A 41,730-nucleotide genomic window follows, 5' to 3' on the forward strand; every position below is an offset into this window, starting at 1 on the left:
GGGAAGGGATGCCAGAACGGCATCCGGAAGGCCCCGGGTCTCGGGGCCAAACAGCAGGGTATCGCCGGGCTGGAAGGCAGCCTGGTAGTGGCCCGTACTGCCCCTGGAAGAAATCCCGAACACACGCTGGGGGTTCACCCCGGGCTCGGCCAGGAAGGCGTCATAGTCCGAGTGCACCCGCATGCTGGCGAACTCGGAATAATCCAGGCCAGCCCGCCGCATGCGCCGGTCGTCAAGGCTGAACCCCAACGGCCGGATCAGGTGCAGGCTGAAGCCGGTATTGGCCGCCAGGCGGATGATATTGCCGGTGTTCGGAGGAATCTCCGGCTCGAACAACGCAATACGCAGCATCGGGATCAGCGCTCAAGCGCGAGCGCCACACCCATGCCTCCGCCAATGCACAGCGTCGCCAGACCCTTTTGGGCATCACGCTTGCGCATCTCGTGCAGCAGCGTCACCAGGATCCGGCAGCCGGAGGCGCCAATCGGGTGCCCAAGGGCAATGGCGCCACCGTTGACGTTCACCTTGCCCGTATCCCAGCCGAGATCCCGGTTCACGGCAATGGCCTGGGCCGCGAAAGCCTCATTGGCTTCCACCAGCTCCAGCTGATCCACGCCCCAGCCAGCATGATCCAGCGCACGGCGGGTTGCCGGGATGGGGCCAGTCCCCATGACCGACGGTGCCACGCCCGCGTTGGCGTAACCCCGGATGGTGGCCAGTGGCTCAAGGCCCAGCTCCTCGGCTTTTTCCGCGGAACACACCACGACCGCCGCGGCACCGTCATTCAGGGCCGAGGCATTGCCCGGCGTCACGCCACCATCCTTCTGGAACGCCGGCTTCAGGCCACCAAGCCCCTCGGCGGTTACGCCCGGACGCGGGTTCTCATCCGTATCCACCACCCTGGGATCGCCCTTGCGCTGGGGAATGCGGACCGGAACGATTTCATCGCTGAAGCGCCCCTCGTTGATGGCCGCTTCCGCTTTCTGCTGGGAGGCCGCGGCGAACTCATCCTGTTCCTGGCGGGTGATACTGTATTCACGGGCGATGTTCTCGGCGGTCACCCCCATGTGGTAATCGTTAAAGGCGTCCCAGAGGCCATCCTGAATCATGGAGTCGATCAGCTGCCAATGCCCCATCTTCTGGCCATTGCGACTGTTCGGCAGCACATGGGGAGCCTGGCTCATGCTCTCCTGGCCGCCGGCGATCACCAGTTCCGCGTCGCCACACCGCACCGCCTGGGTCGCCAGGTGCAGGGATTTGAGCCCGGAGCCACAGACCTTGTTGATGGTCATGGCCGGGACCGCCTCGCTGAGTCCACCCCCAATCGCTGCCTGGCGGGCCGGGTTCTGACCCACACCAGCAGTCAGTACCTGCCCCAGAATCACCTCGTCCACCTGCTCCGAGCTGATGCCGGTCTCGCTGAGCAGCTGCTGGATAACAGTGGCTCCCAGCTGGGCCGCGCTCTGATCCGCCAGGCCACCGCCAAAAGTACCGATGGCGGTACGCCTTGCCGCTGCAATAACAACATCACGCATGGCTGCTTGCTCCTGTCTTCAGATTTTGAGACCAGTTTACCAGATGCTCGCAAGCTTGGGCTCTGAGCCAGCATTGCACCGGCCATGGCGAGTGGATGAGAATAAGCAGGTTCCGCTTCCAGTCGGCTTTAAGGAAGACATCATCGTGAGTGAGCACATTGTCTGGCACGATCACAAAATCTCACGCACCGAGCGTGCCAGCCTCAAGTACCAACACCCCTGCCTGCTGTGGTTCACCGGCCTTTCAGGCTCGGGGAAGTCCACAATTGCCAATGCACTGGACGTTGCCCTCCACCAGCAGGGTTATCACACCTTCCTGCTGGACGGTGACAATGTCCGCCATGGCCTGAACAGGGACCTCGGCTTTTCCCGTGAAGACCGGGTAGAAAACATCCGACGCATCGGAGAGGTGAGCAAGCTGTTTGCGGACGCCGGTCTGATCGTGCTGAGCGCTTTCATCTCCCCTTTCGCCAGCGACCGCCGCCTGATCCGCAACATGTTTCCCGCTGGTGAATTCATCGAGGTGTTCATGGACACGCCGCTGTCCACCTGCGAGGAGCGTGATCCCAAAGGGCTGTATCGCCGGGCCCGAAGCGGCGAAATCCGGGAGTTCACCGGCATAGACTCCCCATACGAGGTTCCAGCACACCCGGAGATCACCCTGGACACTTCGGATCTCAGCGTGGACGACTGCGTCGACAACCTCCTCTGCTACCTCAGGGAGCGCCGACTGCTCAAACCCGGGGACGACACCTGACCACCATGGACTGGGAAGCGGCGTTCACCCTGACCACACTCGCGCTGGTTCTGGGCACCCTGGTCTTCACGCGGCTGTCCGCGGACCTTGTTCTTATGACCGCGCTGGCCGCCATGCTGATCCTGGGCATCCTCTCACCGGCGCAGGCACTGGCGGGGTTCTCGAACCCGGGCGTTATTACCATTGCCACCCTTTACGTGGTCGCGGCCGGGCTCAAGGAGACCGGCGCCATCCAATGGCTGGCCCGCCATCTCCTCGGCCACCCCAGGGGCGCCTGGCGGGCCCAGGCACGGCTGGTTGCCCCGACTGGCCTGATGAGCGCCTTCATGAACAATACCGCCGTGGTGGCCATGTTCATCCCGGCAGTCCAGGACTGGGCCCAGCGCCTGGGTATCCCGGCTTCCCGGTTGCTATTGCCGCTGAGCTATGCCGCCATCCTGGGCGGTACCTGCACCCTGATCGGTACGAGCACCAACCTGGTGGTGGATGGTCTGCTGCAGTCCCGCCTCGACATCCATCTTGGCCTGTTCGAGCTGGCCTGGGTGGGCCTCCCGCTGCTGTTGATCGGCGGCACCTTCCTGGTGCTGTTCGCCAACCGCATGCTTCCCGATCGCGGTGGCATCAGCGAGGACCTGGACGCCGTACGCGAATACGGCGTGGAAGTGGAAGTCGACGACAAGGGTCCCTTGCCGGGTAAAACCGTTGCCGAGGCCGGCTTGAGGGCGCTGAACTATGGCTATCTCACGGAGATTGAACGCGACGGGCATCTGATCTCACCCGTGGAGCCGGACCGCGACCTTCAGGGCGGCGACCGCCTCTATTTTGTCGGGGCTCCGGAATGCGCCAGTGAGCTGCGCCGCATACAGGGCCTCCAGCCGGCCAATGCCAATATCCAGCAGCTGGAGCTGGCCAACCACCAGCGCTGCCTGGTGGAAGTCGTTCTCGGTCCTGAGTTTGCGGGGCTGGGCCAAACCGTACGTGAAAGCCGCTTCCGCTCCCGTTTCAACGCCGCCATCCTCTCAGTCTCGCGTGAAGGCAAGCGGGTATCCGGGAAACTGGGCGACATCCGGCTCCGCATGGGCGATACACTGCTGCTGGAAGCCAGCCACGAATTCGTGGAACAGTACCGGTTCCGGCGCGACTTTCTGCTGGTGAGCGCGCTCAACGATTCCACCCCGCCGGATTTCAGCCGCGCTCCCGTGGCCCTCGGCATCCTGGCCGCCATGGTAACCCTTAGCGCCAGTGGCCTGCTCAGCATCATGGAAGCAGCTTTCCTGGCCAGCGGCGCCATGATCCTTTTCGGCTGTACCAGCGCCTCGCGTGCCCGACGGAGCCTGGATCTGCCGGTGCTGGTCATCATTGCCTCGTCCTTTGCCCTCGGCAACGCCATGGATGAGACCGGGGCGGCCCAGTGGGTGGCGGGCAGTCTTCTCGGCCACAGTGACCTATCGCCCTGGGTGGCCCTGGCCATTGTCTATCTGCTAACCGCCCTGTTCACAGAGGTGATCACCAACAATGCCGCGGCCGTGCTCATGTTTCCCATTGCCCTGGCACTCTCCGAACAGCTGGGGGTGAACTTCCTGCCCTTCGCCATTGCGGTCATGTTTGCCGCCAGCGCCAGTTTCATCACCCCACTGGGTTACCAGACCAACCTCATGGTGTATGGGCCCGGCCGCTACCGGTTCACCGACTACATGCGCATGGGCATCCCCCTGAGCCTGTTGGTGGCCGCCACCGCCATCACCCTGATCCCTCAGATCTGGAGCTTCCAGGGCTAAAGAGGTTCATCCGGCGGGTGCTGGTACGCAAAGCGCCGCCACAACCATTCGGCGGGCCCGGTCCGCCAATAGCGCAGCCACAATGGCGCGATCACCAGCAACACCAACCATACGGCCAGAACAAACTGGAGCTGAACAAGCCGCGGCGTGCCCTCAAAGCGCCCGCCAGTGTAGAAAAAGGCGGTGCCCAGCAGCGAACACAGCAAGTAGGCACTGAGCGCCACCTTACCCAACGCCCTGACGCGTTCCAGAGCCCCCTTCATAAGACCACGCCGAAGCGCCAGCATCACCAGCGAGGCCCAGCCCAAGGCTACCAGCGGCCCCGCCCACAGGTTGAACTGCCGGCCCGCGTAAAGCGCCTCCGCCATGCGCCACTCATGGGTCATATTGTAGAGTACGCCCCACTGGCATAGAGGCAGACCCATGCCGAAACCCAGCAACGCAAGCCGCCGATAGGGTGACTCCGGCCAGGTGCCGGAGAAAAAACCAGCGCGATAGAGCGCCATCCCCACCAGCATCAGTGCCAGGACGCGCCACCCTGACTCGGTTATCAGCATGGCCGGCCAGCTCTCCACCAGCACCGTGAGCCGATGCTGTAACTGGGTCATCCAGCTTCCCCGGTAAGCCTCGAGCTCTTGCTGCACCTGGGAGGAACCAGCGCTCCAGAACTGCTGCCTGACGGTTTCATACTCGTCCGCGGGAAGCCAGTTGAGCGCTGCCGTCATGAACAGGGCGAAGGCGAAGGGAACAAGGTAGAACAGCAGCGCCCAGCCCAGAAGCCGGGGCGGCGGCAGGTGGCGGAAACGCGCCGCAATAACCCCCACCACCGCGTACAGCAACAGGATATCGCCGTACCAGATGAATACCAGGTGCCCTAGACCAATCATCGCCAGAGCTGCCATGCGGCGCCGGATCACCCGCCCCGCTTGAAGCCCTCGCGCAGACAGCCGATCTCCCTGGATCACCAGCCCGGCACCGAAAAGCGCGGCCAACAACGGCATGAAGCTGTATTCGAACAACAGGTGGGAGACAAACCAGATCCAGAAATCCGGCCCTTCGAAGCTGCCCATAACCCCGGGGTTAAGCTGGGCGGTAGACACTTCAGCAAAAGCCCGGACATTGATCACCAGGATGCCGAGGATGGCGATTCCACGCAGCACATCAAGACTGGCCAGACGGTTCGGGGACTGAGACATGCCCCAATTCTGATCCCGCCATCGCCGGTGTCAAATGTTTCCCGCACACGACGGGATCGGGTACCCTTCCAGCCATGCTGCTGACAAAAACCATCGCCGCACTGCTCGCTCCATTGCCGCTGGTCTGCCTGCTCCTTCTCGCAGGCGGGCTACTGCAGCTGCTCAAGCGCAGGCGCCTGGCCGTCACCACCAGCTGCATAGCGATCCTTCTGTTTCTGGTATTCTCCGTAGAACCGCTTGCACGCTGCCTGATAATACCCCTGGAATCCCGCTATGCGCCCATCAGTCAACCTGAAGCCTTCCAGGACATCCGCTGGATACTGGTGCTCGGTTCCAGCGCCTCCGGGAATGCGGACGCACCGGCAACAACCCGCTTGAGCGGCATTGCCAGCCTCCGGCTCGCCGAAGGCCTTCGCCTCCAACGGGCACTGCCCGAAAGCACCCTGGTGCTCTCGGGGGGAAGCGTCTTTGGCAACGCCCCCAGTGCCACCGTTATGAGCCGGGCTGCCATCGCCATGGGGGCGGACCCACAGCGGCTACGCATCCACCCCAATCCACGCAACACCCGCGAGGAAGCCCGGTTCATGCGGGATGCGGTGGGCGACGCGCCCTTCCTGCTGGTGACATCGGCCTCACATATGCCCCGCGCCATGATGCTCAACCGCAAGGCGGGCCTTAACCCGATCCCGGCACCAACGGCCCGGCGCGCAACGGTAACCTCCACCAAGAACGATCCCGCTTTCTGGCTCCCCTCCGCGCAGGCCGTGGAGATGAGCGAACGCGCCATCCACGAATACCTGGGCATTGCCTGGGCCTGGCTCCAAGGCTACATCTGATGGTCCGAGGGATGGCGCTGCTGATCCTGATGCTTCTCAGCACCCCAGGTATGGCCGACCAAACCTTTCCCGCTACGGCCATCGCCGAGTGGGAACACCATCGCTTTACCGGACGGACGGATTACGAACTGGTAACCGAAGGGGGCGTGGAAGCGGTCCGGGCCAGTTGCCAGGGCGGCGCGGCTTCAGGCCTTTACCTTGAGCAACCGATTAATCTCGACGAAACCCCCATCATCGAGTGGCGCTGGCGGGTCGAGTCCGTTTACAGCGACATTGACGAGCGTACCCGGGAAGGGGATGACTTTCCCGCCCGGATCTACGCGGTCCACGAACCCACATGGCTGCGCTGGAAGACACGCGCACTCAACTACATCTGGGCCAGCCAGGAGCCCAAAGGCAGCAGCTGGACCAACCCCTTCCAGTCCCGGGCACGAATGATCGCGGTTGACTCAGGCCCACCCAGAGAGAACGGCCAGTGGCACACGGTGACCCGGAACCTGCGGGCGGACTTCATAGAGCAGTTCGGAAAGGCGCCGGAACGCATCACCGCTCTCGCCATCATGACCGACTGCGATAACCACGGGGGCCAGACCCGCGCCTGGTACGGCCGAATCCATCTACGCAGCGCCAGGAACCGTTTGGCGGAGTGAGCAATAATCGGGCATGATACGGGGCATGCAATCAATCAATGTCAGAACCCGCCTCTCAAAGCCTTTCCTGGCGATTTCCGCCATGGCTTTCAGCATCCTCGCCGGATGTTCCGGGGAATCCCACTTTCCCGCCGGCAACGACGCGTTCTACCAGCAACCGGAATGGGCCGATTACCGCCAGAAAGCCAAAGACAATGGGTATGAACCTGGCGTCATGGATTGGCAACAGGTCCCGGAACTGACCCCGGAATCCCCCATCACCCCCTGCAACAACCCACAGGAAGTGCTGGAAAGCTGGGCTGAAGCGCGAAACCTTGTGGGCAAGGCCCAGGCCGGGTCACTACAGACCAGCATGCGGACCCGCGAAGAGACCGAGGGTCATGTGACCGGCCTGCTCCAGCGCTGGGGATTCCGCGATGATTCGGTAGCGGGCGTTGATCACCGCATCCGTCTGGAAAAAGCCGACGGATGCTGGCGGATACAGCGGGTTGAAGCCCGCCACTACTGCCGTCGAGGCGTGGAGGACGGGCGCTGCCTCTGAGCCGGGCGGCTCAGTGGTTCTGCTGTTCCGCTTCGCCCGCCTGCTCCTGGCGACGGCGCTCAAGTGCCTGCTGATAGATGGCATCAAAGTTGACCGGCGCCAGCATCAGGGGCGGGAAGCTGCCCTTGGTCACCAGGGTATCGATCGACTCCCGGGCATACGGAAAGAGCACATTGGGGCAATAGGCGCCCAGCATCTGGCCCAGCCGGCCCTCGTCGAAGTTGCGTACCAGCACGATCCCCGCCTGCTGCACCTCAACGATGTAAGCCGTGGTCTCGCCGATCTTCGCCGTCAGCGTCAACGTCAGCACCACCTCGTACTGATCATCGCCTAGCGAAGTATGGCTCGTGTTCAGGTCCATGCTCACTTCCGGCTTCCACTGCTCACGGAAGATACCGGGTGTATTGGGTGCCTCGAAGGAGCTGTCCTTGATGTAGACGCGCTGCAGCGCGAACTGCGGCTGGTTCTCGTCGCCCTGCTGGCTGCCAGCGGCGCCAGCCTGTGTGTCGTTGCTTTCAGCCATTGCGTTTATTCCTGTCTAGGGTTACTGCCCGGGCCGACAACCCCGGCCCGCCGCGTAAGCCGGGGCATTCACTTGGTGACCGGGAGGTTGGCGTTGCGCCACTCCATCATGCCACCCGCGAGCCTGGCCACCTGGAGTTCCTCGCGATTGGGAATCTCCTTGACGGCCATGCCTGAATGCTGACCCGCCTTGTCCACGAGGATAATGAGTTTGTCCTTGTATTTCCGGAGCTGGTTCCCACTTTCCTTAAGCTTTGACATGGGAATGTGCTCGGCACCACGGATGTGGCCTTCGGAAAACTCTTTCTTCTCGCGCACATCCACCACAACCGCCTCATCCCGGTTGAGCATGAGCACGGCTTCCTGCGGCGCCAGCTTGCGCCCCGCACGGCTGCTTTCCACCCAGAAAAGCGCCAGCAGCAGTACGACGAAAGCACTGACCAGAATCCAGTGATTGATGGCAAACTCGAATAGCTGTTGGATCATTCTCCGCCACACCTGTGTCCGGGCCAAGCGGGCCCTGTTCGTTCAGCGGCGATTATACACAGCCCCCGGCAGCGACGACAGGTGTGCCAATGGCCGGGGCGACCGCAATCAGGTTAGAATCAGGACGTTTCTAGGCAACCCGGAACCCGAACATGAGTGACAGACGTCAGACAACCGCGCTCATCATCATGGATGGCTGGGGCCAGCGTGAGGCCTCCGACGACAACGCCGTGACCCTGGGCCATACCCCGGTGTGGGACAGCCTCTGGGCGCAATGCCCGCGCACGCTTCTGAACACCAGTGGCCTGGCTGTGGGGCTGCCCGAAGGCCAGATGGGCAACTCAGAAGTCGGCCACATGAACCTGGGTGCCGGGCGTGTGGTCTACCAGAGCCTGACCCGGATCAGCCGCGACATCGACAACGGCACGCTGGCGGAGAACCCGGCGCTCGGTGGCGCGATCCGCAGCGCCATTGCCGCCGACGCTGCCGTTCACATCATGGGGCTGCTCTCACCCGGCGGTGTGCACAGCCACGAGGAGCACCTGTTCGCCGCCTGCCGTATGGCCATGGATCAGGGTGCCCGCAAGGTCTATATCCATGCGTTTCTGGACGGACGTGACATGCCCCCGCGCAGCGCCAGGGAGTCGCTGGAAAAGGCCGACCGGCTGCTGCGCGAAGCCGGCGTCGGAAAGGTTGCCTCGGTCATCGGCCGCTACTTCGCCATGGACCGTGACAACAACTGGGACCGTATCGAAAAGGCCTACAACCTGCTCACCCTGGGCGAGGCCGACTACCAATCGGGTGACGCCATCGCAGCGCTGGAAGCGGCCTATGAACGGGGCGAGGACGATGAATTCGTTGCCGCCACTGCGATCGCCGCTGAAGGCGAATCCCCGGTCACCATCAACGACGGTGACGCGGTGCTGTTCATGAACTTCCGTGCCGACCGCGCCCGCCAGCTGGCGCACGCGTTTGTGGACCAGAACGTCAGCGGTTTCACGCGCCAGAGCGAGCCACGCCTGTCCGATTTCGTGACGCTCACGGAATACGAGGCCAATCTGGACACCAGCTGCGCCTATCCTCCCGAGTCACTCCCCAACATGCTCGGGGAATATGCCAGCAACCTGGGGCTCAAGCAGCTGCGCATCGCGGAAACGGAAAAGTACGCCCACGTCACCTTCTTCTTCAACGGCGGGCGGGAAGAGCCGTTCCCGGGTGAGGATCGCATCCTGGTGCCTTCCCCCAAGGTAGCCACCTACGACCTGCAACCGGAAATGAGCGCACCGGAAGTCACGGAGCGCCTGGTAGAGGCCATCAACAGTGGCCAGTACGACCTGGTGATCTGCAACTATGCCAACGGCGACATGGTCGGACACACTGGCAGCATTGAAGCCGCCACAAAGGCGGCCGAAGCGGTGGACCAAAGCGTAGGACGGGTACTGGAAGCCCTTGAGGCGAATGGCGGCCAGGCCCTGGTCACCGCCGACCACGGCAACTGCGAACAGATGCGGGACCCGGAAACAGGGCAGGCCCACACGGCCCATACCAGACTGCCAGTGCCGCTGGTTTATGTGGGGGATCGCCAGGTCAGCCTGCGCGACAACGGGGCCCTGTGTGATATAGCGCCCTCGCTGCTGAGCCTGATGGATCATCCACAGCCGGCGGAGATGACCGGCCAGACCCTGATCCAGCCTGGTACCTGAGATGCGCCGCGCCGTTCTGGCCCTCCTGCTTGGGACGGCGCTCGCGGCTCCGGCACAGGACAATGAGCAGGCGGCCCGCAAGCGCCTGGAGGACGTCAAGGAAGCCATCCAGTCCGTATCACACTGGCTTGAGGACGCGCGCGCTGACGAGGACGCCCACCTGACCCGCCTGCGCGAAGCCGAGCAGGCGGTGGCCCGGAGCCGGAAGCGCCTCCGCCGGATCAGTTCCGAGATCGCACAGCTTGACGAGGAACTCGACGGATTGGAGCAGCGCAACCAGCAGCTGGCAAACGAGGCTGAACGGGGCCGAGCAACATTGAGGGAGGTGGTCCGCTCCGCGTGGCGCCAGGGCAACCAACCTGCTCTGAAACTGTTTCTGTCCGAGGAGGACCCTGGCCAGGCCGCCCGCCTGCTGCAATGGCACCAGCGGCTCGGGGACCACACCCGCAAGCGCCTGACCGAGCTGGCGGAGACACTGAAGGCCCTGGAGCGCAATCGCCAGGAGATGGAAACCACCCGCGAACAGCTGACGACAAAACACGAAAAGGCCCGGCAACAGCGGGATAAACTCCGTCAACAACGCCGCAAACGCGAGCAGCGCCTGGCCGAACTGCGCCAGCGCATCAGTGAGCGCGAGAGCCGCCTGAGTTCCCTGCGCGAAGACCGGGAGCGCCTGCAAGCGCTGATTGAAGAAATGGCCGCCTCCATTTCAGGCATTGAAGCCCCCAGCGATGTCCGGCCATTTGCCAATCTCCGTGCTAAACTGCCATGGCCATTGGAAGGAACCGTCAGCAACCGTTACGGGGAGGCGGTCGGTAACAGCGGCATGCAGGCCAACGGCATCCGCATCCGCGCCGACAAGGGCACGCCCGTAAGCGCGGTCCACTACGGCCGGGTTGTTTTTGCCAACTGGTTGCGCGGGTTCGGACTCATGATCATCATAGATCATGGCGACGGCTACATGAGCCTTTACGGCAACAACGACACCCTGAGCCGCTCAGCCGGTGAATGGGTGCAGGCCGGCGAGACCATCGCCCACACCGGCAACAGTGGCGGACGTTCCCAGCCCGGCCTTTATTTTGAAATACGCCATAATGGCCAGCCGGAAAACCCCGAAGCCTGGCTCGAAAAGCACTGAACAGGAACGCAGCGCCCATGCGACACAGCTCCCGGAACCCCATCACCGCCCTTGGTTTGGCGCTGACGCTCACCACTTTGAGCAGCGTCGCGTCCGAGCCCATGAAGGACAATGGCAAAGACCCCACACAGACCATTGAGAGCAAGCCGTCAGTGGAGGGGCAGGCCAGCGAGCTGGAGGTCCAGCTTGCGGATCCGGAGAAGCAGCTCCCACTGGACGAGCTGCGCAAGTTCACGGAGGTCTTCGAGCGGATCAAGCGCGGCTATGTTGAGGATGTGAGTGACAAAAAGCTGCTGAACAAGGCCATTGACGGCATGCTGTCAGGGCTCGACCCCCACTCAGCCTACCTGGAACCAGAGGCCTTCTCCCAGCTTCAGGAAAGCACCTCCGGGGAATTCGGGGGGCTCGGCATTGAAGTCGGCATGGAGGATGGCTTTGTGCGGGTGATCTCCCCCATCGACGGCACCCCGGCTCAGGAAGCGGGCGTCCAGGCCGGAGACCTGATTACCGAGATCGATGGCACCCCTGTGAAAGGCATGAGCCTGGGCGAAGCGGTGAAGGAGATGCGGGGCGAGCCGGGCACCGAGATTACCCTGACCATTGGGCGTGATGGCGAGAGCAGCCCCATTGAGGTCACCATTGAGCGCGCCGTGATCGAAGTGGACAGCGTGCGCTCACGCATGCTTGAACCGGGTTACGGCTATGTTCGCATCAGCCAGTTCCAGCAGAACACCGGCCAGGAGTTCGACACAGCGTACAAGGAACTCGTGAAGACCCATGGCGAGGATCTCAACGGCCTTGTTCTGGACCTTCGCAACAACCCGGGCGGGGTACTGGAAGCCGCCGTCGCGGTAGCGGATTCACTGATGGACGAAGGCCGTATTGTCTACACCAAAGGCCGGATTGAAAGCAGCCAGCTGAGTTTCGAAGCGAGCCCTGGTGGCAAGGCTGAAAGCGTTCCCGTTGTGGTACTGGTCAACTCCGGCTCGGCCTCCGCTTCCGAGATTCTGGCCGGAGCGCTCCAGGATCATCGCCGTGCCGTGATCATGGGGACACAATCCTTTGGTAAGGGCTCTGTGCAGACTGTCATGCCGTTGGGCGACAACCACGGCATCAAGCTGACCACGGCACGCTACTACACGCCGGATGGCCGCTCCATCCAGGCCAAGGGCATTGAGCCGGACATCCAGGTGCAACCAGCGGAACTACAGGATGTGGAATCCGGACGTGGGTTCAGCGAGGCGGATCTTCCTGGCCACCTTGAGAACGGTCAGAGTGGGGCTTCTGAGCAGGACGCCGATGATGACAAGCAGGCGGAGGCCCAGCGCCGCGACTACCAGCTGCGCTCAGCCCTGAACCTGCTCAAGGGCATGCGGATCCTCAAGCCGGGCCGCAACGATACGACGGAAAACGACGCGGATTCCGCCGACAGCACGACCGATGGAGCGGACTGAACAGCCCATGCGGCTCGCGCTTATTCTTGTACTGGGCGCCCTTCTGCTGTTTGGCCCCGGCACTGCGGTCAGCCAGGGGCCACCGCCGACCATCGCCATCATCATTGATGACCTTGGCCTCAACCGGCAGGCCGGCCAGCGCCTGATGGCGATGGACCAGCCCCTGACGCTGGCCTTCCTGCCCCACCGCCCCTATAGCCGCAAGCAAGCCAGGGCGGCTGCGGCCAGCGGCAAAGAGGTCATCCTGCACGTCCCTATGGCCAACAAGGCCCGCATTGGGCTGGGTCCGGGCGGGTTGGCTGCTGACATGTCCCGTCAGGAAACCCAGCGCACCCTGCGTCGTGCCCTGGCCTCGGTGCCGGCCGCCACAGGTATCAACAACCATATGGGCAGCCTGCTCACCCAGATTCAGAGGCCCATGAACTGGGTCATGGAAGAGCTGGCGGGACGGAACCTGCTGTTTATCGACAGCCGCACCACAGCGGCCACCGTCGCGAAAGCCACAGCGCTATCCAAGAACGTGCCCGCCATGAGCCGGGACGTTTTCCTGGACAACAACCGTGACGAGGCCAGCATCCACCGCCAGTTCCGCCAGCTTCTGAAGGAGGCACGGGAAAAGGGTACGGCCATCGGCATTGGCCACCCTTACGAGGAAACTCTGGATTATCTGGAGAAGATGCTTCCGAAGCTGGATCGTTACGGCTACGCCGTGGCCACGGTCAGCACGGTATGGTCCATGCGCCACAACAACCAAGCGCCTTTCCCGGACCTGCCAGACGTCCAGCTGGTCCGAACAAAAGACTGAGCCTCCAGCCCCGAAACCAGGGCTCAGCGCATCACAATGTTGTGGTCCCGCATGTAGTCCTTCGCTTCAGCGATGGTGTATTCGCCAAAGTGGAAGATGGAGGCGGCCAGAACGGCGTCGGCGCCACCTTCCAGCACACCATCCACGAGGTGCTGCAGATTGCCAACGCCGCCGGAGGCGATCACCGGCACGGGTACGGCATAACTGATGGCCCGCGTCAGGCCCAGGTCAAAGCCGCTTTTGGTGCCATCCCGATCCATGCTGGTCAGCAGGATTTCACCGGCCCCGTAATCGGCCATGCGCTGGGCCCATGCCACCGCATCCAGGCCGGTGGCGTTGCGCCCGCCGTGGGTAAAGATCTCATAGCGTGGAGGCTCATCGTCGCCGCTCACACGCTTGGCATCCACGGCAACGACGATGCACTGGGAACCAAAACGCTCGGCCGCCTCGCGCACGAACTCCGGGTTGTGCACGGCCGCCGTATTGATGCTGACCTTGTCCGCCCCGGCATTGAGCAGGTTGCGGATATGCCCCACATGGCGCACGCCGCCACCCACGGTCAGCGGGATGAACACTTCGCCGGCCATGCGCTCAACCGTCTCGTAGGTCGTATCCCGGCTCTCATGGCTGGCAGTGATGTCGAGGAAGGTGATCTCGTCGGCGCCAGCTTCATTGTAGCGCCGGGCAATCTCCACCGGGTCACCCGCATCACGGATGTCCACGAAGTTGACGCCCTTGACCACGCGGCCCTTATCCACGTCCAGGCATGGGATGATTCGCCGCGCCAGGGTCATGACGACGCCACCGAGTCGCAATAGCGCTGGGCCTCGGCCAGGTCCAGCGTGCCCTCGTAGATGGCGCGACCGGTGATGGCACCGCTGATGCCGGAATCCGCCACTCCCGCCAGAGCGCGCACGTCCGCCATGCTGGAGACGCCACCGGAGGCGATAACGGGAATGGAAGTGGACTCCGCCAGGCGGCGGGTTGCATCCACGTTCACGCCTTCCATCATGCCGTCGCGGGCGATATCGGTGTAGACGATGGCATCCACCCCATCGTTGGCGAACCGCTGGGCCAGCGTCGTGGCTGCCACGCTCGAGGTCTCGGCCCAGCCTTCAGTGGCCACCATGCCGTCGCGCGCATCCAGACCCACGATGATACGCCCCGGGTGGGCATGGCACATGGCCGTCACGAAATCCGGCTCGCGCACAGCCTGGGTTCCGATGATAACCCACTGAACGCCCGCATCGAGATAGGCTTCCACTACCTCCCGAGAGCGGATTCCCCCACCAATCTGGATCGGCAGCCCCGGGTAGTGGCGGGCAATGGCATTGATGATGTCGCCGTTGACCGGTTTCCCCTCAAAGGCACCGTTGAGGTCCACCAGATGCAGACGGCGAGCACCGGCTTCCACCCAGCGCCCGGCCACTTCCACCGGATCCCGGGAGAACACCGTGGAATCTTCCATACGGCCCTGGCGCAGGCGTACACATTCACCGTCCTTGAGGTCAATCGCGGGTATGATCAGCATCAGAGAGAACCGTCCCAATCAATGAAGTTGCGAAGAAGCTGGAGCCCGGCATCGTGGCTCTTCTCGGGGTGGAACTGCACCGCGAACAGATTGGGTGCGGCCACCGCAGCGGCCAGGTCGACGCCGTAATGGCAACGACCGGCGAGGTTGGCGTTACCCTCGGCCTCCACGTAATAGCTGTGCACGAAGTAGAACCGGGTGCCATCATCAATATGGCGCCACAGTGCCGGTGCTGCTGTCTGGAACACCTGGTTCCAGCCCATGTGCGGCACCTTCAGGCGCTGGCCATCCTCGTGGAGGTCATAACCAAAGAAACGGACGCTGGCGGGGAGCACCCCGATTCCCTCAGTGCCCTCATTCTCTTCACTGACCGCCATCAATGCCTGCATGCCCACGCAGATGCCGAGCAGGGGCTTGTCCGCCACCACGTCGCGCACCCAGTCATCGACCCCCAGCCGGCGGATCTCGGCCATGCAGTCACGCATGGCACCTACCCCCGGCAGGATCACGCGGTCGGCTGCCCGCACCCGTTCATACTGGTCCGTGATGGAGACCCGCACCTCCGGCGCTACCCGTTCAATCGCCTTGGCGACCGAGTGCAGATTCCCCATGCCGTAGTCAATGATGGCAACGTTCTGCATCTCAGAGCGCCCCCTTGGTTGAGGGCATGGCCCCGGCGGCGCGCTCGTCCACGGCCACCGCCATGCGCAGGGCCCGGCCAAACGCCTTGAAGACCGTCTCAATCTGGTGGTGGCTGTTGCTGCCGCGCAGATTATCGATGTGGAGGGTCATCATGGCGTGGTTCACACAACCACGGAAGAACTCCTCGAACAGGTCCACATCGAAGTTGCCCACCCGCGAGCGCGTGAACGGCACCTCCATGGTCAGCCCCGGCCGGCCAGACAGATCCAGAACCACCCGCGACAGGGCCTCGTCCAGTGGCACATAGGCGTGACCATAGCGGCTGATGCCCTTCTTGTCGCCCACCGCCTGTGCCAGTGCCTGGCCCAGGGTTATGCCGATGTCCTCCACGGTGTGGTGATCATCAATCTCGAGATCGCCACTGGCCTGGACGCTGAGATCCACCAGGCCATGGCGGGCGACCTGCTCCATCATGTGCTCAAGAAAAGGCACCCCAGTGTCGAAATCCGACTGCCCGGTTCCGTCGAGGTTCAGGTTTACCGAGATCCGGGTCTCAAGGGTATCGCGCTCAACACGCGCTGTCCGATCGGCCATGTCGTTCGTCCGCTGGCGTCCAAAACATCGATTATAGCCCGAAACCGCCCCGCCTTTCAGCGTCTCAGGCCGAGTGGAAAGCACTCTTGAGATTGTCGATGTAGGTATCGACCATGCCGTTGAACTCATGCTTGACCACGGGCGAGATGGCCATCTTCATCATCTTCGGCAACGGCAGGGTCAGTTCGCCCTCGGTCTGGAAGGCCAGCGCGGTCTGGCCGCCGCCAGCATCCCGCAGATCCCAGCGCCCACCGACCAACCCGTTGCCCTCGCCCCGCACCGGGCTCCACTCGATGACCCCACGCTCACGGTCCATTTCATAACGGCAGGCATAGACCGTCTGGATGCTGTACTTGTCCACGCCCACTTTCTCCATCTCCCAACGGTAGGTGTTATCCCCCAGGTCCTTGAGCTCCTGGACCTTGGGGAAATAGGACACCGAGCGCGGCACATCGGCCAGCAGCTCAAACACCTCGTCGTACTCCCCATCCAGCGTGAACTCCCGCTGGATCTCAATGGCGATTGTTATGGACATGATTGCATTCCTGTTGTTGGGACCCAGAGCTGTTCAATGTGCGCGCACCTTCTCCAATTCCATGATGTTGGTCAATCCCCCGGCATGAGTTATCTTGCCCTATCAAAGCCACTGTCAGGGAACGCAGAATGAAAGCCCTCCGAATAACACTCATCGCCATTGTCGCACTGCTCATCGTGCTTGTCGTTGCTGTAGGCGCAGCCCTGATGATCATTGACCCCAACGACTATAAAGGCAGAATCGAGCAGGCTGCCGCCAGCAATACCAACCTTGAGCTCGCGCTCAACGGTGAGATCGAGTGGTCCCTGTTGCCGCTGGGGCTTTCGGTAACGGATGTTAAGGCGTCACTGGACAATGAACCTTTCGTGGCACTGGACGAACTGGTGGCCAGCGTTGATCTGTGGTCATTGCTGCGGATGGCTCCCGCGGTGAATACCTTTCAACTGGACGGCTTCCAGGCGCAACTGAGGGTGGATGAAGACGGAACCGGTAACTGGACCCGGATCATGCCGGAGGGAACACCGCCGGCAAGCGGCCCGGGCGACATGGATTCCGGACAGACTGAGACCCCCGCCTCCACGGGCGCGGGAGCGGGCCAGCCCTCGACAGCGGAGGCCGGTGGCGAAGTGATCGCCTTCAACGTCCAGCAGGTTCGGATCACCAATGCTCGGGTCAGCTTTGAGGATCGCCAATCCGGCCAATCCTTCCAGCTCAGCAATGCGCGCCTTGAAGCCTCCGACATCGCCCTGGGCAAGGCCTTCCCAATGGAACTGGGTTTCAGCGCTTCCCTTGATGAGCCCGAGCTGGCTGTGGACGGTTCCCTGGCCATGCAGCTCAGGGCGGGGCAGCAGCTGGAGCAGTTTGTTCTGGACAGCCTGGATGGCGAGTTCAACCTGGCGGGCGCCCCCTTCAACGGGCAAACCGTGAGTGCGGCACTGAGTGGCTCAGCAAGCGCGGACCTCAACAAGGAGACCGCCTCTGTCAGCGATCTTGCAGCCACTCTGGAAAACGCGGCGATCACGGCCAACCTTCGTGTCCAGGGGTTCAGTGGCACCCCCAGCATCAACGGCGACGTATCACTTGCTGAGTTCTCACCACGAGCCCTGCTCCAACGCCTGGGTCAACCAGCCATCACAACACGTGATGACGACGTGCTCACGAAGGCCGGATTCGACACGACCCTTGCCACCCAGGATGGCATGCTCCGTCTTCAGGATACCCGGATCCAACTGGATGAAACCGAGTTCAACGGTGAAATCGGCTACGGGCTGGATGACGGTGCCCTCCTTGTGGACCTTCAGGGCAACCGCCTCAACCTGGACCGCTATCTGCCCCCCGAACCCCAGGAACCGGCCAGCGATGGGCCCCCTCAAGACACGGGCGAGCAGGCCGCCCCCAATGAGGGTGAGCTGCTGCCCCTGGAAGCATTGCGCAAGCTCAGCCTGGACATCCAGGTTGGGCTTGGCGAATTGGTGGCCAGCAAGCTGACTCTTACCGACCTGGCCGCCCAAGTCACCGGCGACCAGGGGCAGCTGTCACTGGATGAACTCAGCGCCAATCTCTATGGTGGGCGCTTCAACATGACAGGCGCACTGGATGCCCGCGGCGACACCCCTGAATGGCGGTTTGACAAGGAGCTCTCCGGCGTCAACTCACAACCATTGCTGATGGACCTGGCATCGATGGATCTGCTCTCAGGCGCCGTCAATGTCAGCGCCAGCGGAAGCTCCCAGGGCAACAGCACGCAGGCCCTTCTGGAAAACTCCGATGGCAAGGCCAGCTTCCGGATCGAGGAAGGGGCCATCGAGAACATCAACATGACGCGCATGGCTTGCAAAGGCATCAGCCGCGTCCACGGTGAGTCACTGAGCACGGACGACTGGGGCGAGAGCACGCCGTTCAATGACATGAGCGGTCATTTCAGCATCAACAGCGGCGTTCTCAGGAATGAAAACCTGACGGCTGACCTGGCCGGGCTGCGGCTGGAGGGCGACGGCATGGTGGACCTGATCCAATCCATGCTGGACTACCGTGTCGGACTGCACGTGGTGGGAGAGGTTCACCGTGATCAGGCCTGTCGTGTGAACGAGCGCGTCCAGAAAGTGGTCATTCCCGTACGGTGCCAGGGCGGTCTTGGGGATGATCCGGCCGACTTCTGTGGTTTCGACGGCGAGCGCTTCGGTGATGTGCTCGAATCCATGGCCCAGGAAGCCATTGAACGGAAAAAGGACGAAGCCGAAGAGAAGGCCCGCGAACGTGTGGAGGAGGAAATCAAGGAACGCGTGGACAAGAAAACCCGGGACCGGATCCGGAACCTGTTTGAATGAGCATGACGGACTGGTTCGCGACACAACTGCTGCAGTGGTACGAGCAGAACGGGCGCAAGGACCTGCCCTGGCACCGGGACAGGTCTGCCTACAGGGTCTGGGTCTCGGAGATCATGCTCCAGCAGACCCAGGTCACGACCGTTATTCCCTACTTCGAACGCTTCATGGAACGCTTCCCAACCGTCCATGACCTGGCCTCCGCCAGCACGGACGACGTGCTGAGCTATTGGTCCGGCCTCGGCTATTACGCCCGGGCGCGCAACCTCCATAAGGCTGCCATCACGGTCGAGGAAGAATACGGGGGCACCTTCCCGGAGACGCAGGAGCAACTCCAGGCGCTTCCCGGCATTGGCCGCTCCACCGCGGCGGCCATCGTCGCCCAGGCCCATGGCCGCCGGGCCGCCATCCTGGATGGCAACGCCAAGCGCGTACTCGCCCGTTACCACGCGGTGGAAGGCTGGCCTGGCCGCACGGCCGTTGCCAATGAGCTGTGGGCGCACGCCGAGGCGCACACCCCGGATGAGCGGATCCAGGCCTACACCCAGGCCATCATGGACCTGGGGGCCATGGTCTGCACGCGACGCCGGCCGGGCTGTGCCGCCTGCCCGGTGCGCAAGGGCTGCCTGGCCTACGCCCGCAATAACCCGGAAGCCTACCCGGGCAGCAAACCCAAAAAGGACAAACCGGAAAAAAGTGTCTGGATGCTGCTGATCGAGGATGGCGAGGGACGGATCCTGCTGGAACAGCGCCCGCCCAGCGGCATCTGGGGCGGCCTTATGAGCCTTCCGGAAGCAGACCCGGCGCTCCAGCAAGAAGAACTCCCAGACCACTGCGAACACTCGCTTGGCCTGGAAACCTCCGCCCCCCTGGCGCTGGAGCCGTTCCGCCACACCTTCAGCCATTACCATCTCTGGATCCGGCCAGCACGGCTTACGGCCACCAACACCCGGCGTCTCGCGGATAGCGGCAGGCATCAGTGGCTCCAGCGCCGGGATGCCCTGGATGCTGGTCTGCCTGCCCCCATTCGCCAGCTGCTCAGCTAGGTACTGTCGCCAGGAGCCACCAATACGGTCCCCAAGAGGGACCACGGCTCTACTGGATTCCCTCAAGCGCCTCCATCACCGCTTCGCATAGGGTTTCCATGGATCGCCCGTCACAGGTGACCGTTATATCCGCGTAGCGGTGATACAGCTCCAGCCGCTCCTCAAACAGATCCTCAATTGTCTGGTCAGGCCTCTTGGAAATCCCCCTCAGGCTGTAATCCCCGATCCGTTCCCGGACCGTCTCCAGGGACACATCAAGAAAGACCACGACACTGCTGGTCTTGAGGTGAGCCATGCCCGCTTCGCTGTAAACCACGCTGCCGCCGGTGGCAATCACGTGATTGGATACCGCCAGCGACAGCAGCACCTGCTCCTCCACCTCACGCAGCGCCTCGTAGCCTTTGTCGTCCACGATTGCCTGCAGCGTTGAGCCCGCACGACTCTGGATCAGCAGGTCCGTATCCACGAAATCCCGGCCACTGGCCTTGGCCAGCAGTACACCAACCGTGCTCTTACCCGAGCCCGGCATACCAATCAACGCAATATTGCTTCTGCGTTCATCCATCAAGCCGACACCTGCCCTCTTTGATCTATGCCCCAATGATACGCCAAATCGCCATAACACGGGCACCAGGCAGTCCATAGCCCTGCATCCCCCGTATCTAACGGTATGAGTCACAAACCGCTTCCCGAAAAAGTCTGCCCCGTCTGCCAACGCCCCTTCAAATGGCGGCGCAAGTGGGCAGGCTGCTGGGATCAGGTGGTCTATTGCAGTGAGCGGTGCCGGCGTCACCGAGGTGGGCAGAAACAGGTGACATGAATCCGGAATGCGCTAGCGCTACTTTGGACGTGACATCATTTTTCAAGGCTGTCGGCGAATTCACCAAGGGGAACTGCTAACTTTTTAGTTACTCATGCATGTCCTTTTAGCATTATTTCGCTTGCTCCCATTTTAAGCGTAACAGCGTTGCCACACTGATGGTCAACGTCATCAAGGCGATGAATCAAATACGGGATCCATCGCGCAAATCGATACCCAGGCCCAAACCTTTGGAAAATGCCAGACAGCCGCCGCCGGGAATTGCGATCGTGTCGGTCCAGTGCCCTGAAAACCTTCCCTCCAACTGGTTTTGGTTCGAATCCATTGCTCAGTTGAAAGCGGCATCCAAACACGATGTTGTCGTTCTGGACCTCCCCCAGGACCAGAGGGCGAACGCTCTTTTTGATCTGCGCCGAACCCCGGAATACCAGTTTGCTCTGATTTTTTTCCCTTCAGATGCATCGGACCCTGACATCGCGCTCAGTGACGGCCCCCTTCCCGAAGTTGACGAACTGGTAGCCCGCTGGCATTCACTGGAAGAACGGATGCAGTTGCTGCACAGCAACCAGATCCCCTCCCGTTTTCAGGAGCGGGTGCTGGCTTGGCTGTGGAGTCGACCGGACTCGGCGCTGGAGCCCGTGCGCGATACGCACCTGGCGCAGTTCTATCATTACCCGCTGATCCGGGCCATGGCAGACGATGACTCGATCGATGACGGTCTGTGGCTGCAACTGATGGTCGACCAGGGATGGCTGGAGCCACAGCAGCTGTATGACCGCATACGGCTATGCACCCACTGCGATTCCGCCCGCCTGAACTACGTGGACGTGTGCCCGGACTGCAATGCCCTTGAGATTAGCCGCCAGCCCGCGCTGCACTGTTTCACGTGCGGTCACGTAGCCCCTCAGGAACACTTCCTCAAGGAAGGGGTGATGATCTGCCCCAACTGCCTGACGCGCCTGCGCCACATTGGAAGTGACTACGACCGGCCGCTGGAAAACTACCGTTGTCGTGCCTGTGAGAGCTTTTTCGTGGACGCTGAGGTGGAAGCACGATGCCTTGATTGCAACAGCCGCCATAGTCCGGATGCCCTCCGGATCCGCGAATTCCGTCACTACAAGCTCACCGAAAGCGGTCGCTTGCGTTGCCGTCTCGGGTTCTCGGAGACACTGGGCCAGGAACAGTTCGGGCGTCTCAACCTGGTTGGCGAGCAGTCCTTTCGTAACCTCCTGGATTGGCAGATCCAGCAAAGCCGTCGCTATGGGGCCGCGGCCCAAGGTGCATTGCTACTCATGCACTTTGTAAACCTCAATGAAGTCCTCAGTCAGAATACAGGGCTTGCCATGCTGGACAACCTCGTTGAACGGATTCAGGAATCCATCCGTGACACAGACCGCTCCACACGCACACGGGAGGAATTCCTATGGCTTCTGCTGCCCCAGACCGATCACAACGGCATGCAGCAGCTGTGGCAGCGACTCAGTAAACTGCACCAGCTTTTCCCCGACCAGGAGGGCGTGAAACTCGATGTGCGTTTCGCCGGGTTCGCCCTCCCGGACGACCTGCTCAGTGGCGAGGATGGCGCCCTGGTCATGGCGCGTCTTACGGGTGAGATCCATTAATGGCCGAAACGCTGCAACAGCATCTGTTCGAGATCCTGGGCAGCTTGGGCAGTGTGCACGGGGTAACCCAGCTGTTTCTCTGGCTGTTCCCGTTTTTCCTGCTCCTTGAACTCCCTCTGAACCTGTTAATTGTCACGGGTATGATGCGCTGGTATACGCGACAGCTGGCAATGACCCCCCAAGCCAACCGCTATCAACCACGGGTCTCGTGCATCATCACGTGCTATAGCGAAGGCCGCGGTATTCACAAGACGCTGGAAACGCTGTGTGAGCAGCTCTATCCGGGCCAGATCGAACTGATTCCGGTTGTGGACGGCGCAAGCGCCAATCAAGTCACCATGCAGGCGTTACGTGATTTCCGGATTGATGCAAACCTCTACCCCAGGCGTTATCTGCGCCCCATCGCCAAGTGGCAACGCGGCGGTCGCGTTTCCTCCCTGAACGCCGGCTTACAACAGGCCACCGGCGACATTCTCTTGGCCCTGGATGGTGATACCTCTTTCGACAACACCATGGTTGACGCGATGGTCCGCCACTTCGAGGATCCCGACGTACCGGCTGTGTCTGGCAGCCTCCGTGTTCGCAACACCTGGGCTTCCTTCGTCACCCTGATCCAGGCATTGGAGTATTTTCTGTCGATTCAAAGCTCCAAGGTAGGGCTTGGTGAATGGAATACCGTCAATAATATTTCCGGTGCCTTTGGCGCGTTCCGCACCAGTTTTCTGCGGCGTATTGGCGGCTGGGACACTCACTCTGCCGAAGACCTGGACCTCACCCTCCGGATCAAGAGCTATTTCGGTCGCAAGCCACTGCGAATCCCCTTTGAACCCGCAGCAGTAGGCCACACCGATGTGCCCGAGACGCTGCGCGGCTTCTTCAAGCAGCGGTTGCGCTGGGACGGGGATCTTTTTTTCCTCTATATCCGCAAACACCGCCACAGCATGACGCCCCGCCTACTCGGTTGGCGCAATTTCCTGATGACACTGGCCAGTGGCTTTGTTTTTCAGTTGATGCTGCCTTTCCTGATCGTGGGCTATTGTCTGCTCGGCCTGGTTTTTTTGCCAGTCGAGGCCATCCTGGCACTCGCACTGGTCCTTTACGGTCTTTACTTTTTTGTGGCCATGATTCTTTACCTGGCGGGTCTTGCCATGGTCTCGGAACGCCCGCGAGCCGACCTCAAGCTGGCAATCGTCATGCCCGTGTTTCCGGTATTCATGTTTGCTCTTCGCTGTTGGGGGGTGATCTGCACGCTCAATGAAATCTTCCGGCGCGGCCACGAGGAAACAACCATGGCCCCGTGGTGGGTCCTTAAGCGGGGCAGGAGGTTCTGATGGCATCAGTACCAGCTTGGCGAAGTCCATTATTGAAAGCACTTTTAGCGGCATGGGCGCCAGTCATTGCCGCCCAGCCACTTGATTCCCTGTTGCAACGGATGACGGCAGGTCCTGCGGTTCAGGCCGCCGGTGCGGAGCAACGGCAATTGCGCACGGAACGCCAGCGCCGCGCCAACGAACGCGGCTGGACCCTGTTCGGTGGCCTGGATGGAGGCAGCTACAGGGAGCTGGAACGCAACGCCGATACAGACCAATACACGGGCTACGGTGCGGAACTCGGACTGCGTTACCCATTGCTTGGCACCCTAAGGCGGCGAACCGAGGCTGTTATTGAGGCCGAACTGGCCGTAACCCAGCAGCAGCATACGCAAGCACTGCGCCGGATCCAGCAACGCCTGAGGCTGCGCAACGCCTACATCGACTGGTGGGAAGCGCAACGTATCGCAGCCCTTTGCAGTGAGGTTAACGAACTGGCCAGGCAAGAGCTGGCCACCGTCAGAAAGCGTGCCCAGGCCAAGGGCCTTCGCCAATCCGAAGAGATGCTTCTGCGGCAACGCTGGTCCAGTCAGCGCCGCTCCTGTAACGAATACGCCCAGCGACCCCCCGTATTGCGCAACCGGGTCAGCCGTATCGCCGGAAACCCGATCAACCCAGGGGCACGGGCAGAAGCAGAGCCCCTGCCGGTCTCGCCCAAGCCGATCGCGCATTGGTCCGAACTGATTCGTAAACACCCATTAGTAGCATCACGTCGCAGTGCCCTCAAAAGCAGCAACCGCCTGCGGCCTGATCGCTGGTACCACGCTATCGAAGCGAACTTGGCGCTCTCCCAGCGGCTGGACCAGCGCAACGACATCAATGGCACAGGCAGCGGGCTGGCGGCGAGCCTGAGTTTTGAAGTGCCATTAGCCAGCGTCGCTGGCGGAAACAGCCGCGACACCACCACAACCGCAGACGACGCCGCCCGTTTACGCCTTGCTGAGACGCGGCAGCAGCTCAAAGAGGACCTGGGCAAGGCATTGCGGCGTTATCGTGCCAGCCTTGACGAAGTGCGTTACGAAATAGGCCAGGTTGAACTCACACAACGCATCGCCACCGAACGTGCGGCGCGAGCTGATATCGACACCAGGGCTGGCTTCATGGCACTGCGCAGGGCCCGACTGGAACGGGCTCAAGCGTCTTTCAACCTGATCCGCGCCTGGGCCAACGCCTGGCGTGAGCAGTCCGAACTCCACCTTCTGGGCGATAGGCCCGAGGGCCTTTCTCCACCATTGGGCAACAAGGGTCAACCCTGGCCGGGCTACACAGCGTCCCATTCTGCCACCCCCGTTGATTTACAGCAGGAAGGCAATTCCCCCTCCAATCCATGGAACCAGGCCGTTTACGTTTGGAACAGCCAACCGCTGTTATCTGAAACAACCCGGGAACGCGAATTGGCGGCGTTGCAGCAAGCCGGCATCAACAGGATCTATCTCGGGCTGAGCGCAAACCAGGTTGCCAACCTGGACCGCGTGCGGCCCGCGCTCAAGTCGCTGATACGCGACGCTCGCGACAAGGGCATGACAACCGATCTCCTTCTGGGCGAGCCCAGCTGGATCGAACCCGAGCATCGCCAGGACCTGGTCGCTTTACTGGCCAGGCTCGAAAGCATTCCGTTTGATCGACTGCACCTGGATCTGGAAGTTGAACAGCTGGGATGGCCCGTCCCCCAGCCGCGCTTGAGGCATTGGATGAGAACCGTGGAAGCAGCGCGCAACGCCAGCCCCTGGCCCCTGAATCTGGTCAGTCATCACCGCTGGTTTGCACCACAGCCATCGGGCGAGGTCTGTATCCCGTGCCGGGTTAGCGACATCGGTGTCGATCACGTTTCACTGATGATCTACACCAGCAACGCTGAACGCTCAACCACTCTTGCCAAGCGCATTGCCAGGGCTTGGCCAACGATCCAGTTCAAGCTGGCCCAGAGCCTGGAGCCATCATTGCCGCCCGCCAACAGCTGGCATGGCACCCCACCGCCCAAGCTGGTCGAGATGAATGCGAACTGGGCCAATAAACTGTCGCCCGCCGGCATTCTGGGGCTGGAGTGGCAGGACTGGACCGCCCACCCGCTTTCCGGCGCAAAGGATTGACCCATGAAAGTTCGTTTCTCCAGCCATAAGGAACAGAACCCGACTCACGAGGGTGGCCTGAAAGTCCTCTATGCCCCGGGCAAGCGAGCCGCCTTCCGGGTTCGCTGGTATCTGATCCTTCTGCTTGTCGCGTCACCGTTCCTTTGGTTTGTCGGCAAGCTGTTGATGGGAGTCGTACTGGTGGAGGCACCTGGCCGCATCACCCAACCCAGCATGGCAATACGTGCCCTGGAACCAGGGCGCGTTGCACAGATTCGCGTGGAGACAGATGATCAGGTAGAAGCCGGTGAGGTACTGGTTAACCTGGAGAACCCGGCACTGAGCAACCAGATCGCCCAGCTCTCGAACGACCCATCACCGGGTGTAACCAGCACCCAGCAAAGGCGTCAGCGCGAGGCGCTTGAACGCCAGCTGAACAGGGCCGAAAAACGTGTCCGGAAACTGGCGTCACTGGTTGAGGAGGGCGCCGCGACCCAGGGCGAACTGGAAGCCGCCCAGAATGAGCGCGATAGCCGGCAGGTGGATTTGGCAGCTTTCGAACGCAGTCTTGCGCAGTCGCGGGCTGCCTCCGAATTAACGGAACGCGAGCGGCGGCAGCTGAGCGCTTTGAGACACCGGCAAGCCCAGTTGACGATACAGGCCCCCGAAGCCGGCAGGGTTCGATCCATTGACGTGGTCAAGGGAGAAAATGTCGGCTCCGGTAGTCTCCTGATGCGTCTTGAGCGCCACGGCACCCCCCGTATCCATGTTTTCCTAGACCCTGGAAAGGTGGATCTGGCGTCCATTGGCCAACGCTTGCAGTTGCAGTTTCCCGATGGCAGCTGGTTCAGCGCCAAGGTCACCGCCATGCCGGACAGGATTCAACGGCTACCGCCGGATTTACGCTCTCCCTTTGGCAGCAATGACATGGGTATCGTGGTTCGCGTTAGCACCAACAAACCCATTCCGCAACGGTGGCAGGTGAACAATGTGCCTCTAACGGCCCGTTTTCCCAATGCCCTGGAACGATGGTGGCACCAATGACGGATGGATCCCCGAAGCCCCCAGCCCATCAATCAGCCACTCAAAGGGAATCCAGATCCGACAGGAGATGATCAGCGTGCGCCAGTACTGCCGTGCGACGCTCCTCGCCCTGCTTGTCCCAATTTCGGTAAATCATGCCCATGCGGGGATTGGACTTGAAATGCTCACGATGGCGATCAATGAAATGCCAGTAGAGGCTGTTAAAGGGGCAGGCGTCCGGGCCCGTGGTGGCGTTCACGTTGTAAGGGCAATGGCGGCAGTGGTCGGACATACGGTTGATGTACTTACCGCTTGCCGCATAGGGCTTTGACCCCAGGATGCCGCCATCGGCATGCATCACCATACCCTGGGTATTGGGCCGCTCCACCCAGTCGAACGCATCCACGTAGACGCCCAGATACCAGTCGCAGATCGCCTCGGGATGAACGCCCGCCAGCAGCGCGAAATTACCCGTGACCATCAACCGCTGGATATGGTGAGCATAGGCGTACTCAAGGGTGTTGCCAATGGCTTTGGCCATGCAACGCATGCGGGTATCGCCGGTCCAGTAGAACGCCGGCAGCGGCGCCGTGTTGCCGAGCCGGTTCTCATCGGCGTAGCCGGGCATCAGCGTCCAATAGAGACCACGGACGAACTCCCGCCAGCCCAGGATCTGACGGACAAAGCCCTCAACGGCATTCAAAGGCGCATGCCCCGAGTCGTATTGCGCTTGCGCCGCCTCGCAGACTTCCCCGGGCAGCAGCAGCCCGATATTGAGATAGGGCGAGAGCAGCGCGTGGAACAGGTTCGGCTCATCATCGGCCATCGCATCCTGGAAATCGCCAAACCAGGGCAGCCTATGCGCCAGGAAGTGCTCGAGCGCTCCCAGCGCCTCCTCCCGCGTTACAGCCCAGCCGAAGGAGTCGGTACGCCCGATATGCCCGCTCAGGTGGATTTCAACCGCCTCCATCACCGCCCTCGTGGTGGCATCCGGCTCAACACGGAACGGCGGCGGCGCGGGTGGTTCGCCTTTCCACTTCTTGCGGTTGGAGGCATCCAGATTCCAGGCACCACCCTCGGGCTGGCCATCGTCATCCATGAGCAGCCCCGTTTCCCGGCGCAGTTCCCGATAGTAGTATTCCATCCGCCACTGCTTGCGGTTGCGGCTCCACTGCTGGAATCGCTCAACGCTGGCAAAGAAGCGGTTATCCGGGCGAATGGTCAGCTCAACAGGAAGCTGCCATTCGCGCATGGCCTGATCCAGGCGCCACTCTCCGCACTGCGTTGCCACCACGCCCTCAGCGCCCGTTGATGCGACCGTGGCACGGACTGCCTCGCCGAGGCTTTGGTGGCCGCCCTCTGGATCAAACGCATGGTAATGAACACACCATCCCGCCTGTTCCAGCTCCATAGCAAAGTGACGCATGGCGCTGAAAATCAGCACCAGCTTCTGACGATGGTGGTTCGTGTAGCCTGCCTCCTCGGCCACTTCCGCCATCAGGATACGATCGCGCTCCGGATCCGCCTCCGACAGGGCCGGAAGGGAAGGGGTGAGCTGATCGCCCAGAACCAGAATGAGGTTGCGGATCGTCTGTTGTGTCATAGGGGACATTACGCTGGGCAAGCTATTTGGGTTTGCCCTCCCCCTTTTTTAACTGGACGTTCAATTAAAATAAATCCATACTCGTCTACCCGAAATCTCGATAATCCCTTATATCAGGGGCTCAGGAGCTGTGCCCACTCCTTCTGAGCAATCATCAGGGTGATGGGTCGCCGCCTGAGGGCGGGCAGGCCCATCCTGTCGATCACCAGAGGAAGGAACCGCAAGATGAACTGGTTCAGGATACTTCGGACAACCGGCGGGATTGCCGTACTGGCAACCGCTCTTGGAACAACGACCGCTTCTGCGACCGTTGAAGTGACGCGTGGCGCCACCGATCTGGAAAACGGCGATGCCACGGCCGCCGAGGACATCCAGCTCCGCAATGATGAGCTGGTGGCCTCCATTGCCGTGGACTCAGCACCACCCTGGGGGGTGGCCCCCGGTGGCATCATTGATGCCGCGCCGATCGTTGATGGCGACCCCCTGCGCGACAAGGTCTCACTGATCGACTTCATCCCCAACAACTGGTCCAGCTGGCCGACCAGCTACCAGCGTTTTGAGGTGCTCGAAGACGGGCCGGACGAAGCGGCCATCCGCGTGACCCGGGATTGGGAAGAGGTCACCCTGACCACGACCTACCGCCTGGAGAGTGGGTCTGACCGGATTCACGTCGTGACGACAATGGACAATACCAGTGACAAGGCCTACGAGAGCATCCTCTCGGGCTACGTCATGTGGCCCGACGGCGGTAACCTCTTTGGCCCGGCGGGGATGCACGGCACGGCAGAAGGCGAGACGACCGATGCCTTCGCCGACTGGTCCGCGGCGTATGACGAGAACTGGGGGTTTGTCCTGCACGCCCCGTACATGGACCGGATCGACTACAGCGCCCGGGACCTGTACCTCAAGCACGATCTGGCACCGGGCGAGAGCCGTTCGTTTGAAGGCTGGGTTCAGGTGCTGGATGACGGCAGCCTGGCGCCGGCTGTGGACGCCGAAGTCGCACGCAAGGGCCTGGAGGCCGGCACCGTCTCGGGCGAGGTGGCAACCGAGGCGGGTGCGACCGTGGAACGTCCGGTCGTGGTTGTTGAGAAGAACGGCGAGCCATACACCTGGGCGCTGGGCCGCCATGGCGAGTACCAGCTGAACCTGCCGAAGGGGGATTATGACCTCTATGCCACGGCACGCGGCTACGCCGACAGTGACCGCCATTCCATCTCCATTGGCAGCGATCCGGAGGAAGTGGATTTCAGTGACCTGAAAGCCCCGGGGCAGGTAGCGTTTACGATCACTGACGACGCCAGCGGTGAGCCGCTGGATGCCAAGATTCAGATTGCCGAGGGCCAGACGCCGCTGGTCGGTTTCCTGGGACGCAAGACCTTCTTCAGTGAGCTGGATGAACCTGGCAGGCGCACGGTGTCCATCGCGCCGGGCGAGTATGTCTTTGAGGTGGCCCATGGCACGCCGTTCCTCTCGAACAGCGATAAGGTATCCGTGACGGTTTCCAGCGGGGAGACGGTCACCAAGTCTGTCTCGGTCAAGCGGACAACCAGCCCGAACAACCGGGACTGGTTCGCCGCTGACATGCACCACCATTCCGACGTCCTGGATGGCTTTACCGGACCGGAATACGTCGTACGCTCCCAGTTGGCGGCGGGGTTGGACCTGACGCTGCTGTCCGATCACGACACCATGGCGAACCTGGAGGAGATGGCCGCCCTGTCCGAACAGCGCAATGTTCCGTTCATCCCGTCCATCGAGATTTCCCCGTCCTGGGGCCATTTCAATGCCTACCCGGTTGAGATCGGTGCGGACTACGCGATCGATTCCGGCAAGGCGCCGGTCCAGTCCATCATCGAGCAGCGTGACGCCCTCGGGGCGGAGGCGATCCAGGTGAACCACCCCTACATCAAGTATGGGTACTACACCAACATCGAGAACGAGACGACGACGGGGGGCTACTATCCGCGCTATGACCTGATGGAGGTCAATGCCGATGGTGAGTATGAGAAGACGCTGCGCAAGGCCTGGAACCACTGGAGCCGGGGCGAGCGGATCTATCTCAGTGCCGGTTCTGACGTGCATGACGTCTGGCAGTATGCCTCGGGTGAGGTGCGCGCCTACGCCCACGTGCCGGGAACACTGGATGCCGATACGTTCGTTACCGCACTGAAGGGTGGCCACGCGTTCGTCACCTTTGGGCCGATGGTGTATCCGGATCACACATTCGGGGACGACCTGAAGGTAGCCAAAGGCGAGACCGCAACACTCGGCTTCGACCTGGAAGCGGCCAATGGCCTCAAGGCGATCCGACTCGTGAGTGATGGTGGGACAGTTGTTGATACGAAGGCGTTCGACGGTGCCGTCGAAGGGCGCGCTGAGTTCCAGGTCACGGCAAAAGAAGACACATTCTATGCCGTGATTGTCGAGGATCAGGGCGGTAAAAAGGCCTATTCCAATCCCATCTGGCTGGACGCCATGACCCACGTCCCGGCACCGGAAGCGGCTGACGCGGACGGTTGACCGGCCTGCCCCGTCCGGCCGACGAACGAGCCGGATGGGGCGCTGTTACCCGTGATCATCAACCGCTTAATGGGGTGAGCATAGGCGTGCTCAATGAACACACCAACCCCGACAGGGCCGGCTCGCCCCTACTGGAGCGCAAAGGTTACCCGCACCTGGGCCCGGGCATTCACATCGCCCACCTTGAACCGGTCCGCTTGCCCTGAGCTTGCACTGACGTCCGCTTCCATCATGGGGCGTGGCCCAGGCTGCGATGCATCCTGATGCTTGATCGTCACGGCCTGCCCCAGCGCCTGACCGGCACTGTCCGCCAGCGTCTCAGCACGGCGTCGTGCCTGCTGATAGGCCTTGGCCAGGGCTTGGTGTTCGGCACTATCTCCCTCCTCCAGTCGGAAGTTCGTGACCCTGAGCCGCTGAGGGTTGCGCTGTGAAAGCCGTGCCGTCCATTCGCCCATTGCCGCTACGGGCAGCCCTACCAGCTTCACGCTACGGCTTGCCTGGTAGCCCGTGAGACTGCGCTCACCCTCCTTCCAGTCGTATTGCGGCTTAATGCTCAGCGAGCGGGCCTGGAGCTCGCTCCCTTCCGGCAATGCCCCATCAAGGTCTTTGATCAGGGGATTCACCTTCGCCCGAAGGCGCTCACTGGCCTCAGACGGCCCGTCAGCGGTCACCTCAAAGCCCAGGCTCAGATCCACCCGTTCCGCGGGCCGGCTCACCTCACCGGTACCGCTCACCTCAACCCGGTTTTTGCCCGTTTCCACACTGCCACTGCAACCAGCCAGCACCACCAGTGCCGCTCCCGCGATAATAGAGCAAGCTCTCATGCCATCTTCTCCCTGTCTATTGCTGCCAAGCCCATACCATAGCAGCCATCCCCCTCAACTAGTCGCCAGGGTCCAAACCGAGATGCTCGCGCACTGCCACTTCTTTGCTCGGTTTAAGCCCCGCAGCTTTCCCCTCCTCCAGTGCGATCCCGGCTGGAACGCCCATGCGGTGACGATAGAGCGCCCACATGGCGCCTACCCGGTTGCTGCTGGCACAATGGATCAATATCGGGTAATGGCTGGTGGTCGAGGCGATCTCTGCAAACGATTGCACCTGCCCTGCTGTAGGCGTCGCACTCGATACGCTGATGCCGAAGAAATTCAAGCCGGCTTGCTGGGCCGCCCTGCGTTCCGCCGCCAGCCCTTCTGCCGGGGTCAGGAGACTGACCACGGTCGTGAATCCCATTGCCTTGAGTTCACTCATGGCCCCCTCACCCAGATGCCCCCCACTGCCAATATAAGGGGCGGGGCGGTTGTAATTGGTGACAATGGTCGTCATCTCATCACCATAGGGCGCCATGGGGGTATTACCGGCAATGTCAAAGGGAAGACCTCGCTGGGCTTCCCGGTCGCTTACAGCCCCGGTTTTATCCGGTTCCGGCTCACCAGCCCCCTCAAAATGGGCGCAGCCGGCCATGCCAAGGGGCCCCACCATCAAAACACTGGCCACCAGGAGGACTGTTCTGATCGCAGCATTCCAACTCATTGTTCCGCTCCCTTCACTCATTGCTACGTCAGGCTGAATGTTCAAAACCGTTATCCGAGCCAATGCGGGTGGCGCACACAAGCCGTATCAAAAACAGCGCAAACAACCCGCGATCAAGCTCTCTGCATCGGTTATAGTATCAAAAGGCACATTAATAGCTTACCTATTTAGAACAAACTAATATAAAGTTTTTCCAAAAACAAATGACAAAAGAAAACATGCTGACCAACACCACCCAGAATAACGACACGACCCCACTGACGCCGGAGGAAATGGCCGAGCACGCGGAGGAGGCCAGCCAGGTCCTCAAGTCCATCGCCAACCCGAACCGGTTGATGATCCTTTGCTCACTGATTGAGAGCGAAAAAACCGTGGGCCTGATCAATCGCGAGGTACCGCTCAGCCAGTCCGCCCTGTCACAGCACCTGGCACGGCTCCGGGCGGAGAACCTGGTTGTATCGCGTAAAGAGGGCCAGGCAGTGCACTACCGGATCAGGGACCCCAGGATTGTCCAACTGATGACCCGCCTGTATGAGCTCTACTGCGCCCCAGAAGCGCCTGCCTGACTCTTCCACCCGGCAATGCGTGCTTGATATAGGACCCTCCAAACATTAGATTATACTAATATGAAGTAACATTAAGCCGCCGAGGGGAGCTACCGATGATCCGTAAACCACGATGCCTGCTCATGATGCCGCTGCTTGCCATGGCCCTGCCCGGCGCAGCCAGCGAGCCGCCGTCCGAGGTTGAGCAACGCAAGAGCGGCGCCCGGGAAGTCACCAAACAGCTTGCCCAGGCGTTGTCCTCGGAGCTGCAGACCGCCATGAAGGAAGGCGGCCCGGAGGCGGCTATCAAGGTGTGCCGGGACCGGGCCCCGCAGATCAGCTCACGCCTTTCCCGGGAAACAGGCTGGCAGATCACCCGCGTGGGAACACGGGTCCGGAACCCACTGCTCGGCACACCGGACGCCTACGAGGCACAGGTTCTGTCTCAGTTCCAGCAGCGCATGGAAGCTGGGGACGCCAAGCAGCCTTTGGAACACACCGGCATCCAGCACGCCGCGGACAGCCGTTATTTCCGCTATATGAAGGCCATCAAGGTGAAACCTCAGTGCCTCGGGTGCCATGGCCCCGTTGAGGACCAGCCCGAAGCCATACGGGCCGCGCTCAAGGAGCAGTATCCTGCGGACCAGGCGGTGGGCTATAACGCGGGCGAGCTGCGCGGGGCATTCTCCGTGCTCCAGGACATGACAGCGCCTTATGAGGCGCCCTGACCCCTGGTTCCTGCATCACTGAGGGCTGCCCTCCAGGGCACTCAGTGGCACCGCCTCCTGCTCCAACATCATGCCATGATGAGCCAGGACCTCGATCAGCTCATGGACCGGGTCATCAGGGGCCAGCGTTGCCAATGCCTCGCGCGCGCACTCGAAGCTTTGCACGTTCTGGCGCCATATGGCGCGGTTACCGTAGCGGGTGAGCAGGCGCTGCCAGTCCGGCATCAACCAGAAGCGCGCCTGCTCCCCCACCGCCTCCTTCAGGCGCCGGTAGTTGTCCAGTCCCACACCGTCATAGTCGGGAAACAGGATGATCTCGGGCGCCCGCGGCCGCAGTGCCAGCCAGTTGAGCAGCGTATTCGCCAGGTTCCCCGCGTAGTACGCCACTGACCCACCCACTGAGGGCGGCATCCAACTCAGGTCATCAAACAGGGCCTGGTTCTCAACCAGCCACAGGGGCTGGCCTGAGCGCCAGCTGTCCGAAGGTTGAACCTGGAGCGCCCCCAGACCGTAGGCACGGGTGCTTTCCGAAAGCTCAAGCTGGCTCCCGGCGTCATTGCCCCAAATACAGCCCTCATTACAGGCCTTCAGCAGCAGGTAGTAATGCCCATGCTGAGAGGCTGATGCCTTGCTGTCACGATGCGTCGCGATATTGCGGGCCCGGGTATTGAGGGTGGGATCAAGCGAGACCTCCGAGTCCGGCTGCAGTGATTCAAAATGGCGTTCAAAAACGGCCCGGTTACTGACCTCATAGAGCCAGCCGCGCCCACTGCGGCGCCAGTGCACGCACCCGGTCTCGCGGCTGAACTGCTCCAGGGCCCGGCGCTGGGCCCGGGTCAGTGCCGAGCTGGAGCAGGTGCCCTCCTCCGCGCTCCCCAGCTTTGCCAGGGCAGCGGAAAGCGCCCGGCTCACTCCGGTACCTCGGCAAGCGATTCGAGAACCTGCCAGCTTTTGCGGCTGATGTGGTTGAGGCCATTGTGCTCCTGGATGGGCACGCAGTAGCGGGCGGTGGTCAGTGGTGCCGGTGACGCGAAGATCAGCGAAAACCCGAACTCGGAGGCCGCGTCGATCAGGCTCTTCTGGTTATCCGCGTCCAGCGCCAGGGCTTCGTCCAGATAGCACACGGCCCGAATGCTGTGACGCTGATCCTGCATCAGGTACAGCATTGCCAGACCGGTCACCAGTTTGGCCATGAGCACGGTCCCGTTGGAAGCGGCGCTGTCGATGTCATCAAAGGATTCCGGGTTGGCACCTTGCTTGGCGACAACAAACTGCAGCTGAAACAGATCCCCCACCCGGAGCCCGGACCGCGCATCGCCCTCCTCCACCAGGATGCGCCGGGCCTTATCCAGCTGTTCGTCATCCAGGACACTGCCCTGGCTGAATATCTCGAATGACTCCCCCGACGACACGTTTTCAGCGGTCTCGACCAGCCGCTCAATGGCCCAGACCAGATGGTCCTGGCGCTGTGGCGAGATACGGAACGTCGCCAGGTCGGAGAGCTGGCGCCGGCCAATGAGGCGGTTGAATTCACTCATGCCCTTTTCAAAGGCCAGCAGGCCATCACGGAGCTCCCGCAGGCTGGCGGTTACGTTGACCACGGCACTACGGGCCTTGCGCTCCAGCGCCTCCGCCTCGCGGGACAGCTGATGGCGGAAGTCCACAATGCGCTCAACTTCCTCCTCCTCGGCCCCGCTGTACTGGTATTTGGTGAGCCCACCGGTATGCAGGGTCATCAGCGTCTGGTGGATGTCGCGGTCAAGCTCCAGCACGCGGTTGCAGTCCTGCTGGTGTTCCTCAAGACGCTGCGCCAGCGACTCCAGTGCCACCTCCGTGGCCCCGAGCCAGCTTTGGTGGGGGCGTTCGGCCATGGAGAGAAACGGCTCGCGCGCGTCCAGGCGCTGGTCCCGGAGACGGCTGATCTGCTGGTTCTGGCGTTCCAGCTCGTGGAGCGCTTCGGTATTCTTGCTGATTTCGGCGTTCAGCTCACTGAACCGGTCGCTGAAACGGTTCAGTTCCTGCTCGATGCCCTGCAGCGTCTCCTGCTTCTGCCGGAGCGTTTCGTTGCGCTCTGCAGCGCCGTGCTGAAGCTGGCGCATTTCATCGAATGCCTCCAGGTCCCGGTCAATGGCCTTCAGGGCCTGTTCGTACTCATCCCGCGTTTGCCGCGCTTGCTCCATGGCCTGGGCGGCTTCCAGCTGCTGTTGCAGCTGCACGCCCTGTTGTTCCAGCTCAGCAAGCCGCTCCCGCAGCTCTGATTCCGTCCGCTGGCTGAAGCGGCCACTGAGCGGTGCCAGATTCAGGGTTATCCCCGGCAGTTCCAGAGTGTCCGCCTGCTGCTGGGTCAGCCATTGCCTGAGCGCTTCCGGCTCCAGCTGGAAATCATCGCTGGCCAGGGTCATGGCCTCGTCGTTCAGGGCGCGATTGAGATGCGCCAACTGCTCGCTGGAAAGCGACGCTGTGAGTGACTGGTAAAGATTATCATTAAGGGTTTCCAGCTCCCGCTGGGCCGCCTGATGCTGGCGCCGGTTCTCCGCCAGGTCCCTCTCGATCGCCTTGGGGGTTCGGTTACCCGCATTCTGAACCAGGGTGAGCTGGTGATCCCGCGCCGCCCGCGCCTCGTCATGGCGCTGTTCCAGCTCCCGTCTCTCATGGATCAGGGCAAACCGCTCCTCCAGCTCGGATTGGCGCTGGGCGGTCTGGTTCAGCGCCTCAATCGCGTTGCGCAGCGCTTCGCTCTGGCGGGCCAGATCGCGATTACGCTCATTCAGGGTGTCCCGCTCATGCGCCAGCTCCGAGGCGCGCTTGTTAAGGGCAGCGCGCTGCTGCTCAAAATGGGCCTGCCAGTGCTTGATGGCCTCATCCATGGATGGCTTGCAGGCCACCACCTTGCCACGCAGGGCCAGGCGCTCCTGGTGCTGCTGTTCCAGCCGGTCGATCGCCTCCAGATGGTTGCAGGCAGCCTGATACTGGGCCCGGTCCCGGTTCACGCCCTCGAAGGCTTTCTCCCATTCCGTCTTGAAGTCGATGCTGGCGTCCGGAAGACGGCGATGGAAAATCTTCAGAAGGTAGTCCTTCACCTCGCCAGAGGTCAGCTTGTCCAGGCGCAGGGTGCGGGTCAGCACTTTCTGATAGATCCCCGCGTCGCGGGCATTCTCAAGCCGGAAGACGCGGAAATCCGGCGCATTCCCTCCGCCACTGCGGCGTCCCCCGTAGAGCAGGTCCGCGAATTCCGAGGCGCTGTAGCTGTGCACCAGCCGACCCTGCTCCGCCATATGCTCCCTCAGCTGGGACTGGGCAACCAGGGTGCCGTCCGCCAGCCGGAAGTCCTCCACGTTAAGGGAGCCCGGATAGACAAAGTATTCATAGTCATGCCCAACCCCCTTGCCCACACAGCCGAGCACCATGGTGCCGGATTCCGGCAGGCTCACTTCCAGCAGGATGTAGGCGCTGTTGTCCGGGAAATAGAACCGGCGGGTCTTGTCCCAATCATGGGCGCCGAAATCCATGCGCCTCTGGTCGATGATCAGAAGGAACTGCAGCGCATTGATGAGACTCGTCTTGCCGGCGTTGTTCGGCGCCACCAGCGATACGGAATCATCCAGTGGCAGTTCCGCCCGCTGATACCCCGCACTGCCAAGCAACACCAGACGCTGGAAACCGTACTGGATGCTCATGATGGGTCGTCCTCAGTGCCTTCGTCACTGGCCACCGCCAACCAGTCCTCGCTGCGCTCCACCTGTGACGCCAACTCCTCAAAGTGTTCCAGATACCGGTGCACGGCCGGCAGCAACCGCCAGGCCCCACCGCCATCGCTGATGGCGAAGCCGTAATTCACGGCACGGTCCATGAGCTGGTTGAGTGAATCACGCGTCAGCTCTTCCGCCTCCAGGAGCGCCTGCTGTTGCTCATGAACGGCGTCCAGAAGCCGATGATCAATAACCCAGTCCTCGAAGCGCACCAACGCCTGCCCCGCGTCGGCCTGATAATCAAAGATCACCATGAACAACAGCGCCAGCTGGCGCGTCAGCCGGTTCACGCCACTGGAACTGTCCACGGTATGGAACCAGGCAAAGCCACGGGCATCCAGGCGCAGCTCGTAGCCCAGCGCCGCGAACAGCGACTGGTACGACGCCTGCTGCTGCTCAAGTTCGGCCCAGAGTGCCGGTTCCGCAGCGCGGTTGAGGTGCTTGCCGGCATTAAAGAACCGGAACAGCTCCGCGAGTCTCGGCAGACTCTCCAGATCAACAGGATTGCTCATGAGGACTCCAGCTCATGCGGGTAGTAGTGCACACGCACCTCGGTGAGGGCGGTGGCCACGGGGTCGTGATGCTGGCTGACCTGCCAGCCCGGCTCCTGGATCAGATCATGGTAGAGGCGCAGGATGACCGCATCCGGTAGCTCCGGATACTGCTCATGGAGCCAGCGCATCAGGTCCGGCACGGGCAATGCCTGCGCCAGCTGGCTCCGGAGTGCCTGTTCATCCACCCAAGCCTCAATGGTGTTTTCCTCGCCACTGAGCTCCTCCGGAAAGTGCTTGTGAACCGGCTCGTAATCACGAGCCTGGGCCATGATGGTCTTGACCTCATCGCCCACCGACACCCTCTGCTGGCGCTCAACCCGCCACACCGGCAATTCCGAGTTGGCCGTCCGCCGCGCCACCGCCCGGCGGAGGCCACGCTTGCGCACCTGCCCGAGCAGCGTGCTCACAGCTGCGGACAGATTGTTATGCTGGCGCGCTTCCTCGCGCAGTGGCAAGAGTGTCTCGGCGCACTTCTGGGCCACAACACGCCCCATGCGACGCAATTCCTTGGCGCGATAGCCAACCTGGCGCAGCTGCAAACGGTGGGTATAAAGCGCCCCGACCACGTTCAGCTGTTCATACGCCTGATCCAGTGCCTGCTCCGCCGCCTCCAGATAGGGATAGAAGGTCCCCTCCGGCCCCGTATCCATCATCTCGTTCATGGGCTCAACGTACTGGTCGTAAGCCTCCAGGACGGTGCGGTAACGCCGGGCCAGGGGGATGGCGGTATCCGCGGACTTGGCCTGCTCACCAATGTCCACAATGGCGTGACGGTCCTGCTCAAGCTGCTGCTCAATGCGCGTAAAAAGCTCGCCAAGCCGGCCCGCCCCGGTGCGCATGGCCTCCGGATCCCCCTCGGCAATACCTTCCGTGAGCGCGTCCGTTGCGGACTTGACCGCCTCCACACGCGCCTTGAGCACGGCGGAAAGGCCCAGTTCATGCTCACGGGTGAGACCACGCACAAAGTCCAGAACCAGGGAGTTGAGCTCAAAGACCTCCGTACGGGCCGGCATGGCAAGGATGTCGGACTGCCCCAGCGTCCGCAGCACCCCATCGCGCTCCGCAGCGCTCAGATCCGGATGGTGGCGGGCAATAACGGCCAGCACCTGCTCGCGGGTGAAGGTCTGGGTCTCGCGCGTGGCACGCACCAGCGATTCCACCACATCCCAGTACTTGTGGAGATTGAAAACCAGTGTTCGGGGTGCTGCCAACAGGCCGGCTCCTGGGATCCGAGGCATGATTCCCGGGGATTGTACCTGAACCCGCGGCGCAGGGACGACACGGGCAGGCCAAAAGGGAATCCAGCCCCCCGGCCACCGGATTCCGATGGCTTGGATGTGGCCGGGACTCAATCAGGGCGTTAGAGTGACCCGAGACGCTCAACCCCATTCACCAGTGGTGACCACACGATGAAACAGCTCAAGAACGAGAAGGAAATGGTCAAGAAGGCCATACAGGAAGGCATGAAATACGGTGAGAACCGGGGCGTGGTGGAGTTTGAGGCCACCGACTCGCAGGAACAGAAAGTCGAATACATCTATCGCCTGCTGGTCCACGACAACGTGATCCAGCCCCTCCCGGAGGACCAGGTCTCACAGAAGGCAATGAGGCACAAGCTTGCGATCTGGGCATCGAAGCTCAAGTAGCGTACCAGCCTGGGAGGTGTTTTACCCTGGATGACAGGCATTTTTAGCGGCCTGCCAGAGCTGATGGCTCGGCAGGCTCAACCTGTTTCAGGCATTCAACCAGGTTCTTGGTTCGCTGGCGCTTACACAGCACCCAACCAATTCCGGCGCACCTGGCTTACCTGCGCTACACTGAGTCAATCCCCGTGCCGACAATGTAAAGCCAGGTCATGGCGATATAGTAGAAAAACCCCGCCAATAGCGCAGCAATCATATAGATTAATGCATCTACCTTTTTACTTGACTTGAGCGAAATGGATACACAACTAATCGCGACTACGCCTAGGACCAGGTGAGATAAAAACCAAACAGGCTCCGGCAGGCCCAGATCCTGCCCCGCCCCACTGATTTGACGAATAATCGAGTCCGCCACGATAACCAGAGCCAGCCCTAGAATCCACACCAGATAGCCCGTGCAATGAATTTTTTTATTCATCTTAATCCGGCAAAGAGCCACCGTATCGGGGACCTGCCCCAGCCGCCCCGTTAATCTTTGCTTGCGAACTCTTCAGCCAGCGCCTCTTCCAGCTCTTCGGAATAGGGGAAATGGTATCCTTCAGCGGGAAGCACGAAGTTGCCATTTTCCTTTTTGAAGCTAGCGATGTATCGCTCGTCCGCAGCGGCGGGTTCAAAGCTTGATTCAACGGTGCGCTTATACTGGATACTGGCGCCTTGAGCTGTATCACCCGTGAATTGCCGCTCAACGGTGGCTTTGATTGCGCTGGTCGTATAGTCTCCCTCGGTTCGGAGCTCGTCCACTTCGGTGACTTTGATCAACACGGTGACATCGGTGGATTGAGCATTGGAGATCACCAGACCAATCGGCGGCCCCTGGTACTCAGCTGCTGACGAACAGCTCAGGACCAGAAGCGCGAACATAATGGCAAGGATGTTGATTCGGAACTTCCGATTTATCGATTGCATTCAGGGACATCTCCACAGATTGACCGCAAATGACTTGTTGAAGTAACTGCTGAGGCGAGCCCTGGAGCCATTCCACATATCCATATGCCCCGTTGCATCGCTCCAGCCACGAACCTTGAACTGGATGATTCCTTTCTTGCCCTTGACGGCATCCAATAGTTTGCCCGGTTCCTCATTGGTGATTTCCACGTCTGGCACGCCGTACATCTTGAGCAGGTATTTTTCCATTTCCGCGACGCGAAATGCATACCATTTGTCATCTTCCCCGGAAACCGCGCTGATGCCTGCGTAACCGCGTTTGATTGGCTGACCTGCATAGTTAAATGCACGGCTCAAGCGAATGGTGCAGGTGTTCTTGATCCAGGGATAGTCAACTTTTCCTCCGATCATCTCCTTGACTTGATTTGCGTTTTTCTCTTCAGGGTAATGCTTCCACATCTTTTGAAAGGGAGGGAGAGGCTTAGACATCCGTATACTCCTTAAGGTCTCATTCCATTGAACGGCTCTCTATCCGGAGAGCCCACGTTTCAGCCACAGGTGTCGCTATGAGGTGACTCGTTGCGCGCTATTCGAGAGCCATAGAGATGCGTGAGGGTCGCTGAAGAAGAATGTATGTACGAACAAACAATCCTTTTCATCAATCAACATCCTCTGTCTGAATAGCTGCAATAAAAACTACCCGTCGACTTAGGAACCTCTGAAAAAGCCCCCGGATTTGCGACAAGAGTTATGGTGATTTCTGGTGTATGGAAGCAGGCTGAAGAGGTGGTGTCAATGGCCATCTATTTTGACCCACCTTTGGCCAATAAAATTGACCCACCCTTCATAGTCTAGGTCTTGGTTTTCTGCTTCAGTCGATAGCTTTCTCCTCCCAGCATAAAGATGTGTGAATGGTGGATGACCCGGTCAATG

General features: G+C 61.4%; 42 protein-coding genes (1 of these 42 cut by a window edge). 20 read left to right on the top strand and 22 right to left on the bottom strand.

Going from position 1 to position 41,730, the window contains the following annotated elements; translation table 11 throughout:
* Window positions 1-351, bottom strand: partial view of a tRNA (cytidine(34)-2'-O)-methyltransferase gene (locus AC1RQI_RS10040; RefSeq protein ID WP_416633488.1) — the 5' portion only. Its footprint begins 120 nt before the window's first position; 351 of the gene's 471 nt are visible here — the first part of the coding sequence; its start codon is at window positions 349-351; its stop codon lies off the left edge, out of view.
* 5 nt (window positions 352-356) lie between these two features.
* Window positions 357-1,535, bottom strand: a complete 1,179-nt coding sequence (locus AC1RQI_RS10045; RefSeq protein ID WP_481904658.1) for an acetyl-CoA C-acetyltransferase — start codon at window positions 1,533-1,535, stop codon at window positions 357-359.
* 142 nt (window positions 1,536-1,677) lie between these two features.
* On the opposite strand from AC1RQI_RS10045, the gene cysC reads away from it, so the two are divergent.
* Together cysC and AC1RQI_RS10055 are read left to right on the top strand one after the other, a co-directional pair.
* On the top strand, window positions 1,678-2,292 hold the full coding sequence (gene cysC, locus AC1RQI_RS10050) for an adenylyl-sulfate kinase (RefSeq protein ID WP_481904693.1): 615 nt from the start codon (window positions 1,678-1,680) through the stop codon (window positions 2,290-2,292).
* Window positions 2,293-2,297: 5 nt separating this feature from the next.
* Window positions 2,298-4,070, top strand: coding sequence for an SLC13 family permease (locus tag AC1RQI_RS10055; protein ID WP_416633486.1), 1,773 nt, complete (start codon window positions 2,298-2,300; stop codon window positions 4,068-4,070).
* Here AC1RQI_RS10055 and AC1RQI_RS10060 read toward each other — a convergent pair.
* Entirely contained in the window at window positions 4,067-5,266 is a 1,200-nt protein-coding gene (locus AC1RQI_RS10060) for a DUF418 domain-containing protein (protein WP_481904659.1), read from the bottom strand. The two genes, AC1RQI_RS10055 and AC1RQI_RS10060, sit on opposite strands and share 4 nt — an antisense overlap.
* Window positions 5,267-5,340: 74 nt before the next feature.
* Between AC1RQI_RS10060 and AC1RQI_RS10065 the strand changes: the two genes are divergently transcribed.
* The 3 genes from AC1RQI_RS10065 to AC1RQI_RS10075 are packed head-to-tail and all read left to right on the top strand — an operon-like array spanning window position 5,341 to window position 7,293.
* Window positions 5,341-6,102, top strand: coding sequence for an ElyC/SanA/YdcF family protein (locus tag AC1RQI_RS10065; protein ID WP_481904660.1), 762 nt, complete (start codon window positions 5,341-5,343; stop codon window positions 6,100-6,102).
* Entirely contained in the window at window positions 6,102-6,752 is a 651-nt protein-coding gene (locus AC1RQI_RS10070; protein WP_481904661.1) for a DUF3047 domain-containing protein, read from the top strand. Before AC1RQI_RS10065 ends, AC1RQI_RS10070 begins: the two co-directional genes overlap by 1 nt.
* Window positions 6,753-6,777: 25 nt before the next feature.
* Complete coding sequence (locus tag AC1RQI_RS10075) at window positions 6,778-7,293, top strand: hypothetical protein (protein WP_481904662.1); 516 nt, start codon at window positions 6,778-6,780, stop codon at window positions 7,291-7,293.
* Window positions 7,294-7,303: 10 nt separating this feature from the next.
* Here AC1RQI_RS10075 and secB read toward each other — a convergent pair whose 3' ends face one another.
* Both secB and AC1RQI_RS10085 read right to left on the bottom strand, forming a co-directional pair.
* The gene (gene secB / locus AC1RQI_RS10080) at window positions 7,304-7,816 is read right to left on the bottom strand and encodes a protein-export chaperone SecB (protein WP_416633481.1); all 513 of its coding nucleotides are present in this window, start codon (window positions 7,814-7,816) and stop codon (window positions 7,304-7,306) included.
* 68 nt (window positions 7,817-7,884) lie between these two features.
* Window positions 7,885-8,301, bottom strand: coding sequence for a rhodanese-like domain-containing protein (locus tag AC1RQI_RS10085; protein WP_416633480.1), 417 nt, complete (start codon window positions 8,299-8,301; stop codon window positions 7,885-7,887).
* 152 nt (window positions 8,302-8,453) lie between these two features.
* Between AC1RQI_RS10085 and gpmI the strand changes: the two genes are divergently transcribed.
* From gpmI to AC1RQI_RS10105, 4 genes are read left to right on the top strand one after another with little or no spacing between them, the layout of a single operon-like run.
* Window positions 8,454-10,004 carry a 2,3-bisphosphoglycerate-independent phosphoglycerate mutase gene (gene gpmI, locus AC1RQI_RS10090; RefSeq protein WP_481904663.1) on the top strand — a complete coding sequence of 517 codons (1,551 nt, stop codon included), beginning with the start codon at window positions 8,454-8,456 and terminating at the stop codon, window positions 10,002-10,004.
* 1 nt (window position 10,005) lies between these two features.
* Entirely contained in the window at window positions 10,006-11,142 is a 1,137-nt protein-coding gene (locus AC1RQI_RS10095; RefSeq protein WP_481904664.1) for a murein hydrolase activator EnvC family protein, read from the top strand.
* 17 nt (window positions 11,143-11,159) lie between these two features.
* Window positions 11,160-12,596, top strand: a complete 1,437-nt coding sequence (locus AC1RQI_RS10100; RefSeq protein WP_481904665.1) for a S41 family peptidase — start codon at window positions 11,160-11,162, stop codon at window positions 12,594-12,596.
* A 7-nt stretch (window positions 12,597-12,603) separates the two neighbouring features.
* On the top strand, window positions 12,604-13,401 hold the full coding sequence (locus tag AC1RQI_RS10105) for a divergent polysaccharide deacetylase family protein (RefSeq protein WP_481904666.1): 798 nt from the start codon (window positions 12,604-12,606) through the stop codon (window positions 13,399-13,401).
* Between the two features lie 23 nt (window positions 13,402-13,424).
* Here the strand turns inward: AC1RQI_RS10105 and hisF are convergent, their stop codons facing one another.
* The 5 genes from hisF to AC1RQI_RS10130 form a co-directional block, all read right to left on the bottom strand.
* Window positions 13,425-14,195 (bottom strand): imidazole glycerol phosphate synthase subunit HisF, encoded by a 771-nt coding sequence (hisF, locus tag AC1RQI_RS10110; RefSeq protein WP_481904667.1) that lies wholly within the window; start codon window positions 14,193-14,195, stop codon window positions 13,425-13,427.
* Entirely contained in the window at window positions 14,192-14,932 is a 741-nt protein-coding gene (gene hisA / locus AC1RQI_RS10115) for a 1-(5-phosphoribosyl)-5-[(5-phosphoribosylamino)methylideneamino]imidazole-4-carboxamide isomerase (RefSeq protein ID WP_416633474.1), read from the bottom strand. Before hisA ends, hisF begins: the two co-directional genes overlap by 4 nt.
* Window positions 14,932-15,573 carry an imidazole glycerol phosphate synthase subunit HisH gene (gene hisH / locus AC1RQI_RS10120; RefSeq protein ID WP_481904668.1) on the bottom strand — a complete coding sequence of 214 codons (642 nt, stop codon included), beginning with the start codon at window positions 15,571-15,573 and terminating at the stop codon, window positions 14,932-14,934. Before hisH ends, hisA begins: the two co-directional genes overlap by 1 nt.
* A gap of 1 nt (window position 15,574) precedes the next feature.
* Window positions 15,575-16,168 carry an imidazoleglycerol-phosphate dehydratase HisB gene (gene hisB / locus AC1RQI_RS10125; RefSeq protein ID WP_481904669.1) on the bottom strand — a complete coding sequence of 198 codons (594 nt, stop codon included), beginning with the start codon at window positions 16,166-16,168 and terminating at the stop codon, window positions 15,575-15,577.
* 64 nt (window positions 16,169-16,232) lie between these two features.
* Entirely contained in the window at window positions 16,233-16,703 is a 471-nt protein-coding gene (locus AC1RQI_RS10130) for an SRPBCC family protein (RefSeq protein ID WP_481904670.1), read from the bottom strand.
* 128 nt (window positions 16,704-16,831) lie between these two features.
* Here AC1RQI_RS10130 and AC1RQI_RS10135 point away from each other — a divergent pair, with 128 nt between their 5' ends.
* Complete coding sequence (locus tag AC1RQI_RS10135; protein WP_481904671.1) at window positions 16,832-19,030, top strand: AsmA family protein; 2,199 nt, start codon at window positions 16,832-16,834, stop codon at window positions 19,028-19,030.
* Complete coding sequence (gene mutY / locus AC1RQI_RS10140; protein ID WP_481904672.1) at window positions 19,027-20,073, top strand: A/G-specific adenine glycosylase; 1,047 nt, start codon at window positions 19,027-19,029, stop codon at window positions 20,071-20,073. The genes AC1RQI_RS10135 and mutY overlap by 4 nt, the downstream gene beginning before the upstream one ends.
* 49 nt (window positions 20,074-20,122) lie before the next feature.
* Here the strand turns inward: mutY and AC1RQI_RS10145 are convergent, their stop codons facing one another.
* Window positions 20,123-20,638, bottom strand: coding sequence for a shikimate kinase (locus AC1RQI_RS10145; RefSeq protein ID WP_481904673.1), 516 nt, complete (start codon window positions 20,636-20,638; stop codon window positions 20,123-20,125).
* A 105-nt stretch (window positions 20,639-20,743) separates the two neighbouring features.
* Between AC1RQI_RS10145 and AC1RQI_RS10150 the strand changes: the two genes are divergently transcribed.
* From AC1RQI_RS10150 to AC1RQI_RS10170, 5 genes are all read left to right on the top strand, one after another.
* Window positions 20,744-20,893 carry a DUF2256 domain-containing protein gene (locus AC1RQI_RS10150; protein WP_481904674.1) on the top strand — a complete coding sequence of 50 codons (150 nt, stop codon included), beginning with the start codon at window positions 20,744-20,746 and terminating at the stop codon, window positions 20,891-20,893.
* Window positions 20,894-21,162: 269 nt separating this feature from the next.
* Complete coding sequence (locus AC1RQI_RS10155; RefSeq protein ID WP_481904675.1) at window positions 21,163-22,515, top strand: TackOD1 domain-containing metal-binding protein; 1,353 nt, start codon at window positions 21,163-21,165, stop codon at window positions 22,513-22,515.
* A complete protein-coding gene (locus AC1RQI_RS10160) occupies window positions 22,515-23,846 on the top strand; it encodes a glycosyltransferase family 2 protein (RefSeq protein ID WP_481904676.1) in 1,332 nt (443 codons plus the stop codon). Before AC1RQI_RS10155 ends, AC1RQI_RS10160 begins: the two co-directional genes overlap by 1 nt.
* Window positions 23,847-23,947: 101 nt before the next feature.
* Window positions 23,948-25,975 carry a TolC family protein gene (locus tag AC1RQI_RS10165; protein WP_481904677.1) on the top strand — a complete coding sequence of 676 codons (2,028 nt, stop codon included), beginning with the start codon at window positions 23,948-23,950 and terminating at the stop codon, window positions 25,973-25,975.
* A gap of 3 nt (window positions 25,976-25,978) precedes the next feature.
* Entirely contained in the window at window positions 25,979-26,998 is a 1,020-nt protein-coding gene (locus tag AC1RQI_RS10170; protein WP_481904678.1) for an HlyD family secretion protein, read from the top strand.
* Window positions 26,999-27,038: 40 nt separating this feature from the next.
* Here AC1RQI_RS10170 and AC1RQI_RS10175 read toward each other — a convergent pair whose 3' ends face one another.
* Complete coding sequence (locus AC1RQI_RS10175) at window positions 27,039-28,580, bottom strand: cryptochrome/photolyase family protein (protein ID WP_481904679.1); 1,542 nt, start codon at window positions 28,578-28,580, stop codon at window positions 27,039-27,041.
* 225 nt (window positions 28,581-28,805) lie between these two features.
* Here AC1RQI_RS10175 and AC1RQI_RS10180 point away from each other — a divergent pair, with 225 nt between their 5' ends.
* Window positions 28,806-31,103 (top strand): CehA/McbA family metallohydrolase, encoded by a 2,298-nt coding sequence (locus tag AC1RQI_RS10180; protein ID WP_481904680.1) that lies wholly within the window; start codon window positions 28,806-28,808, stop codon window positions 31,101-31,103.
* Window positions 31,104-31,231: 128 nt separating this feature from the next.
* On the opposite strand, the gene AC1RQI_RS10185 is transcribed toward AC1RQI_RS10180, so the two are convergent.
* Window positions 31,232-31,927 carry an SIMPL domain-containing protein gene (locus AC1RQI_RS10185; protein ID WP_481904681.1) on the bottom strand — a complete coding sequence of 232 codons (696 nt, stop codon included), beginning with the start codon at window positions 31,925-31,927 and terminating at the stop codon, window positions 31,232-31,234.
* Between the two features lie 58 nt (window positions 31,928-31,985).
* Window positions 31,986-32,633: a protein tyrosine phosphatase family protein gene (locus AC1RQI_RS10190; protein WP_481904682.1), complete on the bottom strand. Its 648-nt coding sequence runs from the start codon at window positions 32,631-32,633 to the stop codon at window positions 31,986-31,988.
* Window positions 32,634-32,851: 218 nt separating this feature from the next.
* On the opposite strand from AC1RQI_RS10190, the gene AC1RQI_RS10195 reads away from it, so the two are divergent.
* Both AC1RQI_RS10195 and AC1RQI_RS10200 read left to right on the top strand, forming a co-directional pair.
* Window positions 32,852-33,199 (top strand): ArsR/SmtB family transcription factor, encoded by a 348-nt coding sequence (locus AC1RQI_RS10195; protein WP_481904683.1) that lies wholly within the window; start codon window positions 32,852-32,854, stop codon window positions 33,197-33,199.
* Between the two features lie 95 nt (window positions 33,200-33,294).
* Window positions 33,295-33,906 (top strand): Tll0287-like domain-containing protein, encoded by a 612-nt coding sequence (locus AC1RQI_RS10200; RefSeq protein ID WP_481904684.1) that lies wholly within the window; start codon window positions 33,295-33,297, stop codon window positions 33,904-33,906.
* A 15-nt stretch (window positions 33,907-33,921) separates the two neighbouring features.
* Here the strand turns inward: AC1RQI_RS10200 and AC1RQI_RS10205 are convergent, their stop codons facing one another.
* Genes AC1RQI_RS10205 through AC1RQI_RS10220 form a run of 4 tightly spaced genes read right to left on the bottom strand, consistent with a single transcriptional unit; the run spans window position 33,922 to window position 39,420 of the window.
* The gene (locus AC1RQI_RS10205) at window positions 33,922-34,818 is read right to left on the bottom strand and encodes a DUF7281 domain-containing protein (protein WP_481904685.1); all 897 of its coding nucleotides are present in this window, start codon (window positions 34,816-34,818) and stop codon (window positions 33,922-33,924) included.
* On the bottom strand, window positions 34,815-37,583 hold the full coding sequence (locus tag AC1RQI_RS10210) for a hypothetical protein (RefSeq protein WP_481904686.1): 2,769 nt from the start codon (window positions 37,581-37,583) through the stop codon (window positions 34,815-34,817). Before AC1RQI_RS10210 ends, AC1RQI_RS10205 begins: the two co-directional genes overlap by 4 nt.
* Window positions 37,580-38,167, bottom strand: coding sequence for a condensin complex protein MksE (locus AC1RQI_RS10215; protein ID WP_481904687.1), 588 nt, complete (start codon window positions 38,165-38,167; stop codon window positions 37,580-37,582). The genes AC1RQI_RS10210 and AC1RQI_RS10215 overlap by 4 nt, the downstream gene beginning before the upstream one ends.
* A complete protein-coding gene (locus AC1RQI_RS10220) occupies window positions 38,164-39,420 on the bottom strand; it encodes a hypothetical protein (protein WP_481904689.1) in 1,257 nt (418 codons plus the stop codon). The genes AC1RQI_RS10215 and AC1RQI_RS10220 overlap by 4 nt, the downstream gene beginning before the upstream one ends.
* Window positions 39,421-39,618: 198 nt before the next feature.
* On the opposite strand from AC1RQI_RS10220, the gene AC1RQI_RS10225 reads away from it, so the two are divergent.
* Entirely contained in the window at window positions 39,619-39,855 is a 237-nt protein-coding gene (locus tag AC1RQI_RS10225) for a DUF5062 family protein (RefSeq protein ID WP_416633452.1), read from the top strand.
* 166 nt (window positions 39,856-40,021) lie between these two features.
* Here AC1RQI_RS10225 and AC1RQI_RS10230 read toward each other — a convergent pair whose 3' ends face one another.
* From AC1RQI_RS10230 to AC1RQI_RS10245, 4 genes are all read right to left on the bottom strand, one after another.
* Window positions 40,022-40,330 (bottom strand): hypothetical protein, encoded by a 309-nt coding sequence (locus tag AC1RQI_RS10230; protein ID WP_481904690.1) that lies wholly within the window; start codon window positions 40,328-40,330, stop codon window positions 40,022-40,024.
* 50 nt (window positions 40,331-40,380) lie between these two features.
* Window positions 40,381-40,818 (bottom strand): hypothetical protein, encoded by a 438-nt coding sequence (locus AC1RQI_RS10235; protein ID WP_481904691.1) that lies wholly within the window; start codon window positions 40,816-40,818, stop codon window positions 40,381-40,383.
* Window positions 40,819-41,286 (bottom strand): type VI secretion system amidase effector protein Tae4, encoded by a 468-nt coding sequence (locus AC1RQI_RS10240; RefSeq protein WP_481904692.1) that lies wholly within the window; start codon window positions 41,284-41,286, stop codon window positions 40,819-40,821.
* A 362-nt stretch (window positions 41,287-41,648) separates the two neighbouring features.
* On the bottom strand, window positions 41,649-41,730 hold an 82-nt coding region (locus AC1RQI_RS10245; protein ID WP_481904694.1), incomplete at its 5' end, for an ATP-binding protein.

It is taken from the genome of Salicola sp. AFF1 (assembly GCF_056783195.1).

Bases quoted from the DNA above. Each gene is read 5' to 3' on its own strand.
- AC1RQI_RS10045 (WP_481904658.1), bottom strand. From the start codon at position 1,535: ATGCGTGATGTTGTTATTGCAGCGGCAAGGCGTACCGCCATCGGTACT.
- AC1RQI_RS10055 (WP_416633486.1), top strand. From the start codon at position 2,298: ATGGACTGGGAAGCGGCGTTCACCCTGACCACACTCGCGCTGGTTCTG.
- AC1RQI_RS10060 (WP_481904659.1), bottom strand. From the start codon at position 5,266: ATGTCTCAGTCCCCGAACCGTCTGGCCAGTCTTGATGTGCTGCGTGGA.
- AC1RQI_RS10065 (WP_481904660.1), top strand. From the start codon at position 5,341: ATGCTGCTGACAAAAACCATCGCCGCACTGCTCGCTCCATTGCCGCTG.
- AC1RQI_RS10070 (WP_481904661.1), top strand. From the start codon at position 6,102: ATGGTCCGAGGGATGGCGCTGCTGATCCTGATGCTTCTCAGCACCCCA.
- AC1RQI_RS10075 (WP_481904662.1), top strand. From the start codon at position 6,778: ATGCAATCAATCAATGTCAGAACCCGCCTCTCAAAGCCTTTCCTGGCG.
- secB (WP_416633481.1), bottom strand. From the start codon at position 7,816: ATGGCTGAAAGCAACGACACACAGGCTGGCGCCGCTGGCAGCCAGCAG.
- AC1RQI_RS10085 (WP_416633480.1), bottom strand. From the start codon at position 8,301: ATGATCCAACAGCTATTCGAGTTTGCCATCAATCACTGGATTCTGGTC.
- gpmI (WP_481904663.1), top strand. From the start codon at position 8,454: ATGAGTGACAGACGTCAGACAACCGCGCTCATCATCATGGATGGCTGG.
- AC1RQI_RS10095 (WP_481904664.1), top strand. From the start codon at position 10,006: ATGCGCCGCGCCGTTCTGGCCCTCCTGCTTGGGACGGCGCTCGCGGCT.
- AC1RQI_RS10100 (WP_481904665.1), top strand. From the start codon at position 11,160: ATGCGACACAGCTCCCGGAACCCCATCACCGCCCTTGGTTTGGCGCTG.
- AC1RQI_RS10105 (WP_481904666.1), top strand. From the start codon at position 12,604: ATGCGGCTCGCGCTTATTCTTGTACTGGGCGCCCTTCTGCTGTTTGGC.
- hisF (WP_481904667.1), bottom strand. From the start codon at position 14,195: ATGACCCTGGCGCGGCGAATCATCCCATGCCTGGACGTGGATAAGGGC.
- hisA (WP_416633474.1), bottom strand. From the start codon at position 14,932: ATGCTGATCATACCCGCGATTGACCTCAAGGACGGTGAATGTGTACGC.
- hisH (WP_481904668.1), bottom strand. From the start codon at position 15,573: ATGCAGAACGTTGCCATCATTGACTACGGCATGGGGAATCTGCACTCG.
- hisB (WP_481904669.1), bottom strand. From the start codon at position 16,168: ATGGCCGATCGGACAGCGCGTGTTGAGCGCGATACCCTTGAGACCCGG.
- AC1RQI_RS10130 (WP_481904670.1), bottom strand. From the start codon at position 16,703: ATGTCCATAACAATCGCCATTGAGATCCAGCGGGAGTTCACGCTGGAT.
- AC1RQI_RS10135 (WP_481904671.1), top strand. From the start codon at position 16,832: ATGAAAGCCCTCCGAATAACACTCATCGCCATTGTCGCACTGCTCATC.
- mutY (WP_481904672.1), top strand. From the start codon at position 19,027: ATGAGCATGACGGACTGGTTCGCGACACAACTGCTGCAGTGGTACGAG.
- AC1RQI_RS10145 (WP_481904673.1), bottom strand. From the start codon at position 20,638: ATGGATGAACGCAGAAGCAATATTGCGTTGATTGGTATGCCGGGCTCG.
- AC1RQI_RS10150 (WP_481904674.1), top strand. From the start codon at position 20,744: ATGAGTCACAAACCGCTTCCCGAAAAAGTCTGCCCCGTCTGCCAACGC.
- AC1RQI_RS10160 (WP_481904676.1), top strand. From the start codon at position 22,515: ATGGCCGAAACGCTGCAACAGCATCTGTTCGAGATCCTGGGCAGCTTG.
- AC1RQI_RS10165 (WP_481904677.1), top strand. From the start codon at position 23,948: ATGACGGCAGGTCCTGCGGTTCAGGCCGCCGGTGCGGAGCAACGGCAA.
- AC1RQI_RS10170 (WP_481904678.1), top strand. From the start codon at position 25,979: ATGAAAGTTCGTTTCTCCAGCCATAAGGAACAGAACCCGACTCACGAG.
- AC1RQI_RS10175 (WP_481904679.1), bottom strand. From the start codon at position 28,580: ATGACACAACAGACGATCCGCAACCTCATTCTGGTTCTGGGCGATCAG.
- AC1RQI_RS10180 (WP_481904680.1), top strand. From the start codon at position 28,806: ATGAACTGGTTCAGGATACTTCGGACAACCGGCGGGATTGCCGTACTG.
- AC1RQI_RS10185 (WP_481904681.1), bottom strand. From the start codon at position 31,927: ATGAGAGCTTGCTCTATTATCGCGGGAGCGGCACTGGTGGTGCTGGCT.
- AC1RQI_RS10190 (WP_481904682.1), bottom strand. From the start codon at position 32,633: ATGAGTTGGAATGCTGCGATCAGAACAGTCCTCCTGGTGGCCAGTGTT.
- AC1RQI_RS10195 (WP_481904683.1), top strand. From the start codon at position 32,852: ATGCTGACCAACACCACCCAGAATAACGACACGACCCCACTGACGCCG.
- AC1RQI_RS10200 (WP_481904684.1), top strand. From the start codon at position 33,295: ATGATCCGTAAACCACGATGCCTGCTCATGATGCCGCTGCTTGCCATG.
- AC1RQI_RS10210 (WP_481904686.1), bottom strand. From the start codon at position 37,583: ATGAGCATCCAGTACGGTTTCCAGCGTCTGGTGTTGCTTGGCAGTGCG.
- AC1RQI_RS10215 (WP_481904687.1), bottom strand. From the start codon at position 38,167: ATGAGCAATCCTGTTGATCTGGAGAGTCTGCCGAGACTCGCGGAGCTG.
- AC1RQI_RS10225 (WP_416633452.1), top strand. From the start codon at position 39,619: ATGAAACAGCTCAAGAACGAGAAGGAAATGGTCAAGAAGGCCATACAG.
- AC1RQI_RS10230 (WP_481904690.1), bottom strand. From the start codon at position 40,330: ATGAATAAAAAAATTCATTGCACGGGCTATCTGGTGTGGATTCTAGGG.
- AC1RQI_RS10235 (WP_481904691.1), bottom strand. From the start codon at position 40,818: ATGCAATCGATAAATCGGAAGTTCCGAATCAACATCCTTGCCATTATG.
- AC1RQI_RS10240 (WP_481904692.1), bottom strand. From the start codon at position 41,286: ATGTCTAAGCCTCTCCCTCCCTTTCAAAAGATGTGGAAGCATTACCCT.